The organism is Nocardia sp. NPDC059177, assembly GCF_042755165.1.
Lineage (GTDB): Bacteria > Actinomycetota > Actinomycetes > Mycobacteriales > Mycobacteriaceae > Nocardia.
In genome coordinates, this window is sequence record NZ_JBHZBX010000030.1 from 1 (window position 1) to 52,782 (window position 52,782).

46 protein-coding genes, 1 tRNA gene and 1 riboswitch are annotated in these 52,782 nt (G+C 69.3%); of the genes, 32 read left to right on the top strand and 15 right to left on the bottom strand.

The annotated features are described in order from the left end of the window. Nucleotides 1-830 (bottom strand): AMP-binding protein (locus ACFXK0_RS26770; RefSeq protein ID WP_379413682.1); only part of this gene is annotated, 830 nt, incomplete at its 3' end. Between the two features lie 205 nt (nt 831-1,035). On the opposite strand from ACFXK0_RS26770, the gene ACFXK0_RS26775 reads away from it, so the two are divergent. The 6 genes from ACFXK0_RS26775 to ACFXK0_RS26800 all read left to right on the top strand — a co-directional run bounded on the left by ACFXK0_RS26775 (nt 1,036) and on the right by ACFXK0_RS26800 (nt 7,251). Next, nucleotides 1,036-2,625 (top strand): ABC transporter substrate-binding protein, encoded by a 1,590-nt coding sequence (locus tag ACFXK0_RS26775; protein WP_379413744.1) that lies wholly within the window; start codon nt 1,036-1,038, stop codon nt 2,623-2,625. Nucleotides 2,626-2,686: 61 nt separating this feature from the next. Continuing rightward, nucleotides 2,687-3,613: an ABC transporter permease gene (locus ACFXK0_RS26780; protein WP_379413684.1), complete on the top strand. Its 927-nt coding sequence runs from the start codon at nt 2,687-2,689 to the stop codon at nt 3,611-3,613. Further along, entirely contained in the window at nt 3,606-4,535 is a 930-nt protein-coding gene (locus ACFXK0_RS26785; protein ID WP_379413685.1) for an ABC transporter permease, read from the top strand. Before ACFXK0_RS26780 ends, ACFXK0_RS26785 begins: the two co-directional genes overlap by 8 nt. Beyond that, on the top strand, nt 4,532-6,202 hold the full coding sequence (locus tag ACFXK0_RS26790; RefSeq protein ID WP_379413687.1) for an ABC transporter ATP-binding protein: 1,671 nt from the start codon (nt 4,532-4,534) through the stop codon (nt 6,200-6,202). Before ACFXK0_RS26785 ends, ACFXK0_RS26790 begins: the two co-directional genes overlap by 4 nt. 117 nt (nt 6,203-6,319) lie before the next feature. Next, nucleotides 6,320-6,490, top strand: coding sequence for a hypothetical protein (locus tag ACFXK0_RS26795; protein WP_379413688.1), 171 nt, complete (start codon nt 6,320-6,322; stop codon nt 6,488-6,490). A gap of 11 nt (nt 6,491-6,501) precedes the next feature. Beyond that, nucleotides 6,502-7,251 (top strand): oxidoreductase, encoded by a 750-nt coding sequence (locus ACFXK0_RS26800; protein WP_379413689.1) that lies wholly within the window; start codon nt 6,502-6,504, stop codon nt 7,249-7,251. Between the two features lie 429 nt (nt 7,252-7,680). Here ACFXK0_RS26800 and ACFXK0_RS26805 read toward each other — a convergent pair whose 3' ends face one another. After that, nucleotides 7,681-8,475 (bottom strand): HAD-IB family hydrolase, encoded by a 795-nt coding sequence (locus ACFXK0_RS26805; protein WP_379413745.1) that lies wholly within the window; start codon nt 8,473-8,475, stop codon nt 7,681-7,683. 417 nt (nt 8,476-8,892) lie between these two features. Here ACFXK0_RS26805 and ssd point away from each other — a divergent pair, with 417 nt between their 5' ends. The 8 genes from ssd to ACFXK0_RS26845 all read left to right on the top strand — a co-directional run bounded on the left by ssd (nt 8,893) and on the right by ACFXK0_RS26845 (nt 14,814). Continuing rightward, entirely contained in the window at nt 8,893-10,017 is a 1,125-nt protein-coding gene (gene ssd / locus ACFXK0_RS26810; RefSeq protein ID WP_379413691.1) for a septum site-determining protein Ssd, read from the top strand. Next, nucleotides 10,014-11,195 (top strand): TadA family conjugal transfer-associated ATPase, encoded by a 1,182-nt coding sequence (locus tag ACFXK0_RS26815; protein ID WP_379413693.1) that lies wholly within the window; start codon nt 10,014-10,016, stop codon nt 11,193-11,195. The genes ssd and ACFXK0_RS26815 overlap by 4 nt, the downstream gene beginning before the upstream one ends. A gap of 87 nt (nt 11,196-11,282) precedes the next feature. Then, nucleotides 11,283-11,561 (top strand): hypothetical protein, encoded by a 279-nt coding sequence (locus tag ACFXK0_RS26820; protein ID WP_379413695.1) that lies wholly within the window; start codon nt 11,283-11,285, stop codon nt 11,559-11,561. Nucleotides 11,562-11,700: 139 nt separating this feature from the next. Then, on the top strand, nt 11,701-12,411 hold the full coding sequence (locus tag ACFXK0_RS26825) for a hypothetical protein (protein ID WP_379413696.1): 711 nt from the start codon (nt 11,701-11,703) through the stop codon (nt 12,409-12,411). A gap of 728 nt (nt 12,412-13,139) precedes the next feature. Then, nucleotides 13,140-13,766, top strand: a complete 627-nt coding sequence (locus ACFXK0_RS26830) for a type II secretion system F family protein (RefSeq protein ID WP_379413697.1) — start codon at nt 13,140-13,142, stop codon at nt 13,764-13,766. 72 nt (nt 13,767-13,838) lie between these two features. Beyond that, nucleotides 13,839-14,048, top strand: a complete 210-nt coding sequence (locus ACFXK0_RS26835) for a DUF4244 domain-containing protein (protein WP_375932937.1) — start codon at nt 13,839-13,841, stop codon at nt 14,046-14,048. Nucleotides 14,049-14,089: 41 nt separating this feature from the next. After that, on the top strand, nt 14,090-14,404 hold the full coding sequence (locus ACFXK0_RS26840) for a TadE family type IV pilus minor pilin (protein WP_379413699.1): 315 nt from the start codon (nt 14,090-14,092) through the stop codon (nt 14,402-14,404). Nucleotides 14,405-14,460: 56 nt separating this feature from the next. Next, nucleotides 14,461-14,814 carry an Rv3654c family TadE-like protein gene (locus tag ACFXK0_RS26845; protein ID WP_379413701.1) on the top strand — a complete coding sequence of 118 codons (354 nt, stop codon included), beginning with the start codon at nt 14,461-14,463 and terminating at the stop codon, nt 14,812-14,814. Between the two features lie 300 nt (nt 14,815-15,114). On the opposite strand, the gene ACFXK0_RS26850 is transcribed toward ACFXK0_RS26845, so the two are convergent. Beyond that, nucleotides 15,115-17,505 (bottom strand): DEAD/DEAH box helicase, encoded by a 2,391-nt coding sequence (locus tag ACFXK0_RS26850; RefSeq protein WP_379413703.1) that lies wholly within the window; start codon nt 17,503-17,505, stop codon nt 15,115-15,117. A gap of 434 nt (nt 17,506-17,939) precedes the next feature. Here ACFXK0_RS26850 and ACFXK0_RS26855 point away from each other — a divergent pair, with 434 nt between their 5' ends. The 6 genes from ACFXK0_RS26855 (at nt 17,940) to ACFXK0_RS26880 (ending at nt 25,001) form a co-directional block, all read left to right on the top strand. Continuing rightward, a complete protein-coding gene (locus ACFXK0_RS26855) occupies nt 17,940-18,146 on the top strand; it encodes a cold-shock protein (protein ID WP_019044597.1) in 207 nt (68 codons plus the stop codon). Nucleotides 18,147-18,437: 291 nt separating this feature from the next. Further along, complete coding sequence (gene topA / locus ACFXK0_RS26860) at nt 18,438-21,308, top strand: type I DNA topoisomerase (protein WP_379413747.1); 2,871 nt, start codon at nt 18,438-18,440, stop codon at nt 21,306-21,308. Between the two features lie 138 nt (nt 21,309-21,446). Continuing rightward, nucleotides 21,447-22,646: a DNA polymerase III subunit delta' gene (locus tag ACFXK0_RS26865; protein ID WP_379413705.1), complete on the top strand. Its 1,200-nt coding sequence runs from the start codon at nt 21,447-21,449 to the stop codon at nt 22,644-22,646. A gap of 217 nt (nt 22,647-22,863) precedes the next feature. Then, a tRNA-Thr gene (locus tag ACFXK0_RS26870) sits at nt 22,864-22,939 on the top strand. Nucleotides 22,940-23,046: 107 nt separating this feature from the next. Then, complete coding sequence (locus tag ACFXK0_RS26875; RefSeq protein ID WP_379413706.1) at nt 23,047-23,631, top strand: ArsR/SmtB family transcription factor; 585 nt, start codon at nt 23,047-23,049, stop codon at nt 23,629-23,631. 8 nt (nt 23,632-23,639) lie between these two features. Further along, nucleotides 23,640-25,001, top strand: coding sequence for an alpha/beta hydrolase family protein (locus ACFXK0_RS26880; protein ID WP_379413708.1), 1,362 nt, complete (start codon nt 23,640-23,642; stop codon nt 24,999-25,001). A 93-nt stretch (nt 25,002-25,094) separates the two neighbouring features. On the opposite strand, the gene ACFXK0_RS26885 is transcribed toward ACFXK0_RS26880, so the two are convergent. Next, a complete protein-coding gene (locus ACFXK0_RS26885; protein ID WP_379413710.1) occupies nt 25,095-26,183 on the bottom strand; it encodes an alpha/beta fold hydrolase in 1,089 nt (362 codons plus the stop codon). Nucleotides 26,184-26,390: 207 nt separating this feature from the next. On the opposite strand from ACFXK0_RS26885, the gene ACFXK0_RS26890 reads away from it, so the two are divergent. Both ACFXK0_RS26890 and ACFXK0_RS26895 read left to right on the top strand, forming a co-directional pair. Next, nucleotides 26,391-26,849: a DUF2752 domain-containing protein gene (locus ACFXK0_RS26890; protein ID WP_379413712.1), complete on the top strand. Its 459-nt coding sequence runs from the start codon at nt 26,391-26,393 to the stop codon at nt 26,847-26,849. A gap of 38 nt (nt 26,850-26,887) precedes the next feature. After that, nucleotides 26,888-27,073, top strand: coding sequence for a hypothetical protein (locus ACFXK0_RS26895; RefSeq protein WP_379413714.1), 186 nt, complete (start codon nt 26,888-26,890; stop codon nt 27,071-27,073). Here ACFXK0_RS26895 and ACFXK0_RS26900 read toward each other — a convergent pair. From ACFXK0_RS26900 to ACFXK0_RS26910, 3 genes are all read right to left on the bottom strand, one after another. After that, nucleotides 27,058-28,413 carry a M1 family metallopeptidase gene (locus tag ACFXK0_RS26900; RefSeq protein ID WP_379413715.1) on the bottom strand — a complete coding sequence of 452 codons (1,356 nt, stop codon included), beginning with the start codon at nt 28,411-28,413 and terminating at the stop codon, nt 27,058-27,060. The two genes, ACFXK0_RS26895 and ACFXK0_RS26900, sit on opposite strands and share 16 nt — an antisense overlap. Further along, nucleotides 28,413-32,330, bottom strand: coding sequence for a Pls/PosA family non-ribosomal peptide synthetase (locus ACFXK0_RS26905; RefSeq protein ID WP_379413717.1), 3,918 nt, complete (start codon nt 32,328-32,330; stop codon nt 28,413-28,415). The genes ACFXK0_RS26900 and ACFXK0_RS26905 overlap by 1 nt, the downstream gene beginning before the upstream one ends. Before the next feature lie 153 nt (nt 32,331-32,483). After that, complete coding sequence (locus ACFXK0_RS26910) at nt 32,484-32,918, bottom strand: MarR family winged helix-turn-helix transcriptional regulator (RefSeq protein WP_379413719.1); 435 nt, start codon at nt 32,916-32,918, stop codon at nt 32,484-32,486. 203 nt (nt 32,919-33,121) lie between these two features. Beyond that, nucleotides 33,122-33,236, top strand: a riboswitch (SAM riboswitch). Nucleotides 33,237-33,284: 48 nt separating this feature from the next. Between ACFXK0_RS26910 and ACFXK0_RS26915 the strand changes: the two genes are divergently transcribed. Further along, nucleotides 33,285-34,601 carry an aminotransferase class V-fold PLP-dependent enzyme gene (locus tag ACFXK0_RS26915; protein ID WP_379413721.1) on the top strand — a complete coding sequence of 439 codons (1,317 nt, stop codon included), beginning with the start codon at nt 33,285-33,287 and terminating at the stop codon, nt 34,599-34,601. A gap of 24 nt (nt 34,602-34,625) precedes the next feature. On the opposite strand, the gene ACFXK0_RS26920 is transcribed toward ACFXK0_RS26915, so the two are convergent. From ACFXK0_RS26920 to ACFXK0_RS26935, 4 genes are all read right to left on the bottom strand, one after another. Then, nucleotides 34,626-34,895, bottom strand: a complete 270-nt coding sequence (locus ACFXK0_RS26920) for a Txe/YoeB family addiction module toxin (RefSeq protein ID WP_379413723.1) — start codon at nt 34,893-34,895, stop codon at nt 34,626-34,628. Then, complete coding sequence (locus tag ACFXK0_RS26925) at nt 34,888-35,145, bottom strand: type II toxin-antitoxin system Phd/YefM family antitoxin (RefSeq protein ID WP_379413724.1); 258 nt, start codon at nt 35,143-35,145, stop codon at nt 34,888-34,890. The genes ACFXK0_RS26920 and ACFXK0_RS26925 overlap by 8 nt, the downstream gene beginning before the upstream one ends. A gap of 48 nt (nt 35,146-35,193) precedes the next feature. Continuing rightward, nucleotides 35,194-35,661, bottom strand: a complete 468-nt coding sequence (locus ACFXK0_RS26930; protein WP_379413748.1) for a flavin reductase family protein — start codon at nt 35,659-35,661, stop codon at nt 35,194-35,196. 340 nt (nt 35,662-36,001) lie between these two features. Then, on the bottom strand, nt 36,002-36,478 hold the full coding sequence (locus ACFXK0_RS26935; protein WP_379413726.1) for a YbaK/EbsC family protein: 477 nt from the start codon (nt 36,476-36,478) through the stop codon (nt 36,002-36,004). 105 nt (nt 36,479-36,583) lie between these two features. Between ACFXK0_RS26935 and ACFXK0_RS26940 the strand changes: the two genes are divergently transcribed. The 3 genes from ACFXK0_RS26940 to ACFXK0_RS26950 all read left to right on the top strand — a co-directional run bounded on the left by ACFXK0_RS26940 (nt 36,584) and on the right by ACFXK0_RS26950 (nt 39,670). Beyond that, nucleotides 36,584-37,405, top strand: a complete 822-nt coding sequence (locus ACFXK0_RS26940) for a crotonase/enoyl-CoA hydratase family protein (protein ID WP_379413727.1) — start codon at nt 36,584-36,586, stop codon at nt 37,403-37,405. A 91-nt stretch (nt 37,406-37,496) separates the two neighbouring features. Next, entirely contained in the window at nt 37,497-37,994 is a 498-nt protein-coding gene (locus tag ACFXK0_RS26945; RefSeq protein WP_379413729.1) for a MarR family winged helix-turn-helix transcriptional regulator, read from the top strand. After that, nucleotides 37,991-39,670 (top strand): MDR family MFS transporter, encoded by a 1,680-nt coding sequence (locus tag ACFXK0_RS26950; RefSeq protein ID WP_379413730.1) that lies wholly within the window; start codon nt 37,991-37,993, stop codon nt 39,668-39,670. The genes ACFXK0_RS26945 and ACFXK0_RS26950 overlap by 4 nt, the downstream gene beginning before the upstream one ends. 136 nt (nt 39,671-39,806) lie before the next feature. Here the strand turns inward: ACFXK0_RS26950 and ACFXK0_RS26955 are convergent, their stop codons facing one another. Then, nucleotides 39,807-40,295 (bottom strand): inorganic diphosphatase, encoded by a 489-nt coding sequence (locus ACFXK0_RS26955; RefSeq protein WP_379413732.1) that lies wholly within the window; start codon nt 40,293-40,295, stop codon nt 39,807-39,809. 155 nt (nt 40,296-40,450) lie between these two features. Here ACFXK0_RS26955 and dacB point away from each other — a divergent pair, with 155 nt between their 5' ends. From dacB to ACFXK0_RS26980, 5 genes are all read left to right on the top strand, one after another. Then, complete coding sequence (gene dacB, locus ACFXK0_RS26960) at nt 40,451-41,962, top strand: D-alanyl-D-alanine carboxypeptidase/D-alanyl-D-alanine-endopeptidase (protein WP_379413733.1); 1,512 nt, start codon at nt 40,451-40,453, stop codon at nt 41,960-41,962. 12 nt (nt 41,963-41,974) lie between these two features. Further along, nucleotides 41,975-43,039 carry a zinc-dependent metalloprotease gene (locus tag ACFXK0_RS26965; protein ID WP_379413734.1) on the top strand — a complete coding sequence of 355 codons (1,065 nt, stop codon included), beginning with the start codon at nt 41,975-41,977 and terminating at the stop codon, nt 43,037-43,039. A 244-nt stretch (nt 43,040-43,283) separates the two neighbouring features. Continuing rightward, nucleotides 43,284-44,336 carry a tRNA lysidine(34) synthetase TilS gene (gene tilS / locus ACFXK0_RS26970; protein WP_379413736.1) on the top strand — a complete coding sequence of 351 codons (1,053 nt, stop codon included), beginning with the start codon at nt 43,284-43,286 and terminating at the stop codon, nt 44,334-44,336. Nucleotides 44,337-44,383: 47 nt separating this feature from the next. Continuing rightward, nucleotides 44,384-44,935, top strand: a complete 552-nt coding sequence (gene hpt, locus ACFXK0_RS26975) for a hypoxanthine phosphoribosyltransferase (RefSeq protein ID WP_379413737.1) — start codon at nt 44,384-44,386, stop codon at nt 44,933-44,935. An 86-nt stretch (nt 44,936-45,021) separates the two neighbouring features. Beyond that, nucleotides 45,022-45,894, top strand: a complete 873-nt coding sequence (locus ACFXK0_RS26980) for a GyrI-like domain-containing protein (RefSeq protein ID WP_379413739.1) — start codon at nt 45,022-45,024, stop codon at nt 45,892-45,894. Here the strand turns inward: ACFXK0_RS26980 and ACFXK0_RS26985 are convergent. After that, nucleotides 45,887-48,202, bottom strand: a complete 2,316-nt coding sequence (locus ACFXK0_RS26985) for a protein kinase (RefSeq protein WP_379413750.1) — start codon at nt 48,200-48,202, stop codon at nt 45,887-45,889. The genes ACFXK0_RS26980 and ACFXK0_RS26985 overlap by 8 nt on opposite strands. A gap of 273 nt (nt 48,203-48,475) precedes the next feature. Between ACFXK0_RS26985 and ACFXK0_RS26990 the strand changes: the two genes are divergently transcribed. Beyond that, nucleotides 48,476-49,825 carry an amidase gene (locus ACFXK0_RS26990; protein ID WP_379413751.1) on the top strand — a complete coding sequence of 450 codons (1,350 nt, stop codon included), beginning with the start codon at nt 48,476-48,478 and terminating at the stop codon, nt 49,823-49,825. On the opposite strand, the gene ACFXK0_RS26995 is transcribed toward ACFXK0_RS26990, so the two are convergent. Beyond that, complete coding sequence (locus ACFXK0_RS26995; protein WP_379413741.1) at nt 49,822-50,718, bottom strand: LysR family transcriptional regulator; 897 nt, start codon at nt 50,716-50,718, stop codon at nt 49,822-49,824. The genes ACFXK0_RS26990 and ACFXK0_RS26995 overlap by 4 nt on opposite strands. A 391-nt stretch (nt 50,719-51,109) precedes the next feature. Continuing rightward, nucleotides 51,110-52,666, bottom strand: coding sequence for an aldehyde dehydrogenase family protein (locus tag ACFXK0_RS27000; protein ID WP_379413742.1), 1,557 nt, complete (start codon nt 52,664-52,666; stop codon nt 51,110-51,112). Between the last annotated feature and the right edge of the window lie 116 nt (nt 52,667-52,782).

Here is a 52,782-nt window from a genome sequence, read left to right on the forward strand (position 1 = left end):
GTGTGCAGGATGCCTTTGGGTTTTCCGGTGGTGCCGGAGGTGTAGAGGATGAAGAGGGGGTGTTCGGCGGGGAAGGGCTGGGCTTCGTGTTCAGGCGAAGCGGTGGATACGGTTTCGTGCCACCAGAGGTCGCGCCCGTCGGTCCACGGCACCTCGGTGCCGACCCGGCGCACCACCAGCACGTGTTCCACCGAGGACGGCACATCGCCCTTGGCGGCGAGCGCCTCGTCGACGGCCTCCTTGAGCGGTGCGGGCTTGCCGCGCCGCCACTGCCCGTCGGTGGTGATGATCAGGCGGGCTTCGGCGTCGTCCACCCGCTGCCGCAACGCGCTCGGCGAGAATCCGGCGAACACCACCGAATGGGTGAGGCCCAGGCGCGCGCACGCGAGCATGGACACGATCGCCTCGGGCACCATCGGCATGTAGATCGCGACCCGGTCGCCGGCTTGCAGCCCGAGCTCGGTCAGGTAGTTTGCGGCGCGTGAAACCTCGTCGAGCAGTTCGCGGTAGGTGATGTCGCGGGAATCGCCCGGCTCGCCTTCCCAGTGGATGGCGACCTGGTCGCCGTGCCCGTCGATGACGTGGCGGTCGACGCAGTTGTAGGCCACATTGAGCTCGCCGTCGGCGAACCAGCGTGCGACGGGGGCGTCGGTCCAGTCCAGGACCTGGGTGAAGGGCTTGTGCCAGTGCAGCCGGTTCGCCTGCTCGGCCCAGAAGCCGTCGCGGTCGGTCTCACCCCGCTCGTAGAGCGTGGCGTCCGCGTTGGCCGTAGCGGCGAAATCGGCGCTCGGCGGAAACGAATCCGGTTGTCCTGCAGCGGTTTCGGTCATGTCGAATCTGCCTCACATGCCTCGTGCGGTCGGGTCGGTCGCGAGGGCGCCAGCCCTGCTACCTCGACAGTAGTCAACGCACCCGCACCGCGCGGTGCCGTTGTATCGAGTACAGAGTGGGCGATTCCGGGCTATCGTTTTGAATCAACCGTTCAGCTGATGGTTTTCGAGAATTGTTCGAACCGGGAGAGAGCGTTTGAGATTCATCAGAGCGACCGCGCTGATCGTCGCGGTCCTGGCGGCGGGCAGTTTCACCCTGACCGCGTGCTCATCCGAAGACAGCATCGACCCGAACATCGTCACCGTCAATGGCGGCGAACCCCAGAATCCGCTGGTGCCGACCAACACCAACGAGAACATGGGCGGACGTGTCGTCGACCGCCTCTTCGCCGGGCTGAAGTACTACGACGCCACAGGTCAGGCGCATGACGAGATGGCCGAGAAGATCGAGACGGCCGATCGCAAATCTTACCGGATCACCATCAAACCGAACTGGAAATTCACCGACGGAACCACGGTGACGGCGAAATCTTTCGTCGATGCATGGAACTATGGTGCGCTGGGTACGAACGGTCAGTTGCAGAGTTATGCGTTCACCCCCATTGTCGGATTCGACGAGGTGAATGCGGAGAATCCGACCGCGCAGACGATGTCGGGACTGAAGGTGGTCGACGACCGCACCTTCACCGTCGAGCTGAAATCGCCCTCCATCGATTTCGAGAGCGCCCTCGGTTACGCGCCGTTCTACCCGCTGCCGGACTCGGCCTTCGCCGACATGGCCGCCTTCGGTGCCGCGCCGATCGGCAACGGCCCGTACTCCTTCGTCTCCTGGGAGCACAACCGCAGCATCGACCTGGTGGCCAACCCGGACTACCCCGGTGGCCGTCCGGCCAAGAACAAGGGCCTGCGATTCGTCATGTACGAGTCCTACGACACCGCCTACGCCGACCTGCAGGCCGGCAATCTCGACGCGCTCGACACCATCCCCGACAGCGCGCTGACCTCCTACAAGAGCGATCTCGGCGACCGCGCGATCACCAAGCCGACCGCGCAGAACCAGCACATCGGCGTCCAGTCGAATGTGCCGCACTTCGCCGGTGAGGAGGGCCTGCTGCGCCGCAGGGCCATCTCGATGGCGATCAACCGCCCGCTGATCAGCGAGAAGATCTTCAACGGATTGCGGGTCCCCGCCCGCGATTTCACGGCATCGACGCTGCCGGGCTTCAATGGCGACCTGCCGGGCGCCGAGGTGTTCGAATACAACCCGGACGAGGCCAGGAGGCTGTGGGCCCAGGCCGACGCCATCTCGCCGTGGTCGGGTCGCTACGAGATCGTCTACAACTCCGACGGCGGTCATCAGGCCTGGATCGAAGCCGTGATCAACAGCGTCAAGAACACCCTCGGTATCGACGCCGCCGCCAGCCCGGTGCCGACGTTCAAGACCGTCCGCGATGCGGTGAACGCCAAGACCATAGGCAAGGCCTTCCGGTACGGCTGGCAGGGCGACTATCCGACGATGATGCAGTTCCTGTCCTCGCAGTACTACAGCTACTCCGAGACCAACAATGTCGACTACAACAACCCCGAGGTCGACCGCCTCTTCGACGCCGCCATGGCCGCGCCGACCCAGGAGGCGTCGTATCAGCTGATCGCGCAGGCGCAGACGATCATGATCGAGGACATGGCCGACATCCCGATCTTCGACTACGTCGCCGCGGCGGGCCGGTCGGATCGGGTGACCAAGGCCGAGCTGGCCTGGAACGGCCTGTTCGACTTCGAGAACATCGAGAAATAGGCACGCGTAACTGGGCCGAGCCACACCCGGTGGCTCGGCTCGGTTCGCTGTCGGAGGAACCATGGCCTGGTACATAGTTCGGCGCCTGCTGCAGATGATTCCGGTGTTCCTCGGCGCGACCCTGCTGATCTACGCGATGGTCTTCCTGATCCCCGGCGACCCGATCCAGGCGCTGGCCGGTGAAAAGACCCTGACCCCGGCGGCCGAGGCGGCACTGCGCGCCCGCTACCACCTCGACCAGCCGTTCATCATGCAGTATCTGCACTACCTGGGCGGGATCTTCACCCTCGACTTCGGCACCTCGTTCTCGGGCAGGCCGGTGCGGGAGGAACTCGTGCGCGCCTTCCCCGTCACCATCAAGCTGGCCTTCCTCGCGGTGCTGATCGAGGGCGTGTTCGGCATCGCGTTCGGCCTGATCGCCGGCCTGCGCAAGGGCAAACTGTTCGACTCGGCCATGCTGCTGGCCAGTCTGGTGATCATCGCGCTGCCGGTCTTCGTCGTCGGCTATCTCGCGCAGTTCCTGCTCGGGGTGAAGTGGGGGATCGTGCCGGTCACCGTCACCGGCGACGCCAGTCTGGGCGAGCTGCTGGTACCGGCCTTCGTGCTCGGCGCGCTGTCGTTCGCTTACGTGCTGCGGCTGACGCGGAACTCGGTCGCGGAGAACAAGTCCGCCGACTATGTGCGCACCGCGACCGCGAAGGGGCTCGGCCGCAGGCGGGTGGTCACCGTGCACATCCTGCGCAATTCGATGATCCCGGTGGTCACCTTCCTCGGCGCCGACTTCGGTGCGCTGATGGCCGGCGCGATCGTCACCGAGGGCATCTTCAATATTCCCGGCGTCGGCGGGACCATCTACCAGGCGATCATCCGCGGCGAGCCGCCGACGGTGGTCTCGTTCGTGACGGTGCTCGTCGTGGTGTTCCTGCTGATGAACCTGGTCATCGACCTGCTCTACGCCGCGCTCGACCCGAGGATCCGCTATGCCTGACCGCCGGCAGCATTTCGTGGCACCGCCCGACGAAGTGACGGTGCTCGCCACCGACGGCGTCGTCGAGGAGGGCACCCCGACCAGCATCTGGGGCGATGCCTGGCGGCGGCTGCGGCGCAATCCGGTGTTCCTGGTGGCGATGGTGCTGATCACGCTGGTGCTGCTGGTGGTGCTGTGGCCGTCGCTGTTCACCGGCCAGGACCCGCAGTACTGCCTGGGCGAGTTCGGCATGGACGGCCCGCGGCCCGGTCACCCGTTCGGTTTCGACAAGCAGGGCTGTGATGTCTACGCGCGCACCATCTACGGCGCGCGCGCCTCGGTCAGCGTCGGTGTCGGCACGGCACTGGTATTCCTGCTGGTCGGCGGTGTGCTCGGGGCACTGGCCGGGTTCTACGGCGGGCTGCTCGACACGATCGTCTCGCGGATCGCCGAGATCTTCTTCGCGCTGCCGATGGTGCTGGCCGCCATCGTGCTGCTGCAACTTCTGCGTCCGGCGACGGTCTGGACAGTGATCGCGATACTGGCCGCCTTCACCTGGCCGCAGGCCGCGCGCATCGCCAGAGCCGCGGTGATCGAGGCCAAGAACAGCGAATACGTCACCGCCGCCAAGGCATTGGGGGTTTCCCGGTTCGGCACACTCGTGCGCCATGTACTGCCGAACTCGGCCGGTCCACTGATCGTGGTGGCCACGCTGTGGCTGGGCGTGTTCATCGTCACCGAAGCGACGCTGTCGTATCTCGGCGTCGGCCTGCCGCCCGACATCGTGTCCTGGGGCGCCGATATCGACCGGGCCAAGACCGAGATCCGCACCTCGCCGATCCTGTTCTATCCGGCGGCCGCGCTGGCGATCACCGTGCTGAGCTTCATCATGCTCGGCGACGCGGTCCGCGACGCGCTCGATCCGAAGGAGCGCAGGCGATGAGCGAACCTCTGCTCGAGATCCGCGATCTGTCGGTCGCTTTCACCAGCGACGGCAAGGCGGTGCCCGCGGTGAACGGGGTGAATCTCACCGTCTACCCCGGTCAGACCGTGGCCATCGTCGGTGAGTCCGGATCGGGCAAGTCGACCACCGCGCACGCGATCATCGACCTGCTGCCCGGCACCGGCACGGTCACCGGCGGGCAGATCCTGTTCGACGGCGCCGACCTCACCAAGGCCTCGGCCAAGGAGATCCTCGCGATCCGCGGCAACGGCATCGGCCTGGTACCGCAGGACCCGATGTCGAACCTGAATCCGGTCTGGAAGATCGGCTTCCAGATCCGGGAGACGCTGGCCGCCAACGGCATCGCCTCCGGTGACGCCGCCCGCGAACGCGCCGTCGAGCTGCTGGCCGAGGCGGGAATGCCGGACGCGCGGCGCCGCGTCAACCAGTATCCGCACGAGTTCTCCGGCGGCATGCGCCAGCGCGCGCTCATCGCGATCGGACTGTCGTGCCGGCCGAAGCTGCTCATCGCCGACGAGCCGACCTCGGCGCTGGATGTCACCGTGCAGCGGCAGATCCTCGATCACCTCGACCAGCTCACCGACGAGCTGGGCACGGCCGTGCTGCTGATCACCCACGACCTCGCCCTGGCGGCCGAACGCGCCGAGCACCTGGTGGTGATGTATCGCGGGCGGGTGGTGGAATCCGGTCCGGCGCTGCAGATTCTGCGCGATCCGCAGCACGCGTACACCAGGAAACTGGTGAGCTCGGCGCCCTCGCTGGCGGCGCGGCGGATGTCGTCGTCGCGGCAGCGCGCGCAGGTCCGTGCGCAGGCGATCGAGGCGGCCGAGCGGGACGGCGAGCAGCTGCCCGACACCGTCCTGGACGTGCGCGCCCTGACCAAGGCGTTCCAGATCCGGGGCAAGTGGCCCTGGCAGTCCAGTGATTTCGTCGCCGTCGACGACGTGAGTTTCACCGTCGAGCGGGGCACCACCACGGCCGTCGTCGGCGAGTCCGGCTCGGGCAAGTCGACGCTGGCGCAGATGGTGCTCGGCCTGCTGGAACCCACCTCGGGCAGCGTCGTCTTCGACGGGCAGGACGTGGCGCGGCTGGACCGCAAGGCCGCGTTCGCGTTCCGCAGGCGGGTACAGCCGATCTTCCAGAACCCGTACGGCTCGCTGGACCCGATGTACTCGATCTTCCGCACCATCGAAGAACCGCTGCGCGTGCACAAGATCGGGACCGCGGCCGAGCGCGCGGAGGTGGTGCGCGACCTGCTCGACAAGGTGTCGCTGCCGTCCTCGGTAGTGCGCCGCTATCCCAGCGAGCTCTCCGGCGGGCAGCGGCAGCGGGTGGCCATCGCGCGGGCGCTGGCGCTGTCACCGGAGCTGGTGGTCTGCGACGAGGCGGTCTCGGCGCTGGATGTGCTGGTGCAGGCGCAGATCCTCACCCTGCTCAACGACCTGCAGGCCGAGCTGGGGCTGTCGTATCTGTTCATCACCCACGACCTGGCCGTCGTCCGGCAGATCGCCGACAACGTGCTGGTCATGCGGGCCGGTGCGGTCGTGGAGGCGGCCGGTACCGACGAGGTGTTCGCCGCGCCACGCGAGGACTACACGCGCGCCCTGCTCGACGCGATTCCCGGCCGCGAACTTCGGATCGGCTGAAAGGCGCCCGCGCACCGGCGAATTCGCCGGCGCGGCCGCCTGATATGCCGCAGATCCGCTGGTCACGGGCGTATCGTCGGTAAAGTCCGAGATCGTGCGCAGGGGTAGGAGACGCCGATGGCGCTGGATCGTATCGATGCCGAACGTCAGGCCGAGCTGGAATCGCGGCGGCGCCGCGCGCGGACCCCGGCGGCCAAGCGGCTCGCCGAGGTGCCGTGGCCGGACCGCAGCTGGCCCCGCGTCGGCGGAATCCATGTGGTCGTCGGTGGCGCGGTACTGGAACGGTAGCCTCGTATGCCGTGACTGATCCGCTGCAGCCCCTGGTCGACCTGCCTGGCGTGCGTGAGGCCGCCGACAAGGCGCGCGACGCGCTCGCGGCGGTGCACCGGCACAAATCGAACCGGCGCGGCTGGGCCGTGACCGCCGCCGAGGCCGCGGTGCGCGCGGCGCGGTCGTCGGCGGCCATCGAGGGCGCGAGCACCGAGCTGCCCGCCGACGGACAGGTCAGCGATCCGGTACTGGCCGGCGCGCTGCGGGTGGGCCAGGCACTCGACGGTGACGCCCTGAACAATCTGGTCGGCACCTGGCGGCGCGCGCCGCTCCAGGCGCTGGCCCGGTTACATCTGCTCGCCGCCGCCGACCTGGTCACCGACGAACAGGAACTCGGCAGGCCGCGCGCCACCCCCGGCGTCGCCGAACGGCTCGACCTGCTCGCGCAGACCGTGCAGACCAGCAAGGCGCCCGCCCCTGTGATCGCCGCGGTCGTGCACGGTGAACTACTGACCCTGCGCCCGTTCGGCACCGCCGACGCCGTGGTCGCGCGCGGCGCGTCCCGGCTGGTCGCGGTGGCCAGCGGACTCGACCCGCACAGCCTCGGCGTGCCCGAGGTGTTCTGGCTGCGCCGCCGACAGGCCTACCTCGACGCCGCCGCCAACTTCGGGATGGGCACCGCCGAAGGGGTCGGCGGATGGGTGCTGTTCTGCGCGGGCGCGCTGGAAGACGGTGCCCGCGAGGCGAACTCGATCGCCGACGCCGCCGCCGCGGGCTGACCCGTACATCGAAACGGGCGGCGTAGCCGATTGCTCGACCTCGCCGCCCGCTAGCACGGAACACCCGGTTACCAAGCGTGCTGGGGTGGGTTGTGTTCGGTGGCCTCGGCGATCATCCGAACCCCGCCGGTTCTTCCCCGCAACCTGTGCGAGGCGTCCGCCGACGACTGCTCGAATTTCGCAGGCCCACAACTCTGCTGCCCTTGTCGCGGCGCGCTCCGCGTGGGTGCCTGGCGTCCGTGCTGGGAAGGGTGGGATGGGAGGCGACGCCTTCTCTTCCGGCTCCGTCTTGGCCTTCCGTCCTTCCGTGCCTCCATTCTTACACTGTGACCGCACTCACATCAAGCATTTCCCCGGCATTACCGAATACCGTCATTTTCGGCGTGTCCGCCCGCGATCCGTGCTGGGGGGTTGCCGTCTCGATGCAGGTCAGCGACGTTTCCGCAGCAGTCGGTAGCTGATCGCGCCGGCGATGATCGCGCTCAATCCCACGGCCGCCGTGGCCGCCACGGTGGTGCTCGACGGCGTCTGGAAACGCGACCACAGCGAGACCGGATTGGAGAAGGTCAGCACCGGCCAGCCGCGGGTGACCGCCTCCTTGCGCAGCCCCCGGTCGGGGTTCACCGCCGTGGGATGGCCGACGGCGCCGAGCATCGGCACGTCGGTCACCGAGTCGGAGTAGGCATAGCACTTGGACAGGTCGTAACCCTGTGTGGCGGCCAGCTTTTCGATGGCCGCGACCTTGCCCTCGCCGTAGCAGTAGAACTCGATGTCGCCGGTGTACTTGCCGTCCTCGACGACCATCCGGGTGGCCTCGGTGTGCGAGGCGCCGAGCACCTCGGCAATCGGGGTCACGATCTCCTCGCCAGAGGCCGAGACGATCACCACGTCGTGCCCGCGGATCTTGTGATCGGCGATCAGATCGGCCGCTTCGGCGTAGATCAGCGGGTTGACCAGATCGTGAAGTGTCTCGGCCACAATCGATTTCACCTGCTCGACATCCCAGCCCGCGCACATGTTGGCCAGGTTTGCCCGCATTCGTTCCATCTGGTCGTGATCGGCCCCCGAGAGCAGGAACAAAAAGTGCGCGTAGCTGCTCTCCAGGACCGCCCGGCGGTTGAGCAGACCCTGTGCGTAGAACGGTTTGCTGAACACGAACGCGCTCGACTTCGCGATCACCGTTTTATCGAGATCGAAGAACGCCGCGACGCGTCCGCCGGGCACCGGCGCCCGGCCGGTATCGGCGAGACTTGTGCTCTGGGGCGATGTCTGGTCGCGATCGTCGGTCACCTCAACAGAATAGGCACGCACCGCCGCCCCCGGCAGGAACCACCCTTCACAGCTACTTCCCAGGGTTTGCCCCGGGGACGCCGGAGGGCGCGAATCGCCGAAAGATGGTGGCGAACGCTACTTGCGCCCGCGCCGGGGGATGGGTGTAGTATTGCTGACACCTGGACATAGTCCAGGCGCGTTCAGCCCGACCCCCCGGGGCTGAACCCGACGGCCCCAGCCTCCTCCCCCCCGGCTGGGGCCGTCCTCTATTTCCGGCACAATCGGAAAAAGTTCTCCACACCCCCGAGTTATCCACAATCGGCAGATGATGGGTGTCGCCGGCTTGCGGCTTCGCGCACGCTGAATCGCATGAACCTCACCGCGGCACCCCGCAGCTCGACGCTCGCTCCCGCTCTGCTGCTCGTCGCCGACCCGCGACTGCGCGCCGAAGTCCGCCGCGTCGCGGCAGCGGCCGAGCGCGTCACCGACGAACGGGTGCTGCCGGTCAGCAGGCATGCCTGGTCCGGTGCGGGAATGGTGATCCTCGATACCGCCGCGGCGACAGCGGCCGCCACCACCGGATGTCCGCGACGCCCCGGAATCGTGCTGGTCACCGACGGTGAACCGGCGGTATCCGACTGGCAGGCGGCGACAGCGGTCGGCGCCGAGCGGGTCGTCGCGCTGCCCGGCGGCGCGGTCGCGCTGGTCGAACAGTTCGCCGAACACGCCGAGCTGCGGACCGGCGAAGGCATGGTCGTCGCGGTCGCCGGCGCGGGCGGCGGTGCGGGCGCGACCACGCTCGCCGCCGCCACCGCGCTCCGGGCTGCGGCCTTACAGCTGCGGCGCGACACGGTCCTGATCGACGGTGCGCCGCTCGACGGCGGCATCGACCTGGTGCTCGGCATGGAGAACACCGCCGGACTGCGCTGGCCCGACCTGGTGATCGAGGACGGCCGGGTATCCGCCGCGGCGCTGCACAACGCGCTGCCCGCGGCCGCACCGGGGTTGGCTGTGCTCTCCTGCGGACGGATCCGGCGGGGCGGGCACGAGCCGGGCGCTGGTCGTCCGCCGACCGAGCTGGCGCCGGCAGCGGTACGTGCCGTCATCGAATCCGGCAGGGCTGCAGGCGATCTGGTCGTCTGCGATGTCTCCGGTGAACGCGGATCGGCGGCTGACGCGATGGTCGATGCCGCCGATCTGGTCGTGCTCGTCGTTCCCGCCAGACTGCGTGCGATCGCGGCAGCCGAAGTGGTGGCCGACTATCTCGGCGAGCGAAATCCCAACCGGGGCTTGATTGTTCGAGGTCCCGCGCCTGGTGGATTGCGTGGCGCCGAGGTCGCCGAGGTGCTCGGCCTGCCGCTGCTCGCCGCCGTGCGCGGCGAGGCCGGACTGGCCGGGCGGCTCGAACGCGGCGGGCTGAGTGTGCGCAGGCGCGGCCCACTGCGGGATGCGGCCGACGCGGTGCTGGCGATGGTCGGGGCGGCGCCACGATGACCGCCTTCGTCACCGTCGAGCTGCTCGAACGCGTGCGGGAACGTCTCGCCGAGCACGCAGGCACACCCGACGCGGCCCAGCTGGCGGCCGCCATCCGCGCCGAGGCGGGCGGCGTGCTCGCCGACACCGACCTGCTGCGGGCACTGCGCCTGCTCCAGACGGAGATGACCGGCGCCGGACTGCTCGAGCCGCTGCTGCACGATCCGCGGGTCGCCGATGTGCTGGTCACCGGACCGGAATCGGTGTGGATAGATCGCGGACACGGCCTCGAACAGACCGACGTGCGATTCGCCGACGAGGCCGCCGTCCGTCGCCTGGCCCAACGGCTCGCCCTCGCCGCCGGCCGCCGCCTCGACGACGCACAACCCTGGGTCGACGGCAAACTCACCGGCACCGAGGCGACATTGGGCGACGCGTTCGGCGTCCGCCTGCACGCGGTCCTGGCCCCGGTCGCCCACGACGGCACCTGCCTGTCCCTGCGCATCCTGCGCCCCGCCACCCAGGGGCTCGACGCGCTGGCCGCCGCCGGCTCGGTGCCACCCCGCGCCCAGCGGCTGCTCGCCGACATCGTCCGCGCCCGCCTGGCATTTCTGGTGGTCGGCGGCACGGGCGCAGGCAAAACTACGCTTTTGTCCGCACTACTGGCCGCGGTCGATCCGGCCGAACGGATCGTCTGCGTCGAGGACGCGGCCGAGCTCGCGCCTGTCCATCCCCACGTCGTCCGCCTGGTCGCCCGCACCGCCAATGTCGAGGGCGTGGGCGCGGTCACGGTCCGCGATCTCGTCCGCCAGGCGCTGCGCATGCGTCCCGACCGCATTGTCGTCGGGGAGGTCCGCGGCGCCGAGGTCGTCGACCTGCTCACCGCACTCAACACCGGGCACGACGGTGGCGCGGGGACTGTCCACGCCAACTCACCGCAGGAGGTGCCCGCCCGTCTGGAGGCACTGGCGGCCCTGGGCGGGATGGACCGGGCCGCCCTGCACAGTCAGCTCGCCGCCGCCGTACAGGTGATCCTGCATGTACACCGGCGCGCCGACGGCACTCGTGAACTTCGCGAAATCGGTGTGCTCGAAAGGGATTCCGATGGAATCCGGATCACGCCCGCGTGGCGATCCGACGACCTCCCGACACCCGGGGCGGGCGAGTTGGAGCGTCTACTCGAGGTGCGACTCGGATGAGCGCTGTTACTTCCGTGCGATATGGCGCCGTGCCGTGCTGCTGCGACACCTGGCGGCGGGCTGTGATGCGTACCCGAGACGGTGTCCGTGCTGGTGCTGGTGCTGGTGCTGGTGCTGGTGCCGGTGCCGGTGTTCGAGCCGGTGCCGGTGCCGGAGCTGGTGGCTCTGTCACTGCCGGTGCGCGTGATTGTGCGGGTGTCGGTGGCCGTGCCTGTGCTGGTGCCGGTGTTCGAGCTGGTGCCTGTGAGGGTGCCGGTGCCGCGCACGTTCGGAGCGGAATTCGATTCTGGAGGAATGGGATTCGGTCGTTCGATCGTGCTTCAGGTCGGTCATCGAGTTGAGGGGCGGGCCGCACGGTGGGGATGAGTGATATGCCGCGGCATACGTCGCGTGATGGCACGTCTGCCTGAGGAAGGAGGTGGGGGTCATGGGGAGTGGGTTGCTGTGCTGCGCGATTGCGGTGCTTGTCCTGCCGAGGGCGAGTGATCGGCGCAGGTTCAGGCGGATGTTCGAGACCGACCGGAGTCCCGTGCGGGTGCACGTACCTGTGGAGTGGTGTGGAGGGATCGCGGTGGGCTGTTCGGCGTTCGCCTTCGGCATCGGTACCGGCCTGGCAGCACTCATGGTCGGGGTGACGTTCGCGGTGCGGCGGCGCCGTGGGCGAGGCGATCGTAGCCGCCGTCAGGAATGTGGATATCTGCTGGCCGGCCTCGAAGCCGTCGTCGGCGAACTACGGGTCGGCGCCCATCCGAGCGCGGCGGCCGAGTCCGCCGCGGGGGAGTCACGCGGCGAAGCCGCCCGTGTCTTGGCCATCAGTGCGGGGCGCAGCCGACTCGGCGGCTCCGGTGCGGACGGGTGGGTCCACCCGGATTCGATTGTGGCCGAGGAACTCTCGCGTATCGGCGTCGCCTGGCGGGTCGCCGAGGACCACGGTCTCGCCCTGGCCGAACTCCTGTCCGCGGCCCGCGCCGACCTCCTCGGCCGCATCCGCTTCCGCGACCGCACCGAAGCGGCCCTCGCCGGCGCCCGCGCCTCCGCCACGGTCCTGGCCGCACTCCCACTCGTCGGCATAGCCCTCGGTCAACTGATGGGAGCCGCCCCACTGTCGATTCTCTTCGGTTCCCCCGCAGGCGAACTCCTCCTGCCACTCGGCGCAGCCCTGGCCTGCTGTGGACTGCTGTGGACAGATGTCATCACCCGTCGAGGTGCGACATGACGGTCCTGCGCAAGGTCGGTGAATCGTCCCCGGGTGCTTCCTGTCGCCGTGCTCCGGTTCTGCAGTGTTGCGGTCTCAGGCAGGTGGTGGCCGCTGTGTGGATGTGGCGTTCCTGTGCGTTGTCGGTGTTTTCCTCGGCGGGGCTCTGGGGTGCTGTGGACAGATGTGATCACCTGTCGGGGCGCGACACGACCGCCCTTCGCGAGGTCGGCGAGTCGATCCCGGCTGCTTCCTGTCGTCGTGCTCCGGTTCTGCTGTGGCGCGGTCTCAGGCAGGTGGTCGTCGCAGCGTGGATGTGGTGTTCCTGTGCGCCGCTTACGTTTTCCTCGGTGTGGCCTGGCATGCGGTCCACCGCAGTCATCGCCCGTCGAGGCGCGACACGACAGACCCTTCGCGTGGTTGGGAGTGCGCAACGGCGCTCCCGGGTCACCTTGCGCGACGTCGTGTCGCGGTATCAGGCGGGCGAGGGCTGTCTATGTGGATGCGGTAATTCGCTGCGCAGTCAGCGGTTCTCCGCTCGGCACCTGTATGAGCCGCTGCCTTTGTACTCGTGCGGGTGTGCTCGGGGTGGGTGGTGGTCGGCGCTCGACCAGGTCCGCAGGCGTTATTGCCCCCGATCAGCTTGTCGTTCCGGGCGAGTACAGGCGGCGGAAGGTTGTGGATCGGGTCCGGCGGGTGCGTGGTGTGGATGAGTGGGGATCACTGGATGACCGAGGAGGAGGGTCGTGGTGGCTGTGAACGGTGGGGTGTCGCCCGGTGTGTTGCTGGTGGCCGCGGTCGCGGTGCTGGTGTTGCCGGGGCGGGTCGCGGTCAGTCGGCGGGTGCGGTGGTTGATGGGGCCGGAGGCCGTTGTGTCGGGCGCGGCGCCAGGGTCAGTGCGGGGCGATCCACTCGGGTCGGCGTCGGCGTTCGATCTGCTGGCCGCGTGCTTGCGGGCAGGCCTGCCGATGGCGGCCGCCGCGCGGGCAAGTGCGCCGACCGCGCCACCGGTATTACGTGCCGCGCTGCTCAGGGCAGCCGACCTGCTGGCGCTGGGGGCGGATGCGGCGACGGCCTGGGAGCGGGCGGCGGCCGACGCGGCCGGTTCGCCCGGCGCGGACGAAGTCGAGTCGCTGGCGCGGATGGCTCGCCGCTCGGCCAGATCCGGTGCCTCGCTGGCAGCGGCGGTGGGTGAGCTGGCGGTGCAGCGCCGCGAAGCGGTGGAGGACGCCGCCGTCGCCCGCGCCGAGCGGGCCGGCGTACTCATCGGCGGGCCGCTGGGACTGTGCTTCCTGCCCGCGTTCGTCTGCCTGGGGATCGTCCCGGTCGTGATCGGCCTCGCCGACCGGGTGCTCGGCGACGGCGGCCTGCTGTGACCGGCCACGTCGAGGCCACCGAAACGTCACCGCGCGGATCGGCCGCGCGGTGTGGAAGGAGAGGGGATCACGATGACGTTCGTTCGCACCGTATATATAGGAGCGCGCACCAGGCTCACCCGTCTGCTGATCGACGACGACGGTATGAGCACGGCAGAATACGCGATCGGCACGATTGCGGCGGCGGCCTTCGGCGCGGTGCTGTACGGGGTGGTGACTGGCGACAGCATCGTCAACGCCTTGACCCAGATCATCGACAAGGCGCTCAACACCAGCGTGTAAACCGCAGCGGCGCAAGAACTCTCGCAGGTGACGCAGGTGCGGTGACGGTCGAGGCCGCCATCGCCCTGGCCGCCCTGGTCTGCGCCGTCACCCTTTGCATCGGCGCCTTACTGGCCGCCTCCACCCAGGTCCGCTGTGTCGACGCCGCCCGGGAAGCCGCCCGCCTCGCCGCCCGCGGCGACACCACCCACGCCCTGTCCGCCGGAAAATCCGTTGCCCCACCCGGCGCGACCATCGACCTCCGTACCGAAGGCGCCCAGGTCGTCGCCACCGTCACGGCCACAACCCCGCTGCTACCCGGCCTGCACCTACAGGCTCGAGCAGTGGCCGTCGCAGAGCCGGGAGTGCGGAAGTGACGCCGGTCAGCGGGGAGGGGTGGGTTGCGGGGGACGCCTGTAGGTGGGGGAGTCGGGTGCGTGGTGACGGGGGTGGGGCGACGGCGTTCGCCTGTATCGCGCTGGCCGGGCTGATCTGTCTGACGGTGCTGGTGGGTCAGGTCGGGGCGGTGGTGGTGGCTCGGCATCGGGCGCAGGCGGCGGCGGATCTCGGGGCGCTGGCCGCGGCGGGGCTGTTGGTGGAGGGTGCGGAGGCGGGGTGCGCGGAGGCCGGTGTGGTCGCCGGGCGGATGGGGGTGGGGGTGCGGCGGTGCGTGGTCCAGCAGTGGGATGTGGTGGTCGGAGTGGAGGCGAATGTGTCGTTCGGAGTGTTCGGTGTGCGCACTGTCGTGGCGTCGGCTCGCGCCGGTCCGGTGGACGAGAGTGGGTGACGCGGAAGGATAGACACTGGTCGGTGGTTGTTCCGGACCGAACTATTACGAAATTCAATGGAATACCGCTGGTGCCATTCCCTGCGCATTCTTTGAGACGGCCGAGAAAAAAATGAAAAGAATGGTCTTGGTTACTCGCGCGTACCGGTGGGCAATGGGTCAGTTAACAGAAGAGTCGTCCTTTTTATTCTCCGGTTGATCAGCCGCAGGTCCGTCGTTGCTGGTCAACGCAAATTCGGTCAGCCGACCAGTAATCGGCTGGCGAGGTGTAGCGGTTGTCACGTCACCGGGACGGCGGCATCACGGGACGGCGGGCCCTGGTGTGGCGGCGCGTAGTTCGCGCAGAACGGCGCTCAGCAGGCGGCCCGCGGCGTCCTTGTCGAGCGGGTTGTTGCCGTTGCCGCACTTGGGCGACTGCACGCAGGACGGGCAGCCGTGCTGGCAACCACAGCTCCCGATCACGCTGAGAGTGGCCGCCAACCAGGCCTCGAGCTGGGCGTATCCCCGCTCGGCGAAGCCGGCACCGCCGGGTTGCCCGTCGTAGACGAACACCGTCGGCGCACCGGTGTCGGGATGTTCGGCGATGGAGACACCACCGATGTCCCAGCGGTCGCAACCCGCGACCAGGGGCAACATGCCGATCGCCGCATGCTCGGCGGCATGCAGTGCACCGGGGAGCTGGTCGTCGGTGATGTCCGCGGCGGCCAGCAGCACGGGCGTCACGGTATAGAGGACGGCCTTGGTGTGCAGAGTGTGCGCGGGCAGGTCGAGTTCCACCTGGTCGAGTACCTCGCCGGTGACCAGCGTGCGTAGGTAGCCGACGACCTGATTGGTCACCGCGACCTGCGCAAATGCCGCGGTGACCGCACCGTGGGCCCGCTCGTCCAGCACCGCTTCGATGCGGAGGGAGGTGACCTGCCGTGCACTGGTGGTGAAGCCGGGATCCACCTCGTTGACGAAGGCGACGCCGCCGTCGAGATCGAGCTCGTCGACCAGGTAGGTTTCACCCTGATGCAGGTGAACGGCCCCGTCGTGCAGGGTCGCCGGCGCACGACCGGCATCGGCGGTGCCGAGCAGCCGCCCGGTTTCGGCGTCGACGATGGCGATCGGCGCACCGAGACCGCCGCGGACGTCGACGGCGTCGTGCGGCTGACTGTGCGCGGTGACATGCCAGCGCGCGGCCTGCCCGCGCAGACCGGGCCTGCGCCGGATGAGGCCCTGTTCGGCCAGGTCAGCGAGCACTTCGCCGGCCTGCAGTTCGGCCACCTCGGCCTCGGAAAGGGGGAGTTCCAGCGCGGCACACAGTAATTGGGGACCGAGCACATAGGGGTTGTACGGGTCGGTGATGGTGGCCTCGATCGGCCGGTCGAGCAGCGCCTCCGGGTGGTTTACCAGGTAGGTGTCGAGCGGATCGTCGGTGGCGACCAGCACGACGAGTGACCCCTGCACCCGTCGGCCCGCCCGCCCGGCCTGCTGCCAGAACGAGGCGACCGTGCCGGGGAAACCGGCGATGACGACGGCGTCCAGCCCGGCGATATCGACGCCGAGTTCGAGTGCGTTGGTACTGGCCGCGCCGAGCAGCTCGCCCCGCGACAACGACTGTTCCAGCTCCCTGCGGTCCTCGGCCAGGTAGCCCGCACGGTAGGCCGCTATCCGTTCCTGCAGTTCAGGGGCGGTTTCGGCGAGCACCCGCCGGGCATCGAGCGCGATCAGCTCGGCGCCGCGCCGGGAGCGGACAAAGGTCAGTGTGCGCGCGCCCTCGGCCACCAGGCTCGCCATGATCTTGGCGGCCTCGCTGGTCGCGGTGCGTCGTACCGGCGCGCCGTTCTCCCCGGTCATGGCCTTGCTCAGGGGCGGTTCCCACAGCGCGACGGTCCGCGCGCCCCGCGGTGAGGCGTCCGCGGTGACGGCGGTGACCGCCGCGCCGATCAGCCTGCTCGCCGCGGCGGCCGGGTCGGCGCTGGTCGCCGAGCACAGGACGAACACCGGGTCCGCGCCGTAGAAACGGGCGATACGGCGGAGTCTGCGCAACACCAGTGCGACATGCGAACCGAACACGCCCCGGTAGGCGTGGCACTCGTCGACCACGATGTAGCGGAGGTTGCGTAGCACCCTGGCCCAGCGCTGATGTGAGCGCAGGATGCCGACGTGCAGCATGTCGGGATTGGTGAAGATCCACCGCGCATTGGCCCTGACCCACTGCCTGACCTCGGCGGGTGTATCACCGTCGTAGCTCGCCGGATGGGTCTCACGCAGGGGATTGTCGTGGATCAGGCCGCCGACGGCGCGCAGCTGATCGGCGCCGAGCGCCTTGGTGGGCGACAGATAGAGCGCGGTGGCGCGCGGATCCTCGTGTAGGGCGGTGAGTACCGGCAATTGGTAGCCGAGAGATTTCCCGGAGGCGGTCCCGGTGCTCACGACGACGTGCTCGCCGGCGGCCGCGAGCTCGGCGGTGCGGGTCTGGTGTGCCCACGGCCGCTCGATCCCGCTCGCGCGCAACGCTGTGACCAGCTCCGATGGCACCCACTCCGGCCAGTCGGTGGTGCGGGCGCGCTGTGCGGGGAGCTCAGCGGCATGGGTCAGCGGGCTGTCGTCGCCTGCCGCGTCCAGGAGGACACGATTCAGCAACGATCGACCGTAGCTGCGGCTCGATTCGGCCTCCCGGAGCTCGGTCCGGTCTGTCGGATTCATCCCAGACCTCTCTCCCGCGACACGGGAAGTGTGAAACGTGTGTGTGTCGAGACCGCTACCTGCGATTTCGTAACCCAATAGCGACCTGGGTCACAGCGGGTTTGCTGGAAGCTCGCCCGGTTATCATGAAGCAAACAGACTCAAAGTACGGATTCACCCATTGTGTCCCTTACCTGCACATTCGCAAGATCAAGAATTTTGCAAATTGTCGGTAACTCGGCTGTCGAATTGCTCAAAGACATGGTTCACTGGGTCTCGGTCGCAAGCTTCTGTGTTCGAGGGACGGATCGAAGGTCCAAACCATCAGCAGGATCGATGTTGCGAACGCCGTGCTCAGGATTTCCTTGCAGGGGGACCAACGGTACAGCGGTCGGAACGGGCCCGGTGGACGAACCCAGTTGTCCGCCGTTCCGGTAAGAAAGAGAAGGAACAGAATGGCACAGGGAACTGTGAAGTGGTTCAACGCGGAGAAGGGGTTCGGCTTCATCGCGCCCGAGGACGGCTCCGCTGACGTCTTCGTCCACTACTCGGAGATCCAGGGCACGGGCTTCCGTACCCTCGAGGAGAACCAGAAGGTCGAGTTCGAGGTCGGCCAGGGCACCAAGGGCCCGCAGGCCACCGGCGTTCGCGCGCTCTCCTGAGCTGCGAAACCCATCAACGCCCGTCCCCCACCTCCGTCTTCGGAGGTGGGGGACGAGCCGTTTTCCGGGCCCGATGCGTATGACTTTCGGGTGTCTTCGTAGCCTGGTCGACACGGCTACCCAGGTGCGCAGGGTATAAACGTCACTGGTGGCGATGTCCGAACGTCGCGCCGTCTGCCCCAGCCGCGCACCGAGCGGACATCCCGACGCGCGGATCTAGAAGGAAGGTGTTCGCCGGTGGCAACACGAGACCGCAGTTCAGCCGACCAGGGGCGTCCCCTGCGTCGTCTCGTGATCGTCGAGTCCCCGACGAAGGCCCGCAAGATCGCGCCCTACCTGGGCCGCAACTACACGGTCGAGGCCTCGGTGGGTCACATCCGCGACCTTCCGCGCGGCGCGGCCGATGTGCCCGCCAAATACAAGGGCCAGTCCTGGGCGCGCCTCGGTGTCGATGTCGACCACGACTTCGAACCGATCTATGTCGTCAGCCCGGACAAGAAGGCCAAGGTCTCCGAACTCAAGAGCCTGCTGGCCGACGCCGACGAGCTCTATCTCGCCACCGACCCCGACCGCGAGGGCGAGGCGATCGCCTGGCACCTGCTGGAGACGCTCAAGCCGAAGGTCCCGGTCCGCCGGATGGTCTTCCACGAGATCACCGAGCCGGCCATCCTCGCCGCCGCCGCCGACACGCGCGAACTCGACAACGATCTGGTCGACGCGCAGGAAACCCGCCGCATCCTCGACCGCCTCTACGGCTACGAGGTCAGTCCGGTGCTGTGGAAGAAGGTCATGCCCCGGCTCTCGGCCGGTCGCGTGCAGTCGGTGGCCACCCGGGTGATCGTCCGGCGTGAGCGTGAGCGCATGGCGTTCCGCTCCGCGGAGTACTGGGATATCGCCGCCAAGCTCGATGCCGGCGTCGACGAGTCCGCCGATTCGACCAACCCCCGCACTTTCGGCGCGCGGCTGGTGCAGGTCCAGGGCGACCGCGTCGCCTCCGGCCGCGACTTCGGGTCCGACGGACAGCTCAAGTCGGCCTCCGGTGTCGTCGTGCTGGACGAGACCTACGCGCGCCGGCTCGCCGAGGCACTCGACGGCGCCGACCTGGTCGTGTCCTCCGCCGAGGCCAAGCCCTACACGCGCAAGCCGTATCCGCCATTCATGACCTCGACGTTGCAGCAGGAGGCCGGACGCAAGCTGCGTTTCACCTCCGAGCGCACTATGCGGGTCGCCCAGCGGCTCTACGAAAACGGCTACATCACCTACATGCGTACCGACTCGACCACGCTGTCGGAGTCGGCGATCGCGGCGGCGCGTTCGCAGGCCACCCAGCTCTACGGCGCGGAATTCGTCTCGCCGTCGCCACGCCAGTACACCCGCAAGGTCAAGAACGCGCAGGAAGCACACGAGGCGATCCGTCCCTCGGGTGACACCTTCATGACCCCCGGCCAGCTGGCCGCCAAGGTCGACCAGGACGAGTTCAAGCTCTACGAGCTGATCTGGCAGCGCACCGTCGCCTCACAGATGGCCGACGCGCGTGGCACCACGCTGACGCTGCGGATCACCGGCACCGCCCGGACCGGCGAGGAGTGCGTGTTCTCCTCCTCGGGCCGCACGATCACCTTCCCCGGCTTCCTCAAGGCCTACGTCGAGAGTGTCGACGAGGAGGCGGGCGGCCAGTCCGACGACGCCGAATCGCGCCTGCCCGCGCTGGCGGAGGGCCAGGGCGTCACCGCCGTCGAGCTCACCCCCGACGGCCACAGCACCAACCCACCTGCCCGCTACACCGAAGCCTCGCTGATCAAGACGCTCGAAGAGCTCGGCATCGGCCGCCCGTCCACCTATTCCTCGATCATCAAGACCATTCTCGACCGCGGTTACGTCTACAAGCGCGGCAGCGCGCTGGTGCCGTCGTGGGTGGCGTTCGCGGTGGTCGGTCTGCTCGAGGCGTACTTCGGCCGGCTGGTCGATTTCGACTTCACCGCCGCGATGGAGGACGACCTCGACGCCATCGCCGGTGGTCGCGAACAGCGTGGAAACTGGTTGTCCAGCTTCTATTTCGGTGGCGATCACGGTGCTGAGGGTTCGGTCGCGCGTTCCGGCGGGCTCAAGAAGATGGTCGGCGAGCAGCTCGACGACATCGACGCCCGTGAAGTGAACTCGATCAAGATGTTCGTCGACGAGGAGGGTCGCGATGTCGTGGTCCGGGTCGGTCGCTTCGGTCCCTATCTCGAGCGGATGGTCGTCAATCCCGATGACCCGCAAGGTGATCCGGTCTCGCAGCGGGCGAACCTGCCCGACGATCTGCCGCCCGACGAGCTGACGCCCGAGGTCGCCGAGAAGCTGTTCTCCACTCCGCAGGAGGGGCGTTCGCTCGGCATCGATCCGGTGTCGGGGCACGAAATCGTCGCCAAGGAAGGACGTTTCGGCCCGTACGTCACCGAGGTGCTGCCCGAGCCGCCCGCCCCCGACCCGGCCGCGACGCCGGCGAAGAAGACCACCAAGAAGGCGGCCGAGGTCAAGCCGCGCACCGGGTCGCTGTTCAAGTCGATGGACCTGGCGACGATCACCCTCGACGACGCGCTGAAGCTGCTGTCGCTGCCCCGCGTGGTCGGCGCCGATCCCGCCTCGGGTGAGGAGATCACCGCGCAGAACGGCCGCTACGGCCCGTATCTGAAGAAGGGCACCGACTCCCGCTCGCTGGCGACCGAGGATCAGCTGTTCACCGTCACCCTCGACGAGGCGCTCAAGCTCTATGCCGAGCCCAAGCGGCGCGGCAGGCAGGCAGCCGCCGCGGCACCGTTGCGGGAACTGGGCAACGACTCGGCCACCGACCGGCCGATGGTGATCAAGGACGGCCGCTTCGGTCCGTACGTCACCGACGGCGAGACCAACGCGAGCCTGCGCAAGGGCGACGAGGTCGAGTCCATCACCGACGCGCGCGCCTCCGAACTGCTCGCCGATCGCCGGGCACGCGGTCCGGTGAAGAAGGCCGCGAAGAAGACGCCCGCGAAGAAGGCGGCCAAGAAGGCGCCGGCGAAGAAGGCCGCGGCCAAGAAGACCGCCACCAAAACGGCGACCAAGACCGCCGCCAAGAAGGCACCCGCCAAGAAGACCGCGGCCAAGAAGGCCCCGACGAAAGCCACCGGCACCGAAGAGGCCTGACCGCACTTGGACGGTTGATCACCAGGCCATGAGGGAGACAACGGCCGAGAGGCGAAATCCCTGAAGGCCTAGTGATCAACGGTCCAGCTTCCAGGTGGGGATTCGGGGGTGTCGGGGGGCGCGGCTAGGGTGTTCGGCGTGGCAGGTGTCTTCGATCGACTGGTCGGCCAGGGCGTGGTCGAGGCGGAGCTGACCGCTGCGGCGACGGTGGCGCGGGCCGGGGTCGTGACCGGGGCGATGACGCATTCGTGGCTGTTCACCGGGCCGCCTGGATCGGGCCGATCGGTGGCGGCGCTGTGCTTCGCCGCGGCATTGCAGTGCACCGATCCGGAGCGGGTCGGGTGCGGGGAATGTCATGCGTGCACCACGACGATGGCGGGGACGCACGGTGACGTGCGGCGCATCGTGCCCGAGGGGCTGAGCATCAGCACCAAGGAGATGCGCGCGATCGTGCAGATCGCCGCACGCCGGCCGAGTACCGGGCGCTGGCAGGTCGTGGTCGTCGAGGACGCCGACCGGCTCACCGAGGGCGCCGCCAACGCGCTGCTCAAAGTGGTGGAGGAGCCGCCGGACCGGACCGTGTTCCTGCTGTGCGCGCCCACGGTCGACCCCGAGGACATCTCGGTCACCTTGCGTTCACGGTGCAGGCATGTGCACCTGGTGACCCCGTCGGTGCCCGCGATCGCGCAGGTGCTGCGCGAACAGGATCGGCTCGATGCGAAGACCGCTAATTGGGCGGCTTCGGTCAGCGGCGGACATGTCGGCCGGGCCCGCCGCCTGGCCACCGACGACGACGCCCGCGCACGCCGCAAGCGCGCCTTGGCCCTGGTCACTGCCACCGAACGCCCCGGCGCCGCCTACGCCGCCGCCGACGAACTGGTGAAATCGGCCGACGACGAAGCCAAACAGATGAGCGCCGAACGCGACGACCGCGAACGCGATGAACTCGCCACCGCCCTGGGCGCGGGCGGCACCGGCAAGGGCGCAGCCTCGGCCACCCGCGGTTCGGCCGGCGTTATCAAAGACCTGGAACGTCGCCAGAAATCCCGCGCCACCCGCACCGGCCGCGATGCCCTCGACCGCGCCCTCATCGACGTCGCGGGCATGTACCGCGACGCCCTCGCCCTGCGCTTCGCCGGCCGCGGCGCCACCATCACGCTCACCCATCCCGACATGGCCGGCGAGATCACCGACCTCGCCGCCAAGGTCCGCCCCGAGGGCCTGCTCCGCAGCATCGACGCCGTCCTGGCCTGCCGGGAAGCCCTCGACCTCAACGTCAAACCCCGCTTCGCGGTAGCCGCCATGGTCGCCACCCTCCTCGCCGCCCGCTCTACCTGACTGCCCGGGCGGTCTTCGCGAAGGCGCGGAACATGTCGGACCCGGGCGTCATACTTCCGACATGCGATCAGGGGATGTGCGCAGCGGGGGTTCCACCGCGCCATCACCGACGACGCAGCCGACCTGCTACCCCTTCGCCCCCCACCTGCTGACGACAACGACCTGCAGTTTTCGCGTTCTGACCGCGAGGCGATAGACTCGCACCGCCGATAGGCACGCCGCCTTAGCTCAGTCGGTAGAGCGCTTCACTCGTAATGAAAAGGTCGGGGGTTCGATTCCCCCAGGCGGCTCCACGATCGCAGGCCCTTCCCGGATTCCGGGGAGGGCCTGCGGTGTTTCGCGTTCGCTATGTGCAAAGAAGTGTTTGCATAGGGATCTGTGCAAAGAGTAGTTTGTAACTATGGTGGATGAGGTTCCGGGGGCTCGGGAGATTGGTGATCCGGCGGCGTTGCGGGCGTTGGCGCATCCGTTGCGGCAGCGGATTCTGCGAGTGCTGGCGGAGCGGGGGCCCGCCACCGCTACGGGGTTGGGGGAGGTGCTGGGGGAGAACTCGGGGGCTACGAGTTATCACCTGCGGCGGCTGGCGGAGTACGGGTTCGTCGAGGAGGCGCCGGAGCTGGGGAAGGGGAAGGAGCGGTGGTGGCGGTCGCCGGCGAAGGATCTGCGGTATCGGATGGATCGGGCGGGGTCGCCGGAGGTGCGTGGGCTGCTGGAGGGGCTGGTCGAGCAGCACATCGCCGAGGATGTGGCGGCGTTCGAGCAGTTCAGGGCCGAGCGGGGGGAGCTGGGGGAGTGGGCGGACATGATGCCGTTCTCGCGGGGGGCGATCTACGCGACGCCGGCGGAACTGGAGGCGTTCTTCGAGGAGTACATGGTGCTGCTCAAGCGGTTTCAGGCCACCCATCAGCGGGATCGGCCCGGTGCGCGTCGCGTGCTGACCCGTTTTCTCGCCTTTCCGGCACCCGGTATGAACACCGCAGAGTAAGGCCCATCGTGCTTCGTCGAATCATCCTGCTGGTCTTGCTGATCGCCGCTGTCACCGGAATTCCGGCGGCGCACGCGCAGCCGGCCACGACCGAGATCACCTTCCAGCGCGGCGACGGCACCACGACGACAGGCACGGTGTACGCGCCGCCCGGCGCCACCGGCAAACCGGGTGTCGTGCTGGTCCACGGGTCGGGGGACGGCACCGGTGACCACTACGACGTGGTCGCGGCCGCGTTCGCCGAGCAGGGTGTGGTCGCGCTGCGCTACGCCAAGCGCACCGAGGGGTACACCCCGGCGCACCGGGACTATTCGCTGCTCGCCGATGACGTGCTGTCCGCCCTCGCGGCCCTGCGGGCGCGGCCCGAGGTCGACCCGGCCAGGGTCGGGATCTGGGGGCTGTCCGAGGGCGGCTGGGTGGCGCCACTGGCCGCGTCGCGATCGGGTGACGCGGCGTTCCTGATCACCGTCGCCGCGAACTCGGCCACGCCGTCGGCGCAGCAGAACTGGGCGAACGAGACCAGGCTGGCAGCCTCGGGGATTCGTGGATCGATGGCAGATGTCCTGGCCCGCAACGCTATTCGCCAGCTCGTCGGGGCCGGGCAGTTCGCCCAGGCCGGCTACGACCCGATTCCGGTCCTGGAGCGGATCGATCAGCCGGTCCTGGCCATCTGGGGTGACCAGGACCGGCTCACCCCGCCGGGTGACAGCTTGCGCGAATTCCAGCGGACCTTCGAGCGGGTCGGCAAGACGAACTACACGCTGCGCACACTGCCGAACGCCCAGCACGGCGGTCAGCCGACCACCGACGGTTTCGACAAGCTGCCGGGGCTGGTCCCTGGTTACGCGGAGCTCATGGGCACGTGGGTGAACGGGCTTCCGGGAACAGCGGACAAGCCGTCAGCGGATGATCCCGCGGTGCAAGCGCATGCGCTGCGTGAGCTGGAACCTGTCGCGTGGTGGGAGGCGGCGGTGGTGCAGCTGGTGCTGCTGTTCGTCGTGATCGCGGCGCTGAGTGGTTACGCGTTGACCGGGTGGGTCGCCGCGTGGCGGCTGCGCGGTGGGCTGCCCGCGCGAATCCTGGTGGGCGCGGGACTGGTCGGCGTCGTCGGCGCGGTCGTGCTGCTCGGCTATCTGCTCACCTCGCGGGCCACCGACTTCGGTCCCTTGGTGTTCGGGCGGACGCTGCCCTGGCTGGGGTTGCAGGTGGTGGCTGTCGTCGCGGTGCTCGCCCTGGGATTCGTCGTCGCCGGCGCGCGCTCCACCCTGGCGGGTGTGGGTACGGCCGCGCGGGTGCGGTGGGCGGTGCTGGTCGGTGGCGGCGTTGGCTTCGTGGTCTGGGCGCTGTACTGGGGACTGCTGGTGCCGTGAACGCGAAAAGGCCCCGCCGGGGAGGCGAGGCCTTGTCTCGAGTTGCTTCCGAGCCGGGCGACGTTGACCGGACTCGGAAGGAACGGACTCGGGTCAGCGGGCGGCGACGTTGCGGCGGGTGGCCCGAGAGTTCTTGGCGGAGCGCAGGATCTGGCGCAGGATGGCGTCGAAGGCGGCGGTGTCTTCGATATTGCCGAGGTGGCCGTGCGGGAGGATGTGGAAGTCCGCGAGGTGGCCGGTGCGGCGGAGGGTGTCGATGAGCGGGCGGGACAGGCGCTGCGGGAGCAGCCGGTCCTGGGCGCCGGCGATCACGGTGGTGGGGACATTGAGGTTGGCGGTGCCCTGAGACAGGTCCATGTCGGCCATCGCGGCGGCGTGGCGGCCGCGCGCGAGCGGGCGGCAGGAGCGGATGATGCCGATCGCGAAATCGACCTCGTCGGCGGTGGCCTCCGGGGTGACGATGCGGTAGCGGAAGATCTGCTCGGTGAGCCAGCCGCCGGGGATCGGCAGCGGCGCGAACAGCAGCGACTCGCTGATCGGCTGCGGCATGCGCACCGGCGCGCCGAGCACGGTGACCGGGTATTGGCCGACGGTGAGCTGCTTGTTCAGCACCGGCAGCATGTCGGTTTCCCAGCGGATATCGGCATTGGCGGTATTGGCCAGCAGTACCGCGGAAGCCCGTTCGGCGACCTGCTCGGGGTAATGCTTGGCCCAAGCCTGGATGGTGAGGCCGCCCATGCTGTGCCCGGCCAGGACGGCCTGCTCGCCGGGACGCAGCGTCGCGTCGAGGACGGCGGTGAGGTCGTCGGCGAGGGTGTGCTCGCTGGGGGCGACGGTGCCGAGGGTGGACTCGCCGTGGCCGCGCTGGTCGTAGCTGACCACGCGGTACTCGCCGGCGAAGGCGCTGATCTGCGGGTTCCAGTATTCGATGCTGCACGCCCAGCCGTGGATGAGCACCAGGGTGGGGGCGGTATCGGGACCGTAGACGTGCACCCGCAGGTCCGCGCCGTCGGCGGTGTGGACCGGAACGACCCGGGGGGCGACGGCGGGGGTGTTGAGCCTCGCCGTGGCGAAACTGCGATTCCGCAGTCCGGCGCGGAACGGGGCGGTCAGGGCGCCGGTCTCTACGTTCGAGACCAGGTTTCGCGCTGCCGCGAGCGTCATCATCGACTTCGCAAGCATGTCGGCACTCCTTTGTGTCGTAGGCCACCGTACCGTGCAAGCGCGCGTGCTAGCTAGTGTTAGCGGGTCAGAGTGTCTCATTTGTTGCGGAGTGTGTCCTGGAGCGCTCGGACACTGTGAAATCGCACGAAATCGCCGGAAAGTTACGGCGTGGCGTGAATTGTCACGCGGCTGGCGGCCCGGATCCGCCCCCGCTACCGTAGGAGCGTGGACATCTCGCACGTCACGGCGGCAATCTCCGGGCAGGAGACCGAGGACGCGCGTCCACTCTGGCGGCGGCTGGCGCCACCGCTGATCACCGCCGGTCTCGGCATCGGCACGCTGGCGCTGCTGCACCTGCGCGACCCACACGTCCAGGGTTCCTATGGTGTGTGCCCGTCCTACGCGCTGCTCGGGGTGTACTGCCCGGGCTGCGGCGGGATGCGGGCGATCCACAATCTCACCGACGGCCGGATCGTCGACGCGCTGCACAGCAACCTGCTCGCCGTGGCGCTGGTGGTGGCGTTCGCGGCGTTCGTCCTCGACTGGACCCTGCGCGCCCGGCGCGGCCTGAGCTGGCGGCTGCCGGGGCTGCCCGCGCCGGCGGTGTGGACATTCTTCGGCCTGCTCGCCGTCTACTCCGTGTTGCGCAACACGCCGTGGGGCACCTGGTTCACCCCCGTCTGATACTGGAATCCCGGCCGCCGGACGGGCAATCTGGAGCTATGCGCGATTCACTGAAGGAGCGAGTCCGACAGAAGTTGTTGCGCCGGCTCGCCGAGGACGGCCCCGACCCCGAGCGCGACGATTCCCGCAGCATCTCGGTGTCCGACGACCTCGAGGCGCTGGAGATGGTGCCCTCCGACGATCCGCTGGTCGAGGAGCTGGCGCAGCGCTACTTGGTGTTCTGATGCGCCTGCCCGCCCAGCGGCGGTAGCTGCGGCAGCGGCTTGGTCCCGAGCCACAGCGCGAACAGTGCGCGCAGCGGCGCCACACTGTAATGACCTGCCAGGTCGACGAATTCCTCGGTGGTTACCGCGCCGTGGCGGTAGCGCGCGGTCCATTCCCGGACGAGTTCGAAGAACAGGTGGTCGCGCAGTTCCAGCCGCAACGCGTGCAGGGTCAGCGCGCCGCGCTTGTAGACGCGGTCGTCGAACATGTCCTTGGGGCCGGGATCGCCGACGACGATGTCCTGGGGCTGACGTGCCAGATTCGCCCGCGCCGCCCTGGCCAGCTGGTCGGCGCTCGGCCCGCCCGCGGCCTCCGACCAGATCCATTCCGCGTAACAGGCGAAGCCCTCGTGCAGCCAGATATCGCTCCAGCGCTTCAAGGTCAGGCTGTTGCCGAACCACTGGTGGGCCAGTTCGTGCGCGACCAGCCGCTCCGAGCCGCGCCTGCCGTCACAGTGGTTGGCGCCGAAGATCGAAATGCCCTGGGCCTCGATCGGGATGTCGAGTTCGTCCTCGGTGACGACCACGCTGTAGTTCTCGAACGGGTACGGCCCGAAGCGCTCGGTGAACAGCGCCATCATCTCCGGCTGCCGCGCGAAGTCGTGTTCGAAGACCGCGCGCAGCCGCGGCGGCACGACGGCCTGCATCGGCACCGGCTCACCGGGCGTGCCGATGCGGTACTTGCGGTAGTTGCCGATCTGGATCGTGGCCAGGTAGCTCGCCATCGGCTCGGCCATCTCGTAGACCCAGGTGGTCTGGCTGGCCTTGGCCTGCTTGCTGATCAGCGTGCCGTTGGCCATGGCGTAGAAGGGACTGTCGGTGGTGATCGAGATCCGGTAGGACGCTTTGGAACTCGGGTGGTCGTCACACGGGAACCAGGACGCGGCACCATTGGGCTGGCTGGCGACCAGCGCGCCCTCGGTGAGTTCCTCCCAGCCGACCTCGCCCCACGGCCCACGCACCGGTTTCGGGGTGCCCGCGTAATGGACGGTGATCTCCAGGACGCCGCCGGCGGGGATCTTCTGCTGCGGGGTGACCGAGAGTTTGCCGTGCTGGTGCGCGAACTTCGCGCCCTTGGACCCGTTGACGAGCACCTTCGACACCGTCAGCGCCTGCGACAGATCCAGCGTGAACCAGGTCCGCACCGCGGTGGTGACCGCGATGATCACCGCGCGCCCGGCCAGCCGGTTGCTGGCCGGTTTGTAGCTCAGTTCGAGCTCGTAGCGCGACACCCGATAGCCGCGATTGCCGTTCTGCGGCAGGTAGGGGTCGATCGGGTCTTCGTAGAACTTGCTCCGCATCAGGCGGCCCCGCGCTGCCTCGACTCCACGGTCGAGACGGGGCCGGTCCACGGCGCGATGGGATTGCCCCACCAGCGCGTCGACGGCGGGACGACATCACCGCGCATGACCAGCGAGGCGGGGCCGATGGTGGCGCCCGCGCCGATATGTGCGGCGGGCAGTGCGACACAGTGCGGGCCGAGGGTGGCGCCCGCGTCGAGGGTGACGGTGTCCATGGCCATGATCCGGTCGTGGAACAGATGGGTCTGTACCACGCAACCACGTTCCACGGTCGCGCCGTCACCGAGTGTCACCAGGTCCGCCTCCGGTAGCCAATAGGACTCGCACCATACCCCGCGCCCGATCGTGGCGCCGAGTCCGCGCAGCCACAGATTCATCACCGGAGTACCCGTCGCGGCGCGCGCGAACCAGGGTGCGGCGACGGTTTCGACGAAGGCGTCGGAGACCTCGTTGCGCCACACGAACGAGCTCCACAGCGGATGCTCCACCGCGCGAATCCGCCCGACCAGCAACCACTTCGCCGCCACCGCGATGGCACCGGCCAGCGCACCCGCCGCCATCAGCACCAGGCCGGAGACCAGCGCGGCCACCAGATAGTCCGAGTGCTGGGCGATCAGCGCGAGCACGAACAGCACGCCCAGCCCGATCGCGAAGGTCACCATCACCGGGATCAGCCGGCAGGTCTCCACGAACGCGCGGGCCAGCTTCAACCGCAGCGGCGGGTCGAAGGTGCGTGAGGTGTCGCTGGATTCGGCCGCGCGCCGCAACCGCACCGGCGGGCTGCCCAGCCACGACGAGCCGGCCTTGGCCTTGCTCGGAGCCGCCGAGAGCACCGCGACCAGACCGTTCTTGGGCACCCGGCGCCCGACCGCGGTCATGCCGGAGTTGCCGAGGAAGGCGCGTTTGCCGACCTTGGCCTCGCCGATCCGCAGCCAGCCGCCGCCGAGCTCGTAGCTGGCGATCATGGTGTCGTCGGCCAGGAACGCGCCGTCGGCGACCACGGTGAACTTGGGCAGCAGCAGCACCGTCGAGGCCTCGACGTTCTTGCCGATCCGCGCGCCGAGCAGCCGCAGCCACAGCGGGGTGAGCAGGCTGGCGTAGAGCGGGAACAGGAAGGTGCGCGCGGAGTCGAGCAGGCGTTCGGTGGCCCACACCTGCCAGCCGGTGCGGCTGCGCACCGGGTGGTAGCCCTCGCGCAGGCCGATGCCGAGCAGACGCACGGCGAGTACCGTCGCCACCGCGTACACGCCGAGGCTGAGCAGGGTGGCCACCGGCAGCACGGCGAAACCGTGCAGCGCGGCGGCGCCGATGGTGGTCTCCTCGCGGACCCACCAGGCGATGAAAGTACCGCCGACGGCGAGCCCGAACACCGGCATGGCGGCCAGCACCATCGAGGACACGCCGAAGACCAGCAGCCAGTGCCGGGCGGGTTCGGGCGCGTGATCGGGCCAGCGGCGCGGTGCCTTACCGGATTTCGCCGCGGGCGAGCCCGCCCACTCCTGCTCGGCCTTCACCTTGCCCGAGACCGCGGAACCAGGTGCGATCTCGGCCCGCTTACCGATCTTGGTGCCGGGCAGCAGGATCGAGCGGGCGCCGATCACCGCGTCCTCGCCGACGGTGATGCCGCCGATGTGCACGCGGTCGCCGTCGACCCAGTAGCCGGACAGGTCCACCTCGGGTTCGACGCTGGCGCCGTCACCGAGTTCGAGCATGCCGGTCACCGGGGGCAGGGTGTGCAGGTCGACGCCCTTGCCGATCTTGGCGCCGAGCGCGCGCGCGAACGGCACCATCAGCGGTGCGCCGGACAGGCTTTCGGCGCCGCTGGCCTCCGACAGCCGCACCGCAGCCCACAGCCGCAGGTGTACCCCGGAGCCGCGGGCGTAGGTGCCGGGGCGCAGGCCGGTCAGCAGCAAGCGCGCGCCGGCGACACACAGTGTCATCCGGCCCAGCGGCGAGATGAACAGGATGAACGCCAGCGCGATCCACCACCATGACAGGCGCGGCAGCCATGGCAGCGAGCCGGACCAGCCGGCGATCGCCGAGACGACGGTCAGCCAGGTGACCCATTGCAGGCCGGTCAGGGTGGTCAGCGGGATGGTGGCCAGCACCTGGGTGAGCTGCGCGCGCAAGGGTGTCGGAGTGACGACGCGCTCGTCGACGGCGTCGACCGGTGCGCTCCCGTCGAGCAGTTCGACCAGCGAACCCAGGCGCGGATGGTCGTAGAGATCGGCCACGGTGACGTGCGGATACCGTTCGCGCAGCGCGCCGACCAGCTGGGCCGCCGACAGCGAACCGCCGCCGACATCGAAGAAATCGGTGTCGAGACCGGTGACCTCGGCACCGAGGATGGCGTCCCAGAGTCCGGCCACCCAGGCGGCGGTGCCGTGCAGGCCGTGCTCGGCGGTGTCGTCGGTGCTGGGCAGCGGCCAGGGCAGCGCGTCGCGGTCGACCTTGCCGGAGGTACGGGTCGGCAGGTCGGCGACGACCGCGAGGCGGGGGACCAGCGGCGCCGGAAGTTGTTCGGCCAGTATCTCTCTGGCCTTCTTGACATCGAAGTCGGGACCGGCGCCGGTGAGGTAGCCGACGAGGATCTTGTTGCCCGCCTTGGTGGTCCGGATCGCCGCGGCCGCACCGCTGACGCCGGGCAGATGCTGGAGCGCGTTGTCGATCTCGCCGAGTTCGATGCGGCGGCCGCCGATCTTGATCTGGTCGTCGGCGCGGCCGAGGAAGATCAGGCCCTGGTAGTCGTTGCGGACGAGATCGCCACTGCGATAGGCGCGTTCCCAGCCGAGGGTGGGCATCGGCGCGTATTTCTCGGCGTCCTTGGCCGGGTCGAGATAGCGGGCCAGGCCGACACCGCCGATGACGAGTTCGCCGGTCTCGCCCTGCGGCACCGGATTACCCTGCGGGTCGACCACGGCGAGATCCCAGCCGTCCAGCGGCAGGCCGATCCGGATGGGCATGGTGCCGTCGAGCTGCGCGGCGCAGGCGACGACGGTGGCCTCGGTGGGGCCGTAGGTGTTCCACACCTCGCGTTCGGCGCCACCGGCGAGCCGCTCGGCCAGTTCCGGCGGCACCGCCTCGCCGCCGAAGATCAACAGCCGCACCGATTCCAGTGCCTCGGCCGGCCAGGTCGCGGCCAGCGTCGGCACCGTGGAGACGATGCTGATCTCGCGGCGCATCAGCCACGGGCCCAGGTCGGCGCCGGTGCGGACCAGGTCACGCGGCGCGGGAACCAAGCAGGCACCGTGACGCCAGGCCAGCCACATCTCCTCGCAGGAGGCGTCGAAGGCCACCGACAGGCCGGCCAGCACGCGGTCGCCGGGGCCGATCGGCGCGCGCTGTAAGAACAGCCGGGCCTCGGCGTCGACGAAGGCGGCGGCATTGCGGTGGGTCACCGCCACGCCCTTCGGGGTGCCGGTGGAGCCGGAGGTGAAGATGATCCAGGCGTCGTCGGTGGGGGCGGGCAGGGTGTCCCAGTGCGCGTCGCCGGTCGCGGTGGTGGCCGATTCGATACCGGCGCCGGTGGCGATCGCGCTCACCCGCGCCTCACCGAAGACCAGCCGGGCGCGCTCGTCGGGATCGTCGGCGTCGACGGGGACGTAGGCGGCGCCGCAGTAGAGGACGGCCAGGATCGTCACGTACAGCCCGGCGGTGCCCGATGGCATCCGCACGCCGACCCGGTCGCCCGGTCGCACGCCCGCCGCGGTCAGTTCGGTCATCCTGGTCTCGACGGCGGCGATCAGCTCCAGGTAGCTGAGTACGGTCGTGCCGTCGTCGACCGCTGGCGCGTCGGGGTGGGCGAGGGCGGTGCTGGTCAGGATGTCGACCAGGGTGCGTGGCGCGGCCGCGAGGTCGGCGCGCAGCAGCGGGTCGCGGAGCAGCTCTGCCCCGAATTCGGTGTGTGGCTCGAGCATCGCGCTACGTCCACCTCTCATCGGTTGACCCCCATCGGTGTCTGTTGTTTCACGGTCGGGTTACCGGAGGGCAAACGGGATGGTCACCAGATGCCAACGGTACTCGCCGGACGGTCTGCCGGGCCGCGTGCGCGGCGTGTGCCGCGGTGTCGATCACAGCGACGGATCGGCCGTGTCGCCGAGCGCGGCGAGGACGAGGCGGTGCAGCGTGGCCTGCTCGCCGGCGTCGAGACCGGCCAGGGTGCGGGCGGTCGCCTCGGCGATCACCTTGTCGGTGCGCTTGCACTGTTTGCGGCCGGCGTCGGTGATCCGCAGCCGGTATTTGCGGCGGTCCTTGCCGTCGCGGGTGCGTTCCACCAGGCCTGCGCCTTCCAGGGCGTCGACCAGGCGGACCACTTCGCTGCGGTCGATGCCGAGTGCCTCGCCGACCTTCTTCTGGGTCAGGTCGGCGTTTTCGGCGATGAAGGTGAGCACCCAGTGATCGCGCAGCGGGATGCCGATCGCGGCGTGCAGGGCCTTGCTGAGCCGTCCGAGCGCGTACACCGGGTAGCGCGGCAGGCCGCGGACAGCGTTCGGGTTCGTGGACATGGCGGCCACTCTAACAAATAGTGGGGGAACTCAATCATTTGGGTGATCCATCGTGGAGTCGTCCGATGGTTGCGGGTCTCCCGGCGGGTGGGCAATTCGAGGGCAATCACGTGTCGCGCCGGATGCGCTGGCGGACAGCCGAATTCCGGTGAGCCGATTTCGGTGGTTGACAGCCCGCCGGATCGTCTGTCACTCTCGGACCAGGTCACGAGTACCAGCGACAAGCCCCGGCTAGCTGGTCGGCAACCCTCCTCCGCGGTGGGGTGCTCCGGGTGACGACCAGGCCGCCGCCCGCAGTGGGCGCGGCAAGCGCGGACTCGGCACACCCTCCTCGGGAACGAGTCCCTGAGCCGACGGGATTTCGTGATGACCGCAGTAATCGACCCCACCTGTGCCCTGGCCGCCGTCTCCGGCGCCGACCTGCTGGTACCGCTCGTGCAGGGCGGCACCAGCACCTACGCCAACTTCGACTACGCGGCAAGCGCGCCGGCGTTGCGGCAGGTCACCGACCGGATTTCACAGCTGCTGCCGTACTACGCCAGCGTGCACCGCGGCGCAGGCTACGCCTCGCGGATCTCCACCGAGTGCTACGAGGCCGCCCGCGGTTCGGTCGCCCGGTTCCTCGATGCCGGCGACGACCAGGTGGTGGTGTTCACCCGCAACACCACCGACTCACTGAACCTGCTGGCCGGGTGCGTGCCCGGGGACACCGTGGTGCTCGACATCGAGCATCACGCCAATTTCCTGCCGTGGACCGCGCGCGGGCGCCGGGTGGTGCGGGCCGCCGAGACGGTGGAGGAGACGATCCGGCGCGTCGTCGCCGAACTGTGCAGCAAGCCCGCCGCATTGCTCGCGGTCACCGGCGCCTCGAATGTGACCGGGGAGGTGCTGCCGCTGGAGCGGCTGGCCACCATCGCCCACCAGTGCGGTGCGCGGATTCTCGTCGACGCCGCGCAGCTGGCTCCGCATCGGCGGATCTCCTTGCGTGAGAACGGGATCGACTACCTCGCCTTCTCCGGGCACAAGCTGTACGCGCCGTTCGGGGCCGGTGTGCTGGTCGGCAGGCGGGACTGGCTGGACGCGGGGCAGCCGTATCTGGCCGGTGGTGGCGCGGTGCGCAATGTCGGTGTGGCCGAGGCCGAATGGGCCGCGGCGCCGCAGCGGCACGAGGCCGGATCGCCGAATGTGCTGGGCGCGGCCGCGATCGCCGCCGCCTGTGACGCGATCGCCGCCATCGACCCGGCCGAACTCCTCGCCCACGAACGTTCCCTGGCCGATCGCCTGCGCGACGGCCTGTGCGCGATCCCCGGCGTCTCGCTGGTCACCATCTTCACCGACAGCCCCGACACCGTCGGCATCGTCGCCTTCACCGTCGACGGCTACGCCCCCGGCCAGGTCGCCGCCTACCTCTCCGCCGAACACGCCATCGGCGTCCGCGACGGCCGCTTCTGCGCCCACCCCCTGCTCACCCGCCTCGGCCTCGACGCCGCCCTGCGCGCCAGCATCGGCCTAGGCACCACCCCCGCCGACATCGACCGCCTCATCCACGCCGTCACCACCCTGGTCACCCACGGCCCCACCTGGACCTACGCCCCCACCGCAGGCCACTGGAACCCCACCCCCGAAACCCGCCCCCTCACCCCCGACCCTCTCACCGGCGCCGCCCCCTGCCTGATCGGCTGAAGGCGGGTTGGCGCGGTCGGTGGGCTACTCCTCGTAGTGCCCGCCGACCGCGACGACGATGATCGCGTTGTCGGTGACCTGGTAGAGCATGCGATGCTCGCGAGTGATCCGACGCGACCAGGTGCCCGCAAGATGGTGTTTCAACGGCTCCGGCTTGCCGATGCCGGTGAATGGATCGGCAAGCGCGGCGGCGATCACCTTGTTCGCGGCTTTCAGCACCGTTCGGTCCCTCGTGAGCCACGACGTGTAGGTCTCCCGGCCATACGCGCTGAAGACCAGCTTGCGGTCAGGCATCGGGATCTATCAACTCGTGCGCCTCGAACTTTCCTTCGCGCGCGTCACGAGCGGATTCGAGTAGCCGGACCCCGCCGTGCGTCGCGAGGACGTACAGCGTCTCCTGGATGGAGTTCCAATCGGATTCGGAGACGAGCACGGCATTCTCACCGGATTTGGTGACGACAGTAACGGTGTCGTGGTCATCGTTGACCTGCTGAACCAGCTTGAAAAGGTTCTGGCGGGCGGTGGAGATCGGAAGTGCAGTCATGCGAGCCTCACAGGATAGTCGTACGAAATATTGTACGACCATGCGCACTCAGGTGTCGAGGGCGGTGGGGCGGTGGTATTTGCCGTTGTAGTAGAGGAGGGGGGCGGCGGAGGGGGAGAGTTGGGTTTCGTCGTGGACTCGGGTGACCAGGCCTACCGCGAGGGTGTGGTCGCCGATGTCGATGAGTTGGTGGAGGGTGGTGCGCAGCCAGATGGGGGTGCCGTGCAGGACGGGTTCGCCGGTGTCGAGGGTGGTCCACAGGGCGCGGTCGGTGAAGCGGTCGGCGGCGGTGCGGGAGAAACGGTGGGCCAGGTGGTGCTGGTGTTCGCCGAGGAAATGGATGACCACCGAGTCGGCGGCGCGCAGGGCGTCCAGGCTCGACGAGGTGTGCGCGATATTGAACGAGACCAGCGGCGGTTCCAGCGACAATGAGGCGAAGGAAGTCGCGGTGAAGCCGACGGGGCCGTGCTCGGCGCCGATCGTCACCACCGTGACACCGGCCGGATAGTGGCGCATCGACGCCCGGTACTGCTCGGCGGTGATCCCGCTCAGATCGTCAGGAACTACCAGTTCACCCGGCTTCGGCCGTAAATCACCCACCGACCGATGCTATTGGAGCGCTGGCGCGCTCGAGGTCGCGGCCCCTGTTTTTGGAGCGCTGGCGCGCTCGAGTTCGCGCCCCCTTGGGTCCCGTCGATCAGGCACCATTGCTTGCTCCTTCGTCGCCTACGCAACGGCACCTGATCGACGGGACGGGCGCGAACCGCCGCTTCGCGGCGATCCCTCCTCGAGGTCGGGATGTGCGGGGCTGGTAATGCGGGAGGCTGCGGCGTTGAAGGGGCGGCGGTGGGGGAGGTCAGTCGATCTGGATCGGCAGGCCAGCGGTGATGCGGACCAGTTCGCGGAAGTTGGTGCGGAACACGGTGTTCGGGTGACCGCCCGCGGCCCACACCTCGGTGTGCGCGGCCAGGGCGGTGTCGACCCAGGTGGGCAGATTGGTCGGGTGGCCGACCGGTGCGGTGCCGTCGATGGGCTGACCGGTGATCCGCTCGACCAGGGCGGGCGGGGCGGGGGTGAGGGTGCCTTCGAGGCGTTTGCCGGTGGCGGCCAGGTCGACCGCGTGGTGGTCGGCGACCAGCAGCAGTACCGGGTCGTCGTCGAGGAGGAAGACCTGGGAGGTGGTGATGGCGGTCGGGTCGGCGCCCATCGCGCGGGCGGCGTCGGCCGCGGTGGGGGTCGGCGTCTCGGGGGAAACGATGACGCCGTGATGCCCGCGGGCGATGAGCGTGTCGGCGACGCGGCATGCGACCGCCGGGAGAGACGACCTACGCATCTCTCCAGAGTAGGACGATTGCGGGAAATATGCCGGGGGAGTGCGATTTTGGGATTCGGCCAGGGCGCGGCGACGCGCTTGACCAGGCGCCAATAGACTCGGTGCATGACTGATTGGCAAGCCTTCACCGTCGAGATCGCCGACCATATCGCTCAGGTCACCCTGATCGGGCCGGGCAAGGGCAATGCGATGGGACCGGATTTCTGGCGTGAGCTGCCGGAGATCTTCCGTGCGCTCGACGCCGACCCCCAGGTTCGGGCGGTCGTGCTCACCGGCGCGGGCAAGCACTTCTCCTTCGGCCTCGACCTGGCGGCGATGGGCGGCATGCTCGCGCCGGTGCTGGCCGATGACGCCAAGGTCGCGCCGCGCACCGAATTCCTCAAGGTCATCCGGGATATGCAGGACGCGATCACGGCGGTCGCCGAGTGCGCCAAGCCGGTCGTGGCCGCGGTCTCGGGCTGGTGCATCGGTGGTGGCCTGGACCTGATCGCCGCCGCCGATATCCGGCTGGCCAGCGTGGACGCCAAGTTCAGCCTGCGCGAGGCGAAGGTCGCCATCGTGGCCGACATGGGTTCACTGCAGCGCCTGCCCGGCATCATCGGCGAGGGCAACCTGCGCGAGCTGGCCTACACCGCCAAGGACATCGACGCGGCCCGCGCCGAGCGTATCGGCCTGGTCAACGAGGTGTTCGCCGATCAGGACGCGGTGGTCGCGGCCGCACGTGCGATGGCGCGCGAGATCGCCGACAACCCGCCGCTGGTGGTGCAGGGCATCAAGGATGTGCTCGAGCACCGGACCGCCCCCGTGGTGGCCGACGGCCTGCGCTACGTGTCGACCTGGAACGCGGCATTCCTGCCGTCGAAGGACCTCACCGAGGCGATCACAGCGGTGTTCCAGAAGCGCGCCCCCGAGTTCAAGGGCGAGTAAAGGCAGGTCAAACGGTTGCCCCGGCGACCGTTCTGTCTACATACTTGCATCACACAACTAATTGATTGATGCAAGTAAAAGGTGAAACCCAGTGAGTCAGAGCGAACCGGCGATCGGTGTGATCGCCACCCAGCTCGTCCGCCTGCACCGATTGCGCGACCGCGCGCTGGCGCAGGCCAAGGATCAATCCGGTCTCGACCCGGCCGGATTCGTCGTGCTGTTCCGGCTGACCTGTGACGGACCGATGCGCTCGGGCGCACTGGCCGATGCCGTGCACTCGGACGCGTCCACGGTGAGCAGGCAGGTCGCGCAGCTGGTCGAGCGAGGTCTGGTGGTTCGCACCGCCGATCCCGACGACGGCCGCGCGACCGTCCTCGAAGTCACCCCCAAAGGCCGCGAGGCGGCCGAACGGATCAGGACCCGGCGCCAACAGAACATCGCTCTGGTCACCGCGGACTGGACCGCGGAAGAACTCGAGAGCTTCGCGGCCCTGCTGACCCGCTTCGTCGCGGACTACGACCGCGCCCGCCCCGCCCTGCTGAGCAGACCCGCGACGCCGAACGCCACCTGTACGGAGAACAATTCGTGACCACCACCGCGGCGCCGACGGCGGAATCACCCGCCGGCTTCACCCATCGCCAGATCCTGACCATCCTGTCCGGCCTGATGCTCGGCATGCTGCTGGCCTCGCTCGACCAGACGATCGTGTCGACCTCGATCCGCACCATCTCCGACGACCTGCACGGCTACTCGTTGCAGGCCTGGGCGACCACGGCCTACCTGATCACCGCGACGATCAGCACTCCGCTCTACGGCAAACTCTCCGACATGTTCGGTCGCAAGCCGTTCTTCCTCACCGCTATCGGACTGTTCATCATCGGCTCGCTGCTGTGCACGCTGGCGACCTCGATGTATCAACTGGCCGCCTTCCGCGCGTTCCAGGGCCTGGGCGCCGGTGGGCTGATGTCGCTGGCGCTGGCCATCATGGGCGACATCATCAGCCCGCGCGAACGGGCCCGCTACCAGGGCTATTTCCTGGCGGTGTTCGGTATCTCGAGTGTGCTCGGTCCGGTGCTGGGCGGTCTGCTGGCCGGGCAGGACACCATCCTCGGGATCACCGGCTGGCGCTGGGTGTTCCTGGTCAACGTGCCGCTGGGCCTGCTGGCCCTGGTGGTGGTGACCCGGGTGCTGCAACTGCCGCGCAAGCCGCACGCCACCCATCGCATCGACTTCGGCGGTGCGCTGGTGCTGGCCGTCGGACTGGTGCCGCTGCTGATCGTGGCCGAACAGGGCCGCGAATGGGGTTGGGGCAGTACCGCTTCGGTGGCCTGCTATGTGATCGGCGTGCTCGGCCTGATCGGCTTCGTCGTGATCGAGAAGATGATGGGTGACGCTGCGCTGATCCCGCTGCGCATCTTCGGGAACACGACCTTCGCGCTCGGCGTGGTGATCTCGTTCGTCGTCGGCGCCGCGATGTTCGGCGGCATGCTGCTGCTGCCGCAGTACCTGCAGGTGGTGCGGGGCGCGGGGCCGACCGAGGCGGGTCTGCAGATGCTGCCGATGGTGCTCGGCATGATGTCGGGCTCGATCCTCTCGGGCCGGCTGATCTCCAAGACCGGCAGCTACCGGATCTTCCCGGTGATCGGCGCGATCATGCTCACCGCCGGTCTGCTCCTGCTGCACCTGCTCGACGCCGAGAGTCCGCTGTGGCTGGCGATGCTCTTCATGGCGTTCACCGGCTTCGGCCTGGGCAACCTGATGCAGCCACTGACGCTGGCGTTGCAGAACGCGCTGCCGCCCAAGGACATGGGTGTCTCGACGGCTTCGGCCACGTTCTTCCGCCAGATCGGCGGCACCCTGGGCGCGGCGGTGTTCCTGTCGATCCTGTTCTCGCTGCTCACCCCGAACATCACCGACGAGATGCAACAGGCGGCGTCCGACCCGGCCTATCAGCAGGCCGTGATCGCCGGCACGCACAGCGACAACCCCGCCGATGTCGCGCTGTCGAAGGGGCTGCTCGCCCACGACACCTCCGCCGCCGGGCAGGTGCTGGCGGACAGTTCGATCATCCAGCAGCTCGATCCCGAACTGGCCAAGCCGTTCCAGGTCGGCTTCGCGGAGTCGATGTCGACGGTGTTCCTGGCCGCGGGCGCGGTCGCGGCGGTGGCATTGCTGCTGGTGCTGTTCTGGAAGGAGGTCCCGCTGCGTATGCAGGGCGGGATCGAAGCGTCCGGTGCGCGCAAGGAAGCCGGACCGAAGCCGTAGGATAGAGTGTCCTATGTATCCGGTACCCGCGGTAGCGGACCGCGTCGTCGCCGGGGGGTCGGCGACCCGGATCGGATAACGAGAACGGGAAGTCCGATGTACTCGGACTTCCCGTTCTACGTTCGCTTCCGCTGGCTCAGTGGCCGGCTTCCTTCAGGCGGGTGAAGGACTCGTCGATGACCTTCTCGGCCTCGGCGCGGTCCAGCCACTCCGAACCCTGCACGAACTTGCCGGGCTCGAGATCCTTGTAGCGCTCGAAGAAGTGCTTGATCGCCGACAGCTCGAACTCCGAGACATCGCCGAGTTCCTGGATGTGGTCCCAGCGCGGGTCGCCGGCGGGCACGCACAGCACCTTGTCGTCGCCGCCTGCCTCGTCGGTCATCCGGTACACGCCGATCGGGCGGGCTTCCACGATCACACCGGGGAAGACCGACTCGGGCAGCAGAACCAGCGCGTCCAGCGGATCGCCGTCCTCGCCGAGGGTGTTCTCGATGAAGCCGTAATCGGCCGGGTAGCCCATGGAGGTGTACAGGTACCGGTCGAGCTTGACCCGGCCGCTCTCGTGATCGACCTCGTACTTGTTCCGAGAGCCCTTGGGGATCTCGATGGTGACGTCGAACTCCACGCCATCTCCTTGCTCGTTCGAGTGCTCATCTGCCGACTCGCCAGCTGGTCTGGGGAACCGTTGCGCAACGAGGATAGTGTGGTGTGCTGGAACACCGGTGCGGCAGGCGGCTCAGCGCGCGCAGTCGAGGCGTGTCGGGCGACAGTCGAGGATCGGTGAGGCGTGTGATGGACCAGCGCGGACAGGGTCATCCGCCCTACGGCAGCGAGGCGCCGACGGTCGTGATCGACCGCAATGAGGATACGACCCGATCACGGCGCCGGTCGCTGTGGATCTGGTCCGCGGCGGTCGTGGTCGCGTTGCTGGTGATCGCGGGCGGTTTCGCGGCGATCGCCCAGCCGTGGACGCCGGAATTCCGGCACGGGGGTTTGATCGTCGCCGACGCGCCGCGCCTCACCCCGCCCGCCGCCGCGGTGACGCCGGCGAAGTCGAACGCGCCCGCACCGACGGTGGCCGGCATCGCCGCCGCCCTCGCGCCGGTCGTCGGCAATCCCGATCTCGGTTCCTTCGCCGGTCAGGTGACCGATCCGGCCAGCGGGACGGTGCTGTGGAGCCAAGAGCCGAACACGGCGATGATCCCGTCCTCGACGGCCAAGGTGATGCTGACCGCGGCCGCGCTGCTGACCATGCCGGACGAGCAGCGGGTCAGCACCGAGATCGTCGCCGGGGCGCCGGGCGAACTGGTGCTGGTGGCCGGCGGTGACCCGACCCTGACCACCAGGGCCGACGGCGGCTACTACACCGACGGCGCGCGGATCGCGGATCTGGCCGCGCAGGTCAAGGCCGCGGGCACGCAGGCGAACGCGATCGTCGTCGACACCTCCGCCTACACGGGCCCGACCATGGCATCCGGCTGGGACCCGATCGACATTCCCGAGGGCTCGATCGCGCCGATCGAACCGATCATGCTCGACGGCGGCCGCTTCGACCCCTCGGCCGACTACTCCCCGCGCACCGCGACACCCGCGCTCGACGCGGGCCGCGCGCTGGCCGCCGAACTCGGCATCGACCCTGCGGCAGTGCGGGTGGGTCAGGCGGGGGTCCGGGGCGCGCGGATCGCGCAGGTGGAATCGGCGCCGCTGCGAGTTCGCCTGCACGACATGATGATCCACTCCGACAATGTGCTCGCCGAGGCGATCGGCCGGGAACTGGCGCTGGCGACCGGGCAGGAGGCGTCCTTCGCCGGCGCGGTCGCGGCGACAACGGCGGTACTCAGCACCGCCGGATTCGACGTCACCGGGCTGCATCTGGCCGACAACAGCGGCCTGTCCGTCGACGACCGGGTGCCGCCGCGACTGCTCGACTCGATCATCGCGACCGCCGCCGAACCCACCGGCGACGCCGCCGTCGTCCCGGCCGGCACCCAGGCCAGGCCCGAAACCGACCCGCGGGCAGCGGCTCTCGCGCCACTGCTCGACGACCTGCCGGTGGCGGGCGGCACCGGCACGCTCGCGCCGCGCTTCGTCACCCAGAACCGGCAGGGCGCGGGGTGGGTGCGCGCCAAGACCGGAACTCTGAGCGTGGCGAGCGCGTTGGTCGGATATGTGCTCGACCGCGACGGACGGGTGCTCACCTTCGCGCTGATGTCCAACGACAGGTTGCCGGAGGTCAGCAGGCCGGCACTCGACGCGGTGGCGGGTGCCCTGCGCAACTGCGGTTGCTCCTGAGAGCGGGTGGCGATGACGGAGAACAAGACCGGACGCGCGACGTCGGGATTCAGCGGCGCGGTGGACTGGCGGCTGGCCGCCAGGACCGGCGCAGCGCTGGTCCCCGCCGGGCCGCGCACCTCCCGCGGTGTGGCCGAACAGGCCGTCGCCGAGCTGGCGGCGGCCTCGATACGGGCCGAGGGGCCGGTCCGGGAGGTCAGCGGGCTGCTCGACGACCGGCCGGTGCCCGAGGCCAGGATCGTCGACCGGCCCGGCTGGATCGCCGCGGCGGCCGAGTCGATGGCCGTGCTCACTGGCACCGAGACCACCCCGACGGGCCGGTTCGTCGGCAAACCGGCCGGAGTGCAGGCCGGGACCATGCTGGCCTTCCTGTCCACCGCGATCCTCGGCCAATACGACCCGTTCACCGGCGCCGACGGCACCTTGCTGCTGGTCGCGCCCAATATCGTCGGGGTGGAAAAGGTGCTGGGCGCCGACCCGTCCGACTTCCGGCTCTGGGTCTGCCTGCACGAGGTGACCCACCGCGTGCAGTTCTCCTCGGCGCCGTGGCTGGCCGACTACATGCGCACCAATGTCGACATCCTCAGCGAGGTCGGCGAGGAACCGCTCAGCGACATGCTCACCCGGCTGCTCGCCGAAGTGCGTTCCCGGCGCGCCGCCGACGCCGTCGACGACCCCAACAGCCGCGGCATCGTCGGCCTGTTGCGTGCCGCCCAGGCCCCGCCGCAACGCGAGGCACTCGACCGCCTCCTCATGCTCGGCACACTCCTGGAAGGCCACGCCGACCACGTGATGGACGCGGTCGGCCCCGCCGTGGTGCCCACCGTCGCCGAGATCCGTGGCGCGTTCGACCGCAGGCGCCAGAAGCCGTCCAACCCGATCCAGCGCGTCATGCGCGCCCTGCTCGGCGTCGACGCCAAGGTGGCCCAATACGTCCGCGGCAAGAAATTCGTCGACGCCGTGGTCGACCGGGTAGGCGTCACCGACTTCAACACCATCTGGACCAACCCCGAAACCCTCCCCCTCCTCGACGAAATAGACGACCCCACCCGCTGGATCACCCGCGTCCTCGCCTAAGCCTGTGTTGGACGGTTGATCACCAGGCCTCCAGGTAGCTATCGGCCGAGAGGCCATCTACCTGAGGGCCTGGTGATCAACCGTCCAGGTTGGTGGTGAGTCGGTAGCCTGCATGCATGAGTTCGGGTGGTGGTAAGCCGGTGGTGCGTGGGAGTGGGGGCCGGTGGGGGACGGGTGGTGGTGGTGGTGGGCGAGTCGCCGATTTCGTGAGCGTTCGGCGGTGGGGCGGGGTGGTTCGGGTGGGGTGGGACGGGTGAGTGGTTCCGGGCCGACGCCTGTTCCGGGGCGGTTGCCGGAGACGGCGGCGGTGCTGGCGGTGCGGCGGGGCGTGCGGGAGTGGGTGGCCGGGCAGGGCGGGCGGATGCCGGTTGTCGTCGGGTTGTCCGGGGGTGCCGATTCGCTGGCGTTGGTGGCGGCGGCTGTGGTCGAGGCCGGGGACGTGACGGCGGTGGTGGTCGACCATCGGTTGCAGGACGGGTCGGGGGAGGTGGCTCGGCGGGCGGCCGCGCAGGCGCTGGGGCTGGGGTGTGTGGACGCGGTGGTGGTGCCGGTGGAGGTCGGGCGCGAGGGGGGTGTCGAGGCGGCGGCGCGGGCGGCTCGGTACGCGGCGCTGGACGCGGTGCGGGACGGGCGGCCGGTATTGCTGGGGCACACGCTCGACGATCAGGCCGAGACGGTGCTGCTCGGGTTGGGGCGCGGGTCGGGCGGTCGCTCGATTCAGGGGATGGCGGCCTGGAACGCGCCGTGGGGGCGGCCGCTGCTCGGGGTGCGGCGGGCGCAGACGGTGCGGATGTGCGCCGATTTGGGGATCGAGCCATGGGACGACCCACACAACACCGATCCCGGATACACCCGGGTGCGGGTGCGCGCCGAGGTGTTGCCGTTGCTCGAGGACGTCCTCGGCGGCGGGGTCGCCCAGGCTTTGGCCCGCACCGCCGATCAGCTGCGTGAGGACGGAGCTGTCCTCGACGCCCTCGCCGACGAGCTACGACATTCGGCGACCCTCCCGCCCGCGCCGGGTGGCCTCGACGACACCGAACGCCCCCGGCTCTCGATCGAGATCCTGCTCACTGCACCCGCGGCCTTGCGGCGGCGGGCGGTGCGGGCCTGGCTGGCCGACCTGGGCGTCAGCGGGGTGAAGAACGCGCATTTACAAGCTGTCGACGAGCTGGTGAGCGGCTGGCGGGGGCAGGGCGGGGTCGCGGTGGGTGGCGGGAGCCGGGCCCACAGGTTGGTCGTGACGCGTGAGCATGGCACGCTGACGGTGCGCGCACAGCCGCGTATCGATGCCACATAATGAACCGGCCCGGTCGGGATCGACATCACGAAGGGACACCCACTTCCGTGTACGGAGACGACATCGCATCGGTGCTGATCACCGAAGCCGAGATCAAGGCCAAGATCGAGGAACTGGCCGAGCTCGTCGCGAAGCGGTACCCGCCCGACAGCCCCGAAGGCGACCTGCTGCTGATCTGCGTGCTCAAGGGCGCGATCTTCTTCATGACCGACTTCGCCAGGGCGTTGCCGATTCCCACCCAGCTGGAATTCATGGCCGTGTCCTCCTACGGCTCGTCCACCTCGTCCTCGGGCGTGGTGCGGATCATGAAGGACCTCGACAAGGACATCGCGGGCCGCAATGTGCTGATCGTCGAGGACATCATCGACTCGGGCCTGACCCTGTCCTGGCTCAAGCGCAACCTGTCCACCCGCAACCCCGCCTCGCTGGAAGTGGTGACCCTGCTGCGCAAGCCCGACGCGCTGCGCACCCCCGTCGACGTGGCCCACGTGGGTTTCGACATCCCCAACGAGTTCGTCGTCGGCTACGGCCTCGACTACGCCGAGCGCTACCGCGACCTGCCCTACATCGGCACCCTGAACCCCGCGGTCTACTCGTAGCTCCCGGCCGGCCCGATCGGATCGGACCGCGATAGTCGGGCGCGGGCCGGGGGTGCCCGGCCAAGGTTGAGGTCGAAGGAGGTCGCGTGATCTCGGCACTCAACCGGCTCGTCGACATCGTCGAGGAGCGGCTCACCGAAGAACTCACCGTCACCGAGGTGGCGCGTGAGCTCGGCACCACCGAATACCACCTACGCCGGATGTTCTCGGCGCTGGCCGGTATGCCGCTGTCGGAGTACGTCCGGCGGCGGCGGATGACCGTGGCCGCGGCCGATGTCGTGCGCGGTGCGGACGACTTGCTGAGCATCGCGGTCCGCTACGGCTACGGCTCGACCGAGGCGTTCGGCCGTGCGTTCCGCGCGGTGCACGGCACCAGTCCCGGTGACGTCCGTCGTGACGGCGGCCCCCTTCGCACACAACCACAGCTCAGGTTCCGCCTGACCGTCGAAGGGAACACCCCCATGGACACCCGTATCGCCGACCGCCCCGCCTTCCGCCTCATCGGCCACGCGACCCGCGTTCCGCTCGTGCACGAGGGCGTGAACCCGCACATCCAGCAGCACATCGCGGCGCTGCCGCCACACGAGCACGCGCGGCTGAAGGCGCTCGGGAACCTCGAACCGGCGGGTCTGCTGCAGGTCAGCGATGGTCTCGAACCCGACAGTGCCGAGGGCAGCGAGCTGACCTACCTGCACGGGGTCGCGGTCGCCGCCGATACCAGCGCACCCGTTGACCTCGACGTCATCGAGGTGCCCGCCGGCGCCTGGGCGGTCTTCCGGACCGAGGGCCCGCACCCGCAGGCCATGCAGAGGGCCTGGGCGGCGACGGCGACCGAGTGGTTCCCGTCCAACCCGTGGCGGCTGCGTCCCGGGCCGTCGATCGTGGCGGTGCTCGACCGCGCCGCCGATTTCCGCACCGCGACCTGCGAGCTGTGGCTGCCGGTGGAACCGGTCAGCTGACGACGCGCTCCAGCGCTTTCAGATCGGCCTCCAGGGCACGGAACAGCAGGTAGGACGTGACGAAGGCGATGATCCCGCCGACGCACAGGACGCGCACGGCGATGATCACCGACGGGATATCGGTGGGCGGCAGGAAGGTCAGCCCGGCCACGGCGAGCAGCGGGACCGATGCGGCGACGGCCAGATACCAGGTGCTGCGTCTGCTCAACGCGCGCAACCACTGGCCGTCCTCGGCGCTGATCTCGCCGTGGCGCAGGAACACCGGGTAGACGCAGCGGACCAGGTAGTAGGTCACCAGGAAGAACGGGTAGGCCACCGCGATCGCGCCGCAGACCAGCAGCGACGCCAGGAAATGCACGACGGCCCGGCCGGGGACGTCGCCGGTGGCCAGCTGTAGTGCCAACGGGAAGGTCAGCCCGGACACCGCCCAGAGCGAGAAGGCGACGACCACCGCCCGGTCACCGAAACGCAGTGTGTCGTGGCGGGCGCGCAGCAGGGTGTCGGTGTCGTAGCGGCGGCCTTTGCGCAGGCCGCGCGGTACCCCGAGGACGAAGCGCGACAGGTAGATCAGCAGCGCGGCGCCGCCGGGGAAGAAGATCAGGTTCACCGCGGCGGTGATCAGGATGAAGGTCTGCTGGGCGGACTCGCCGAGCCTGCTCACCACCAGGTTCTCGTTGTGCTGGATGTTGTACCAGGAGGCCAAGGCGTTCGGGACGCCGATCGCGAGCACCAGCACCGGCAGCGTCCACTTCCGCAGTCGCAGCCGCCAGCTGTGCGGCGGTGGGTCGACCAGGTCGCGGGCCCGGTCGTCGAGGCAGAGCTCGAACTGCTTGGCCAGCACAGCGCCGTCGGGCCAGCGCTGGGACCGGTCGGGTTCCAGGCAGGTCAGCAGCACGCGGCGCAGTGCGGCGGGGCAGTCCGGGGGCACCCGGTCGAGAGCCTCGGCGTCGACTCCCGCCGTGCGGTGCTCGAGCATCGCCTCGAGGGTGGTCTCGTCGCCGTGGCCCTCCTGGGCGGTGCTGTCGTCGAACGGCTTGGCCCCGGTCAGCAACTCCCACAGCACGACCCCGAGGGAGTAGATGTCGGAGCGGGTGTCCAGGTCGGCGGCGGTGCGGCCGAGGCCGGGATGACATGCCTCGAGCTGTTCGGGGGACATGTACGACAGTGACCCGCCGAAGTACGAGACCGGGCTGGTCCCGGCGACCGTGCGGCTGAAGCTGATGTTGAAGTCGGCGAGCTTGGGCACGCCCTCGGCGGTCAGCAGCACATTGGCCGGTTTCACGTCACGGTGCAGCACGCCGTGCGCGGCGGCGTAGTCGAGGGCTTCGGCGAGGCGGCGGCCCAGCCAGGCCACGGTTTCCGGCCAGCTCAGCGCGGCCAGTTCGTCGCGCACGCTGGAATCGGTGGGCCGGATCTCGCCCTTCTCCTCCATCGCCGCGTCCACCGCGTCGAGCAGCAGTTTGCCGCTGCGTTCGCCGGCCGGGGTCGCGCGGACCCAGCGCAGCAGTCCGAGCAGGGTGCCGCCGGGCAGGAACTGCATGTAGAGCAGGCGCAGCCGGCGCGAGTCCGGACCGGCCGTGGTGCCGGTGTCGAGGAGTTGCTGATCGAATACCCGCACGATGTAGTCGTGGTCGAGCTGGGCCAGGGTTTGCGGTTCGGTGCCGCGGTCGGCGGAGACCTTCACCGCGACCAGCCGCTGCATCGAGGTCTGCCTGGCCAGGAAGACCCGCGCGAACGCGCCGGAACCGAGCCCGGTGAGCAGTTCGAAATCGCCGATCCGCTGGCCGATCTCGATGCGGTCCAGCGGTTCGAACGCATCGGGAACCGAGTCCGCGGCGGTGGCTGCCGAGGTCGCGGTCGCGGTGAGGTCGAGCTCCGGACTGGTCATCTCGGTAGTACGAGTCGGGTCCGGTGATTGGTTCACCGCCGGTTCGCTGCGGTGGGTGCTCTGGTCGAGTTCGTCGCTGTTGAGCAGGGCGCGCAGGCTGGCCGCCTGATGCGGGTATTCGCGCAGGCACTCGCGCGGATCGACGCGCTCGCCGCTGTGCCTGCGGATGACGAACTCCTCGAACACCAGCCCGGGCGGCAGTCCGGCCGGATCCAGTTCGGGGAACTCCGCGCAGTACTGCGCGAGCCGTTTGCGGTCGATGTGCTCGCTCGCGTGATGCAGCCAGCGGTGCCGCAGGTCGACGCGGATCAGTTCGTGCAGCGCCTGCCTGCGCAGGGTCTGCGCGTCGGGCAGGAAATCGGCCAGTTCGGGCGGTTCACCGGCGGTCCGGCTCCACGCCGAGTAGAACGCATCGACCATGTCTGCGCGCAGCTCGACCCGACGACCGGCACCTTCGTCGGGTCGTTCACCGCTTGCGGTGTTATCGCTCATCAACCGACCTAAAGGTTCGTGCGACACCCAACGCCATGGGCCCTCGAGCCGCTCCCGAAATGATAACTTGCGCCTCGAGAGCTGATCACCCGAATTTCGACGACCATGCGAACGGGGGCGAATCCGCAGATGCACGAGGACCTCACAGCGGTAGCATGGGAGTCCGTCGACGACGACGGCGTGACGGACGCTGAGGTGACGATGATTTCGTCCCACCCACCCGACGACGAATACCCCATCGGGGGTCCGGCCGCGGCAGTGGCCGCGCGGGTCCGCGCAGGCACCATCACGCCCGTCGATGTGGTGGGCGAGGCGCTCACCCGGATCGCCTCGGAGAATCGCAAGATCAACGCGTTCACCGTCGTGCGCTCGGAACGGGCCCGTGTCGAGGCCAGGGAGCTGGCGGCGCGCGACGATCTCGACGAACTGCCGCTGGCCGGGGTGCCGGTGGCGATCAAGCAGAACATCGCGGTGACCGGGGAGGCCACGCGCGTCGGTTCGGCGGCGACCTCGGCCACGCCTGCGGCGGCTGATCACCCGGTGGTCGCGCGGTTGCGGGCCGCGGGCGCGATCGTCGTCGGGTTGACGGCGATGCCCGAGCTGGGGCTGTGGGCGACCACCGACGGGGACGGGCGGGTCACCCGGAATCCGCGGGATGTCGGCCGGTCGCCGGGCGGGTCGTCCGGGGGCGCGGCCGCGGCGGTGGCCGCCGGTCTGGTCCCGATCGCGCACGGCAACGACGGGCTCGGCTCGATCCGGGTGCCCGCCGCGGCCTGCGGTGTCTTCGGGATCAAGCCGGGGCGGCAGGTGGTGCCCAGCGAGATCGGCGCCGATTCCTGGGGCGGCATGGCCGAGAACGGGATTCTGGCGACGACGGTGTCGGACGCGGCGCTGGCGCTGTCGGTGCTGGCCGGGCGCTCGGATCTGGCCGAGGTGCGCGCGCCGCAGCGACTACGCGTCGGGCTGGCCGTGGCTCCGCCGTCGCGACTGGTCCGGATGGATCGACACTGGACGGCGGCGGCGCGCACCGCGGGTGCGCGCGCGGCAGCGGCCGGGCATCTGGTGGAACCGGTCGAACTGCCCTACGGCGACGCGGCGGTGAGCATGCTGCTGCGCTGGCCGACCGCAGGCCTGGCCGACGCCGAGCGGCTCCCGAATCCGGCGGTGTTGCAGCGCCGGACCCGGCGGCATCTGGCGCTGGGCCGGGTGATCCGCAGGCTCGGGCTGGTCCGCCCGCAACAGGTCGACCGGACCGAGGCCCGGCTGCTGGACTTCTTCGAGAATTTCGATGTGGTGATCACCCCGACGCTGGCCGCGCCGCCGCCGAAGGCCCGGCGGTGGAGCGGGCGTGGCTGGGGCGCCAATGTTTTCGCTTCGGTGCGCTACGCGCCGTTCACCGGGCTGTGGAATCTGCTCGGCTGGCCCGCCGCGTCGGTGCCGATGGGCGTGCACCCGGAGGCACACACGCCGCTGGCCGCGCAGCTGGCCGGGCCGCCGGGCAGCGAGGCCACCCTGCTCGGCCTCGCCGCCCAGCTGGAGCTGTCGAACTAGACCGCGATCGCCTGCGGCTGCGGGGTGGGCTCGGAGAAACCGCCGTCGACGGCGCGACCGGCGAACTCCAGGATGGTCGGGCGCGAGTCGTCGGCGCGCCAGGCCACCGCGAGCTCACACGGGGTGAGTCCGGCGACCGGGCGGGCGGTCAGGCCGGGCCAGCGGTACATCGGCACATTGTTCTCGGCGAGCAGGCACACGCCGAGGCCCAGGCTGACGGCCTCGAGCTTGTCCTCGGGGGTGGCCGCCTCGGCACCGATCTTGGCCGCACGGCCGCCACGGGCGTCGTTGCCGAGCCAGAAGTCGCGCACCGCACCGGCTTCGGTGGGCAGGGCGATGAACGGCTCGTCGAGCAGATCGGCGAACTCGATCGTCTCCTGCTCGGCCAGCGGGTGGGTTTCGGGGAGCAGCACCCAGCGCGGCTCGGTGCGCAGCACCTGCCAGCGGTAGCGGTTGGGGTCGGGCAGCGGCAGCCACACCAGGGCCAGGTCGGCCTGGCGGCCCGCGAGTCCGCTGGACGGGTCGTTCCAGGAGGCGGAGTGCAGGGCGAGGCGGTGTCCGCTGGCGCTCTCCAGATCGTTGAGCAGGCCGCGCCCGAGCGCGGACTGGATACCGACGCGCAGCACTTCGCCTGCTTCCTGCAGGGAGACGTTGGTCACCTCCCACAGCTCCAGGATCTTGCGGGCGCCTTCGAGCAGTTCCTTGCCCGCGACGGTGAGGGCGACGCTGCGCTGGTTGCGGTCGAACAGGACCACGTCGAGCTGGCGTTCGAGCTGGCGGATCTGCCGCGACAACGTCGGCTGAGCGATGTGCAACCGCTGGGCGGCGTTGGTGAAATGCAGTTCCTCAGCGACGGCGACGAAATACCGCAGATCGCGCAAATGCGGGTCCATAGCACCTTGCTATCAGAATCGGTCGGGAAATTCCAGCCGAAACGGGCAAGGAAGTTCGCGGAGGTGGATCAAAACAGTCACCAGGTTGGTAACGCACAGCATATGGCCTGACATGGTGCGCCGCACCATCGAGTCCGGTTTTCCTGGCCGAGATCGGTACCCCCGGGACCCTTCTCGTAGCGCTGGACGGTTGACCAGCGCAAATGCGTTGGGATTCACACATCGTGCCTGGCCGCGGGCTGTGTGGCGACCCCGGAAACGGGCGCGGAATCCCGCTGCCGACCGGGTGTAGCGCGCCCCGGGCGGTTAGGGGAGTGATGTTCATCACTTACAGGTTTCACGGCCGGAGAATCGGCTGCGGCGACACGCTCGCCGCAGCCGGAATCCGTTGCTACTTACCGTCCTTCAGCCGCAACAAGGCAGGCAGATCGATGCGGCGCAGACCGCGCGCACCCGCCGCCCGCATCGCCCCGAGCGAGAAGATGATCTTGTTCATGTCGTACGGGAACCAGAGCGGCTCCTTGGCCATCGTCGGCAGCTTCGGCTTGGTGATGGCCTGGGCGCGGCAGTACTTGCGCAGCCCGTTGGCGCCACCCCAGCGCGCGCCCACGCCGGACTGACCCCAGCCGCCCATCGGCATGGCGAAATTGAACAGGTTCGCGAAGACGTCGTTGATGTTCACCGCCCCCGCGTTCAGCTGCCGGGCCACCCGCTCGCCACGCTGCTTGTCACCGGTCCACACCGAAGCCGACAGGCCGTAGATCGAATCGTTGGCCAGCCGGATCGCCTCGGCCTCATCGGCCACCTTCATCACCGGCAGCGTCGGCCCGAAGGTCTCCTCGGCCACACACGACATCGAATGATCCACATCCACCAGCACGGTCGGCTCGAAGAAAGTACCGACCCCGGTGCGCTTGCCGCCGGTGGTCACCCGCGCGCCGGCCGCCACCGCCTCATCGACATGGCGCTGCACGATGCGCGCCTGGTTCTCGTTGGCCAGCGCGCCCACCTCGTGCGCGGACGCGCGCCCGTCGGCGCCCTGCCGCAGCGCGGACACGGCCGCGGTCAGCTTCTCCACGAACACGTCGTAGACCGGGGCCTCGACATAGACCCGCTCGACCGAGATACACACCTGACCGGCGTTGAACATGCCGCCGAAGGCGATACCGTGCGCGGCCCGGTCCAGGTCGGCGTCGGCCAGCACGATCGCCGGATCCTTGCCGCCCAGCTCGAGGCTGTAGGGCACCATCCGCTCCACACAGGCAGCCGCGATCTTGCGGCCGGTCGCGGTGGAACCGGTGAACTGGATGTAGTCGGCATTGCCGACGACCGCGCCGCCGGTCGCGCCCGCCCCGGTGACCACCTTGAACACCGGCGGCGCGCCGATCTCGGCCCAGCCGCGCGCCAGCTCCACCGCCGAGAGCGGGGTCACCTCCGACGGCTTGAGAATCACCGCGGCACCCGCGGCCAGCGCCGGGAACACATCGATCGCCGGCATGGCGAGCGGGAAGTTCCACGGCGTGATCACCCCGACCACCTGGTGCGGGCGGTAGGCGACGGTCAGGCTCTTCACCCGCGCCAGCGGGCTGTGCGGGGACGGATGGTCGTCGGCGAGGAACTTCGCGGCCCGGCGCGCGTAGTAGCCGATCAGGTCGACGGCGAAAGCCGGATCGATCAGCGCGTCCACGCGCGGCTTGGCCGTCTCCGACTGCAACACGTCGGCGAGCTGCTCGGTGTTGTCGATGAGCCAGTCCTGCAGCTTCAGCAGCCACTCTTTGCGGCCCTCGGGGCCGATGGCCTCCCATTCGGGCTGGTAGAGACGCAGTTCCCGGACCGCCGCCGCGACATCGTCGGGCGAGGTGTCCGGCACGGTGCCACTGACAGCGCCGGTCGCTGGGTTACGTACCTCGATCACCGAGGCGGTCCGGTCAGTATTGGTATCGGTCACGGTGTGTTGCTCCTGTGTTTGTTGGAGCGCTGGCGCGCTCGAGTTCGCGCCCCCTTGGGTCCCGTCGATCAGGCACCGTTGCTTGCTCCTTCGTCGCCTACGCAACGGCGCCTGAT

Bases quoted from the DNA above. Each gene is read 5' to 3' on its own strand.
- ACFXK0_RS26780 (WP_379413684.1), top strand. From the start codon at position 2,687: ATGGCCTGGTACATAGTTCGGCGCCTGCTGCAGATGATTCCGGTGTTC.
- ACFXK0_RS26785 (WP_379413685.1), top strand. From the start codon at position 3,606: ATGCCTGACCGCCGGCAGCATTTCGTGGCACCGCCCGACGAAGTGACG.
- ACFXK0_RS26790 (WP_379413687.1), top strand. From the start codon at position 4,532: ATGAGCGAACCTCTGCTCGAGATCCGCGATCTGTCGGTCGCTTTCACC.
- ACFXK0_RS26795 (WP_379413688.1), top strand. From the start codon at position 6,320: ATGGCGCTGGATCGTATCGATGCCGAACGTCAGGCCGAGCTGGAATCG.
- ssd (WP_379413691.1), top strand. From the start codon at position 8,893: ATGAACCTCACCGCGGCACCCCGCAGCTCGACGCTCGCTCCCGCTCTG.
- ACFXK0_RS26815 (WP_379413693.1), top strand. From the start codon at position 10,014: ATGACCGCCTTCGTCACCGTCGAGCTGCTCGAACGCGTGCGGGAACGT.
- ACFXK0_RS26825 (WP_379413696.1), top strand. From the start codon at position 11,701: ATGTTCGAGACCGACCGGAGTCCCGTGCGGGTGCACGTACCTGTGGAG.
- ACFXK0_RS26835 (WP_375932937.1), top strand. From the start codon at position 13,839: ATGACGTTCGTTCGCACCGTATATATAGGAGCGCGCACCAGGCTCACC.
- ACFXK0_RS26850 (WP_379413703.1), bottom strand. From the start codon at position 17,505: ATGAATCCGACAGACCGGACCGAGCTCCGGGAGGCCGAATCGAGCCGC.
- ACFXK0_RS26855 (WP_019044597.1), top strand. From the start codon at position 17,940: ATGGCACAGGGAACTGTGAAGTGGTTCAACGCGGAGAAGGGGTTCGGC.
- ACFXK0_RS26875 (WP_379413706.1), top strand. From the start codon at position 23,047: ATGGTGGATGAGGTTCCGGGGGCTCGGGAGATTGGTGATCCGGCGGCG.
- ACFXK0_RS26885 (WP_379413710.1), bottom strand. From the start codon at position 26,183: ATGCTTGCGAAGTCGATGATGACGCTCGCGGCAGCGCGAAACCTGGTC.
- ACFXK0_RS26895 (WP_379413714.1), top strand. From the start codon at position 26,888: ATGCGCGATTCACTGAAGGAGCGAGTCCGACAGAAGTTGTTGCGCCGG.
- ACFXK0_RS26900 (WP_379413715.1), bottom strand. From the start codon at position 28,413: ATGCGGAGCAAGTTCTACGAAGACCCGATCGACCCCTACCTGCCGCAG.
- ACFXK0_RS26905 (WP_379413717.1), bottom strand. From the start codon at position 32,330: ATGCTCGAGCCACACACCGAATTCGGGGCAGAGCTGCTCCGCGACCCG.
- ACFXK0_RS26910 (WP_379413719.1), bottom strand. From the start codon at position 32,918: ATGTCCACGAACCCGAACGCTGTCCGCGGCCTGCCGCGCTACCCGGTG.
- ACFXK0_RS26915 (WP_379413721.1), top strand. From the start codon at position 33,285: ATGACCGCAGTAATCGACCCCACCTGTGCCCTGGCCGCCGTCTCCGGC.
- ACFXK0_RS26920 (WP_379413723.1), bottom strand. From the start codon at position 34,895: ATGCCTGACCGCAAGCTGGTCTTCAGCGCGTATGGCCGGGAGACCTAC.
- ACFXK0_RS26925 (WP_379413724.1), bottom strand. From the start codon at position 35,145: ATGACTGCACTTCCGATCTCCACCGCCCGCCAGAACCTTTTCAAGCTG.
- ACFXK0_RS26930 (WP_379413748.1), bottom strand. From the start codon at position 35,661: ATGCGCCACTATCCGGCCGGTGTCACGGTGGTGACGATCGGCGCCGAG.
- ACFXK0_RS26935 (WP_379413726.1), bottom strand. From the start codon at position 36,478: ATGCGTAGGTCGTCTCTCCCGGCGGTCGCATGCCGCGTCGCCGACACG.
- ACFXK0_RS26940 (WP_379413727.1), top strand. From the start codon at position 36,584: ATGACTGATTGGCAAGCCTTCACCGTCGAGATCGCCGACCATATCGCT.
- ACFXK0_RS26965 (WP_379413734.1), top strand. From the start codon at position 41,975: ATGACGGAGAACAAGACCGGACGCGCGACGTCGGGATTCAGCGGCGCG.
- ACFXK0_RS26985 (WP_379413750.1), bottom strand. From the start codon at position 48,202: ATGGTCGATGCGTTCTACTCGGCGTGGAGCCGGACCGCCGGTGAACCG.
- ACFXK0_RS26990 (WP_379413751.1), top strand. From the start codon at position 48,476: ATGATTTCGTCCCACCCACCCGACGACGAATACCCCATCGGGGGTCCG.
- ACFXK0_RS26995 (WP_379413741.1), bottom strand. From the start codon at position 50,718: ATGGACCCGCATTTGCGCGATCTGCGGTATTTCGTCGCCGTCGCTGAG.